Annotated in this window: 52 protein-coding genes (1 of these 52 cut by a window edge); 21 read left to right on the top strand and 31 right to left on the bottom strand. The window is 67.1% G+C overall.

Going from position 1 to position 56,729, the window contains the following annotated elements:
• The first annotated feature begins 103 nt into the window (after positions 1-103).
• The gene (locus tag WHH00_RS03345; RefSeq protein WP_406636518.1) at positions 104-2,335 is read left to right on the top strand and encodes a S9 family peptidase; all 2,232 of its coding nucleotides are present in this window, start codon (positions 104-106) and stop codon (positions 2,333-2,335) included.
• Positions 2,336-2,430: 95 nt separating this feature from the next.
• Here WHH00_RS03345 and WHH00_RS03340 read toward each other — a convergent pair whose 3' ends face one another.
• Positions 2,431-2,883 (bottom strand): SRPBCC family protein, encoded by a 453-nt coding sequence (locus WHH00_RS03340; RefSeq protein ID WP_406636516.1) that lies wholly within the window; start codon positions 2,881-2,883, stop codon positions 2,431-2,433.
• 186 nt (positions 2,884-3,069) lie between these two features.
• On the opposite strand from WHH00_RS03340, the gene WHH00_RS03335 reads away from it, so the two are divergent.
• The 3 genes from WHH00_RS03335 to WHH00_RS03325 all read left to right on the top strand — a co-directional run bounded on the left by WHH00_RS03335 (position 3,070) and on the right by WHH00_RS03325 (position 7,233).
• Positions 3,070-5,679, top strand: coding sequence for an AMP-binding protein (locus tag WHH00_RS03335; protein ID WP_406636514.1), 2,610 nt, complete (start codon positions 3,070-3,072; stop codon positions 5,677-5,679).
• Between the two features lie 146 nt (positions 5,680-5,825).
• Positions 5,826-6,032, top strand: a complete 207-nt coding sequence (locus WHH00_RS03330) for a DUF2945 domain-containing protein (RefSeq protein ID WP_406636512.1) — start codon at positions 5,826-5,828, stop codon at positions 6,030-6,032.
• A 4-nt stretch (positions 6,033-6,036) separates the two neighbouring features.
• The gene (locus WHH00_RS03325; protein ID WP_406636510.1) at positions 6,037-7,233 is read left to right on the top strand and encodes an NAD(P)/FAD-dependent oxidoreductase; all 1,197 of its coding nucleotides are present in this window, start codon (positions 6,037-6,039) and stop codon (positions 7,231-7,233) included.
• Between the two features lie 93 nt (positions 7,234-7,326).
• Here the strand turns inward: WHH00_RS03325 and WHH00_RS03320 are convergent, their stop codons facing one another.
• A complete protein-coding gene (locus WHH00_RS03320; protein ID WP_406636508.1) occupies positions 7,327-8,493 on the bottom strand; it encodes an acetate kinase in 1,167 nt (388 codons plus the stop codon).
• Between the two features lie 136 nt (positions 8,494-8,629).
• Between WHH00_RS03320 and WHH00_RS03315 the strand changes: the two genes are divergently transcribed.
• Positions 8,630-8,929 (top strand): hypothetical protein, encoded by a 300-nt coding sequence (locus WHH00_RS03315; RefSeq protein ID WP_400514830.1) that lies wholly within the window; start codon positions 8,630-8,632, stop codon positions 8,927-8,929.
• Positions 8,930-9,029: 100 nt separating this feature from the next.
• Here WHH00_RS03315 and pta read toward each other — a convergent pair whose 3' ends face one another.
• Positions 9,030-11,108 carry a phosphate acetyltransferase gene (gene pta / locus WHH00_RS03310; RefSeq protein WP_406636506.1) on the bottom strand — a complete coding sequence of 693 codons (2,079 nt, stop codon included), beginning with the start codon at positions 11,106-11,108 and terminating at the stop codon, positions 9,030-9,032.
• 307 nt (positions 11,109-11,415) lie between these two features.
• On the opposite strand from pta, the gene WHH00_RS03305 reads away from it, so the two are divergent.
• From WHH00_RS03305 to WHH00_RS03285, 5 genes are all read left to right on the top strand, one after another.
• The gene (locus WHH00_RS03305; RefSeq protein ID WP_406636504.1) at positions 11,416-11,961 is read left to right on the top strand and encodes a hotdog fold thioesterase; all 546 of its coding nucleotides are present in this window, start codon (positions 11,416-11,418) and stop codon (positions 11,959-11,961) included.
• A gap of 7 nt (positions 11,962-11,968) precedes the next feature.
• Positions 11,969-13,336, top strand: a complete 1,368-nt coding sequence (gene paaK / locus WHH00_RS03300; protein ID WP_406636501.1) for a phenylacetate--CoA ligase PaaK — start codon at positions 11,969-11,971, stop codon at positions 13,334-13,336.
• A 69-nt stretch (positions 13,337-13,405) separates the two neighbouring features.
• Positions 13,406-14,023, top strand: coding sequence for a TetR/AcrR family transcriptional regulator (locus WHH00_RS03295; RefSeq protein ID WP_406636499.1), 618 nt, complete (start codon positions 13,406-13,408; stop codon positions 14,021-14,023).
• 84 nt (positions 14,024-14,107) lie between these two features.
• Positions 14,108-15,220 carry a S1C family serine protease gene (locus tag WHH00_RS03290; protein WP_406636497.1) on the top strand — a complete coding sequence of 371 codons (1,113 nt, stop codon included), beginning with the start codon at positions 14,108-14,110 and terminating at the stop codon, positions 15,218-15,220.
• A 12-nt stretch (positions 15,221-15,232) separates the two neighbouring features.
• Positions 15,233-15,538 (top strand): hypothetical protein, encoded by a 306-nt coding sequence (locus tag WHH00_RS03285; RefSeq protein ID WP_174177942.1) that lies wholly within the window; start codon positions 15,233-15,235, stop codon positions 15,536-15,538.
• Positions 15,539-15,630: 92 nt separating this feature from the next.
• Here the strand turns inward: WHH00_RS03285 and WHH00_RS03280 are convergent, their stop codons facing one another.
• On the bottom strand, positions 15,631-16,026 hold the full coding sequence (locus tag WHH00_RS03280) for a VOC family protein (RefSeq protein WP_406636495.1): 396 nt from the start codon (positions 16,024-16,026) through the stop codon (positions 15,631-15,633).
• Positions 16,027-16,327: 301 nt separating this feature from the next.
• Complete coding sequence (paaZ, locus tag WHH00_RS03275; RefSeq protein ID WP_406636493.1) at positions 16,328-18,439, bottom strand: phenylacetic acid degradation bifunctional protein PaaZ; 2,112 nt, start codon at positions 18,437-18,439, stop codon at positions 16,328-16,330.
• A 168-nt stretch (positions 18,440-18,607) separates the two neighbouring features.
• On the opposite strand from paaZ, the gene WHH00_RS03270 reads away from it, so the two are divergent.
• A complete protein-coding gene (locus WHH00_RS03270) occupies positions 18,608-19,057 on the top strand; it encodes a PaaI family thioesterase (RefSeq protein WP_406636491.1) in 450 nt (149 codons plus the stop codon).
• Between the two features lie 59 nt (positions 19,058-19,116).
• Here the strand turns inward: WHH00_RS03270 and WHH00_RS03265 are convergent, their stop codons facing one another.
• Positions 19,117-21,192 (bottom strand): S1 family peptidase, encoded by a 2,076-nt coding sequence (locus WHH00_RS03265; protein ID WP_406636489.1) that lies wholly within the window; start codon positions 21,190-21,192, stop codon positions 19,117-19,119.
• The gene (locus tag WHH00_RS03260) at positions 21,189-21,887 is read right to left on the bottom strand and encodes a tyrosine-protein phosphatase (protein ID WP_406636487.1); all 699 of its coding nucleotides are present in this window, start codon (positions 21,885-21,887) and stop codon (positions 21,189-21,191) included. Before WHH00_RS03260 ends, WHH00_RS03265 begins: the two co-directional genes overlap by 4 nt.
• A 118-nt stretch (positions 21,888-22,005) precedes the next feature.
• On the opposite strand from WHH00_RS03260, the gene WHH00_RS03255 reads away from it, so the two are divergent.
• Positions 22,006-22,836: an SGNH/GDSL hydrolase family protein gene (locus WHH00_RS03255; RefSeq protein WP_406636485.1), complete on the top strand. Its 831-nt coding sequence runs from the start codon at positions 22,006-22,008 to the stop codon at positions 22,834-22,836.
• Between the two features lie 10 nt (positions 22,837-22,846).
• Here the strand turns inward: WHH00_RS03255 and WHH00_RS03250 are convergent, their stop codons facing one another.
• Complete coding sequence (locus WHH00_RS03250; RefSeq protein WP_406636483.1) at positions 22,847-23,455, bottom strand: GNAT family N-acetyltransferase; 609 nt, start codon at positions 23,453-23,455, stop codon at positions 22,847-22,849.
• Between the two features lie 75 nt (positions 23,456-23,530).
• Between WHH00_RS03250 and WHH00_RS03245 the strand changes: the two genes are divergently transcribed.
• The gene (locus WHH00_RS03245; RefSeq protein WP_104182600.1) at positions 23,531-23,764 is read left to right on the top strand and encodes a DUF6480 family protein; all 234 of its coding nucleotides are present in this window, start codon (positions 23,531-23,533) and stop codon (positions 23,762-23,764) included.
• 9 nt (positions 23,765-23,773) lie between these two features.
• Here WHH00_RS03245 and WHH00_RS03240 read toward each other — a convergent pair whose 3' ends face one another.
• The 5 genes from WHH00_RS03240 to WHH00_RS03220 all read right to left on the bottom strand — a co-directional run bounded on the left by WHH00_RS03240 (position 23,774) and on the right by WHH00_RS03220 (position 28,009).
• Positions 23,774-24,646 (bottom strand): 3-hydroxyacyl-CoA dehydrogenase family protein, encoded by an 873-nt coding sequence (locus WHH00_RS03240; RefSeq protein ID WP_406636480.1) that lies wholly within the window; start codon positions 24,644-24,646, stop codon positions 23,774-23,776.
• A complete protein-coding gene (locus tag WHH00_RS03235; RefSeq protein ID WP_406636478.1) occupies positions 24,643-25,503 on the bottom strand; it encodes an enoyl-CoA hydratase/isomerase family protein in 861 nt (286 codons plus the stop codon). The genes WHH00_RS03240 and WHH00_RS03235 overlap by 4 nt, the downstream gene beginning before the upstream one ends.
• The gene (locus tag WHH00_RS03230) at positions 25,503-26,729 is read right to left on the bottom strand and encodes a thiolase family protein (RefSeq protein WP_406636476.1); all 1,227 of its coding nucleotides are present in this window, start codon (positions 26,727-26,729) and stop codon (positions 25,503-25,505) included. The genes WHH00_RS03235 and WHH00_RS03230 overlap by 1 nt, the downstream gene beginning before the upstream one ends.
• 144 nt (positions 26,730-26,873) lie before the next feature.
• Positions 26,874-27,551, bottom strand: coding sequence for a pentapeptide repeat-containing protein (locus WHH00_RS03225; protein WP_406636474.1), 678 nt, complete (start codon positions 27,549-27,551; stop codon positions 26,874-26,876).
• Positions 27,551-28,009, bottom strand: coding sequence for an SRPBCC family protein (locus tag WHH00_RS03220; protein ID WP_406636472.1), 459 nt, complete (start codon positions 28,007-28,009; stop codon positions 27,551-27,553). Before WHH00_RS03220 ends, WHH00_RS03225 begins: the two co-directional genes overlap by 1 nt.
• A 140-nt stretch (positions 28,010-28,149) precedes the next feature.
• Here WHH00_RS03220 and WHH00_RS03215 point away from each other — a divergent pair, with 140 nt between their 5' ends.
• Entirely contained in the window at positions 28,150-28,326 is a 177-nt protein-coding gene (locus WHH00_RS03215) for a CsbD family protein (RefSeq protein WP_350002805.1), read from the top strand.
• 177 nt (positions 28,327-28,503) lie between these two features.
• Here the strand turns inward: WHH00_RS03215 and WHH00_RS03210 are convergent, their stop codons facing one another.
• Positions 28,504-29,559, bottom strand: a complete 1,056-nt coding sequence (locus tag WHH00_RS03210; RefSeq protein WP_406638478.1) for a DNA polymerase IV — start codon at positions 29,557-29,559, stop codon at positions 28,504-28,506.
• Between the two features lie 206 nt (positions 29,560-29,765).
• Between WHH00_RS03210 and WHH00_RS03205 the strand changes: the two genes are divergently transcribed.
• On the top strand, positions 29,766-30,701 hold the full coding sequence (locus WHH00_RS03205; RefSeq protein ID WP_406636470.1) for a hypothetical protein: 936 nt from the start codon (positions 29,766-29,768) through the stop codon (positions 30,699-30,701).
• Between the two features lie 222 nt (positions 30,702-30,923).
• Here WHH00_RS03205 and WHH00_RS03200 read toward each other — a convergent pair whose 3' ends face one another.
• From WHH00_RS03200 to WHH00_RS03165, 8 genes are all read right to left on the bottom strand, one after another.
• Positions 30,924-32,384, bottom strand: coding sequence for an amino acid permease (locus WHH00_RS03200; protein ID WP_406636468.1), 1,461 nt, complete (start codon positions 32,382-32,384; stop codon positions 30,924-30,926).
• Positions 32,385-32,565: 181 nt separating this feature from the next.
• On the bottom strand, positions 32,566-32,910 hold the full coding sequence (locus tag WHH00_RS03195; protein WP_406636466.1) for a Rieske (2Fe-2S) protein: 345 nt from the start codon (positions 32,908-32,910) through the stop codon (positions 32,566-32,568).
• A complete protein-coding gene (gene nirB / locus WHH00_RS03190) occupies positions 32,907-35,435 on the bottom strand; it encodes a nitrite reductase large subunit NirB (RefSeq protein WP_406636464.1) in 2,529 nt (842 codons plus the stop codon). The genes WHH00_RS03195 and nirB overlap by 4 nt, the downstream gene beginning before the upstream one ends.
• Entirely contained in the window at positions 35,435-35,782 is a 348-nt protein-coding gene (locus WHH00_RS03185) for a molybdopterin oxidoreductase (protein ID WP_350002811.1), read from the bottom strand. The genes nirB and WHH00_RS03185 overlap by 1 nt, the downstream gene beginning before the upstream one ends.
• 140 nt (positions 35,783-35,922) lie before the next feature.
• Positions 35,923-37,692, bottom strand: a complete 1,770-nt coding sequence (locus tag WHH00_RS03180) for an ABC-F family ATP-binding cassette domain-containing protein (RefSeq protein ID WP_406636461.1) — start codon at positions 37,690-37,692, stop codon at positions 35,923-35,925.
• Positions 37,693-37,876: 184 nt separating this feature from the next.
• The gene (locus WHH00_RS03175) at positions 37,877-38,746 is read right to left on the bottom strand and encodes a metal ABC transporter permease (RefSeq protein ID WP_406636459.1); all 870 of its coding nucleotides are present in this window, start codon (positions 38,744-38,746) and stop codon (positions 37,877-37,879) included.
• Between the two features lie 2 nt (positions 38,747-38,748).
• The gene (locus tag WHH00_RS03170) at positions 38,749-39,492 is read right to left on the bottom strand and encodes a metal ABC transporter ATP-binding protein (RefSeq protein ID WP_406636457.1); all 744 of its coding nucleotides are present in this window, start codon (positions 39,490-39,492) and stop codon (positions 38,749-38,751) included.
• Positions 39,489-40,463 (bottom strand): metal ABC transporter substrate-binding protein, encoded by a 975-nt coding sequence (locus tag WHH00_RS03165; protein WP_406636455.1) that lies wholly within the window; start codon positions 40,461-40,463, stop codon positions 39,489-39,491. Before WHH00_RS03165 ends, WHH00_RS03170 begins: the two co-directional genes overlap by 4 nt.
• Positions 40,464-40,592: 129 nt before the next feature.
• Here WHH00_RS03165 and WHH00_RS03160 point away from each other — a divergent pair, with 129 nt between their 5' ends.
• Positions 40,593-41,354, top strand: coding sequence for a lysostaphin resistance A-like protein (locus WHH00_RS03160; RefSeq protein WP_406636453.1), 762 nt, complete (start codon positions 40,593-40,595; stop codon positions 41,352-41,354).
• Here the strand turns inward: WHH00_RS03160 and WHH00_RS03155 are convergent.
• The 4 genes from WHH00_RS03155 to WHH00_RS03140 all read right to left on the bottom strand — a co-directional run bounded on the left by WHH00_RS03155 (position 41,351) and on the right by WHH00_RS03140 (position 46,329).
• The gene (locus WHH00_RS03155; protein WP_406636450.1) at positions 41,351-43,102 is read right to left on the bottom strand and encodes a hypothetical protein; all 1,752 of its coding nucleotides are present in this window, start codon (positions 43,100-43,102) and stop codon (positions 41,351-41,353) included. The genes WHH00_RS03160 and WHH00_RS03155 overlap by 4 nt on opposite strands.
• A gap of 75 nt (positions 43,103-43,177) precedes the next feature.
• Entirely contained in the window at positions 43,178-44,104 is a 927-nt protein-coding gene (locus WHH00_RS03150; protein WP_406636448.1) for a carbohydrate ABC transporter permease, read from the bottom strand.
• Positions 44,105-44,106: 2 nt separating this feature from the next.
• Positions 44,107-45,051: a sugar ABC transporter permease gene (locus WHH00_RS03145; RefSeq protein ID WP_350002821.1), complete on the bottom strand. Its 945-nt coding sequence runs from the start codon at positions 45,049-45,051 to the stop codon at positions 44,107-44,109.
• A gap of 3 nt (positions 45,052-45,054) precedes the next feature.
• On the bottom strand, positions 45,055-46,329 hold the full coding sequence (locus WHH00_RS03140) for a sugar ABC transporter substrate-binding protein (RefSeq protein ID WP_350002822.1): 1,275 nt from the start codon (positions 46,327-46,329) through the stop codon (positions 45,055-45,057).
• A gap of 212 nt (positions 46,330-46,541) precedes the next feature.
• On the opposite strand from WHH00_RS03140, the gene WHH00_RS03135 reads away from it, so the two are divergent.
• The 4 genes from WHH00_RS03135 (at position 46,542) to WHH00_RS03120 (ending at position 50,106) form a co-directional block, all read left to right on the top strand.
• The gene (locus WHH00_RS03135; RefSeq protein WP_406636445.1) at positions 46,542-46,982 is read left to right on the top strand and encodes a VOC family protein; all 441 of its coding nucleotides are present in this window, start codon (positions 46,542-46,544) and stop codon (positions 46,980-46,982) included.
• A 22-nt stretch (positions 46,983-47,004) separates the two neighbouring features.
• The gene (locus tag WHH00_RS03130; RefSeq protein WP_406636443.1) at positions 47,005-47,958 is read left to right on the top strand and encodes a 1,4-dihydroxy-2-naphthoyl-CoA synthase; all 954 of its coding nucleotides are present in this window, start codon (positions 47,005-47,007) and stop codon (positions 47,956-47,958) included.
• Between the two features lie 13 nt (positions 47,959-47,971).
• The gene (locus WHH00_RS03125; RefSeq protein ID WP_406636441.1) at positions 47,972-49,159 is read left to right on the top strand and encodes an AMP-binding protein; all 1,188 of its coding nucleotides are present in this window, start codon (positions 47,972-47,974) and stop codon (positions 49,157-49,159) included.
• Positions 49,160-49,224: 65 nt separating this feature from the next.
• Positions 49,225-50,106 (top strand): 1,4-dihydroxy-2-naphthoate polyprenyltransferase, encoded by an 882-nt coding sequence (locus tag WHH00_RS03120; RefSeq protein WP_231453909.1) that lies wholly within the window; start codon positions 49,225-49,227, stop codon positions 50,104-50,106.
• Between the two features lie 25 nt (positions 50,107-50,131).
• Here WHH00_RS03120 and WHH00_RS03115 read toward each other — a convergent pair whose 3' ends face one another.
• On the bottom strand, positions 50,132-50,443 hold the full coding sequence (locus tag WHH00_RS03115; protein WP_231453910.1) for a DUF4229 domain-containing protein: 312 nt from the start codon (positions 50,441-50,443) through the stop codon (positions 50,132-50,134).
• 62 nt (positions 50,444-50,505) lie between these two features.
• Between WHH00_RS03115 and WHH00_RS03110 the strand changes: the two genes are divergently transcribed.
• Complete coding sequence (locus WHH00_RS03110) at positions 50,506-50,898, top strand: PLD nuclease N-terminal domain-containing protein (RefSeq protein ID WP_350002830.1); 393 nt, start codon at positions 50,506-50,508, stop codon at positions 50,896-50,898.
• Positions 50,899-50,932: 34 nt separating this feature from the next.
• On the opposite strand, the gene WHH00_RS03105 is transcribed toward WHH00_RS03110, so the two are convergent.
• From WHH00_RS03105 to WHH00_RS03090, 4 genes are all read right to left on the bottom strand, one after another.
• Complete coding sequence (locus WHH00_RS03105; RefSeq protein WP_406636438.1) at positions 50,933-52,420, bottom strand: dynamin family protein; 1,488 nt, start codon at positions 52,418-52,420, stop codon at positions 50,933-50,935.
• Complete coding sequence (locus tag WHH00_RS03100; protein ID WP_406636436.1) at positions 52,417-54,300, bottom strand: dynamin family protein; 1,884 nt, start codon at positions 54,298-54,300, stop codon at positions 52,417-52,419. The genes WHH00_RS03105 and WHH00_RS03100 overlap by 4 nt, the downstream gene beginning before the upstream one ends.
• Before the next feature lie 54 nt (positions 54,301-54,354).
• Positions 54,355-55,110 (bottom strand): IniB N-terminal domain-containing protein, encoded by a 756-nt coding sequence (locus WHH00_RS03095; protein ID WP_406636434.1) that lies wholly within the window; start codon positions 55,108-55,110, stop codon positions 54,355-54,357.
• Between the two features lie 149 nt (positions 55,111-55,259).
• A protein-coding gene (locus WHH00_RS03090; RefSeq protein ID WP_406636432.1) for a LuxR C-terminal-related transcriptional regulator crosses the window boundary here: on the bottom strand, positions 55,260-56,729 show its 3' portion. 609 nt of this gene lie beyond the right edge of the window; the window shows 1,470 of its 2,079 coding nt (coding positions 610-2,079); its start codon lies off the right edge, out of view; it ends in the stop codon at positions 55,260-55,262.

The raw sequence follows: 56,729 nt of genomic DNA, 5'->3' as shown, positions 1-56,729 counted from the left end.
AAGTGAGAGAGCGTCCGGGGGTGGGAGGAGACGGGTTTGGCGGTGTAATCCCCCGGTAGCGAACGGCGGCAAAATTGTCGGGGCGGCTCTATATATTGAAGGAATGACCCAGACTCCGCTGCAGGATTCCGCCGCCACCGCCGTTCCCACCCCGCCGGCAGCCAAGAAAATCCCGTCCGAACGCCTCCACCACGGGGACACCTTCGTGGACAACTACGAGTGGCTGCGGGACAAGGAATCCGCCGAGGTGGTGGAGCACCTGAAGGCCGAGAACGCCTACCAGGAAGCCGTCACCGCACACCAGGAGCCGCTGCGGGAGGCCATTTTCCAGGAGATCAAGGGCCGCACCCAGGAAACCGACCTCTCCGTGCCGCACCGCAAGGACGGCTGGTGGTACTTCAGCCGCTCGGCCGAGGGCAAGGAGTACGGCATCCAGTGCCGGGTCAGGGCAGCGGATACCGGGGACAGGATCGCTGACTGGACTCCGCCGGCCGTACAGCCCGGCGTCGAGATTCCCGGCGAGGAGATCCTCCTGGACGGCAACATCGAGGCCGAGGGCAAGCCGTTCTTCTCCGTGGGCGGATCAGCAGTAACGGTGGACGGCAACCTCTACGCCTACGCCGTGGACAACTCAGGCGATGAGCGTTTCACCCTCCGGATCAAGGACCTCCGCACCGGGGACCTGCTGCCTGACGTCATCGAGAACATCTTCTACGGCGTCGCTTTCTCCCCGGACGGCACCCGGATCTTCTACACCGTGGTGGACGACTCCTGGCGCCCCTACCAGGTCAAGGCCCACACGCTGGGAACGCCCGTGGCCGAAGACGTTGTTATCTACCAGGAGGACGACGCCGCCATGTGGCTGGGCTTCGAGCTCTCCTCCGACCGCCGGTACCTGGTGCTGGGCATCGGATGCTCGGAATACAGTGAGACGCGCCTGCTCCGCTTTGACGATCCCGCCCAGGAACTGACCACCGTCATTTCCCGCAACGAGCGGGTGCTGTACGAGGCAGAGCCGTTCCTGCTTAACGGCCCCGACGGCACCGCCAGCGAACGCATCCTGCTCACGCACAACCGCGGCGCCATCAACTCGATGGTCTCCCTGGCGGACCCGGCCGAGCTCACCAGGCCACTGTCCGAGCAGGACTGGGCCACCGTCGTCGGGCATTCCGACGACGTCCGAGTCAACGGAGCCGGTGTCACCTCCACGCACCTCATCGTGTCCATCCGCAAAGACACCATCGAGCGGGTGCAGGTCATCGGGCTGGACGGGCTGGGTACTCCCGCGCAGGAGGCTCCTGTTGAACCCGCCTTCGACGAAGAGCTCTACACCGCGGGCGTGGGCGGCTCCGACTATGAGGCCCCCGTGATCCGGCTGGGCTACACGTCCTACTTCACGCCGTCGCGCATCTACGACTTCGTGCTGCCCACCCCGGAGGTGCCGGCGGGAGAGCTGCTGCTGCGGAAGGAAAGCCCGGTCCTCGGCGGTTATGACGGCAACGACTATGTGGCCACCCGTGAATGGGCCACAGCAGCCGACGGCACCCGGATCCCGCTGTCCGTGCTGCGGCACAAGGCCGTGAAGCAGGATTCCACTGCGGCAGGCCTGGTGTACGGCTACGGCTCCTACGAGATGAGCATGGACCCCGGCTTCGGCATTGCGCGGCTGTCGCTGCTGGACCGCGGCGTGGTGTTCGTGATCGCCCACATCCGCGGCGGCGGCGAGCTTGGCCGGCACTGGTACGAGAACGGCAAGAAGCTCACCAAGAAGAACACCTTCACCGACTTCGTGGACGCCACTGACTGGCTGGCGGCCTCGGGCTGGGTGGACCCGGCAAAGATCGCCGCCCTGGGCGGTTCGGCCGGCGGCCTGCTGATGGGCGCCGTGGCAAACATGGCACCCGAGAAGTACGCCGTCATCGTGGCACAGGTGCCGTTCGTGGACCCGCTGACCAGCATCCTGGATCCGGAGCTGCCGCTGTCCGCCCTGGAGTGGGAGGAATGGGGCAACCCCATCACGGACCCCCACGTCTACGAGTACATGAAGTCCTACTCCCCCTACGAGAACGTGCGCCCGGCCGCCTACCCCAAGATCGCCGCCGTGACGTCCTTCAACGACACTCGGGTCCTTTACGTTGAGCCTGCGAAGTGGGTGCAGGAGCTGCGCAACAAGACCACCGGCTCAGAGCCGATCGTGATGAAGATTGAGATGGACGGCGGCCACGGGGGTGCCTCCGGCCGATACGTGCAGTGGCGCGAGCGGGCCTGGGACTATGCGTTCATTGCGGATTCCCTCGGCGCCACGGAGCTGCTCCCTGGCGCCGGCCTGAAGTAGGACGAAAGCGGCGTACGCCATCGACTGCTCCGATATTGCCGTTTAGAGCCCCGAGAACGGCGTTTTCGGAGCAATCGATGGGGAAATCCGGGACCTTAGGTTTGCGGGTGCTCCACCAGCCACTCCGCCAGGGTTTCGAGGTTGGCGCGGACGGTGCGGCCCTGGGCCCGTTCAACAAGCGGGTCTGCCAGCTTGCCGAAGACGCCGCCCAGGCCACTCGCGGCGTCGATCCGCTGGGTGAGGCGGGCGCCGCCGTCGGCCGGTTCAAGGGTAAAGGTGATGGTGAAGTCGAGCTTGCCCTCGACGGAGCGGGACACCATGCGCCGGGGCGGATCGAACTCGGTGACTTCCACGGTCCAGTCGAACTGCCGGCCCATGACCTTGCTGGTGCCGCGCCCGCGGGTGCCGACACCGAGGGGGCCGTCCCCCACCTGTTCCGAGGTGGTGACCGAGGAGTCAAAGACCGCAACGTTCTGGAACTTCGACACGAAGTCGAAAACTTCCTGCGGCGGCCGGGCAACAACAACACTTTCTTCCACAACAGGCATTGGAGCCTCCTTCAAAGGGCACCTGATGCCGGCTCGGCTCTGCCGGCACGATAGGCAGGCACAGCGCCAGAGTGGACCGCGGGCCAAGCCCTGTCAAGAGGGCGCTGGCCGGCCGATTATTTCTCCACTCAATGGTCTTTAACGGCCGTTTTTACTTAGGTGAGCCTTAGCTAATACCATCGTCGGATGACCACGCAGCTTGATTTCGCGCGGGTACCTTTCGCTGCCGATCTCTCGAGCTACGGCAACAGGCCTGCCATCATCACCGACGGACTGACCCTCACCTACGGCGAACTCGCCGACAGGGTGGACAGCTTCGCCCAAAGGTTGGGCACCGAACGGCGCCTCGTCGCCCTCGCCGCCTCCAATGACGTGGAGTCCGTGGTCGCGTACCTGGCAGCCCTTGCCTCCGGCCACCCGCTGATCCTCCTCCCGGAGGACAAACCCGCGGCCCTTGACTCCCTGGTGGCCGCCTACGATCCCGACGTTGTGGTGCGCTCAGCCAACGGGCAGTGCGTCCTGGACGAACGCCGCCCGGGGACAAGGCACACCCTGCATCCGGACCTTGCCCTGCTCCTGAGCACCTCAGGGTCCACCGGCTCCCCCAAGCTTGTGAGGCTTTCCCACGCCAACCTCCAGGCCAATGCCGAATCCATCGCCACCTACCTGCAGATCACCCGGGACGACCGCGCCGCCACCACGCTGCCCATGTCCTACTGCTATGGGCTTTCGGTCATCAACAGCCACCTCCTGCGCGGTGCAGGCCTGGCCCTCACCGGGCTGTCCGTCGTGGATCCGTGCTTCTGGGAGCTGTTCCGGCGGGAGGGGGCCACGGCCTTCGCCGCCGTCCCGTACACCTTCGAACTGCTGGAACGCGTGGGCTTCGCGGATATGGACCTGCCCAGCCTGCGCTACGTCACCCAGGCCGGCGGCCGGCTGGCCCCTGACTCCGTACGGCACTACGCCGAACTGGGCCAGCAGCGGGGCTGGGACCTCTTCGTGATGTACGGGCAGACAGAAGCCACCGCCCGCATGGCCTACCTGCCGCCGGACCTCACAACCGACCATCCCGGTGCCATCGGTGTTCCCGTTCCCGGCGGAGCCTTCCGGCTCGAGCCAGTCCCGGGACTTGCTGACGGCGAGCTGGTGTACACCGGGCCGAACGTTATGTTGGGCTACGCCGAGACCCCGGGTGACCTGGCGTTGGGCCGCACGGTGACCGAACTGCGCACCGGCGACCTGGCCCGGAAGAACAGTGCCGGGCTCTACGAGGTGACGGGACGGCGGAGCCGGTTCGTCAAGATCGTGGGGCTGCGCGTGGACCTGGGCCAGGTGGAACGCCTCCTCGCCGACCTCGGCGTGGATGCGGCCAGCGCCGGCACGGACCAGCGGCTCGTCGTCGCCGTCGAAGGGGACCACGACACCCACCTGCTCACCAAGGTCCTCGCCCAGGGGCTGGGACTGCCGCGGGCCGCCGTCGACCTCCATGCCGTGGAGGAGCTTCCGCGCCTGGGCACCGGCAAAGTGGACTATCCTGCGGTGGCCGCCCTGCCGGCGGCACTGCCCTCCCGTCCGGCCACAGCCACTGACTCCGCGGTGGACGTTTCCGGCGGAACCGCCCGGCACGGCAGCGCTGTACAGCCGGACACGGTCAGGCGGATCTTCGGGGACACGCTGGAACTGACGGACATTGCCGACGACGACACGTTCGTTTCGCTCGGCGGCGACTCGCTGTCCTTCGTGGCCGCCTCCGTCCGGCTGGAGCAGGTGCTGGGTCACCTGCCGGCGGACTGGCACGTGACGCCGGTCCGGGACCTCAAACCGCGGCCCAACCGGCGCCGGGAGCGGCATCCGGCCAGTGAAGCCGGCGGGCATCCGGACGGGCGCGGCGGAAAGCCGGCCCGTCCGTGGACCGCGCGCCTGCTGGCCCCGATGGACACAAGCCTCGTCCTCCGCGCCATTGGGATCTTCCTCATTGCCAGCACCCACATCGGCCTCTTCAGCTGGCAGGGCATGGCGCACGTGCTGTTCGCCGCAGCCGGATTCAACTTCGCCCGCTTCCAGCTCTCGGGCGACAGGATGCCCCGCCTGCGGCGCCAGCTCACCAGCGTGGCCCGGATCGCGGTGCCCAGCATGGTGCTCATAGCCTTCGCTTACCTGGTCACGGACCGCTACGGCCTGGTGAACATCGTGCTCCTGAACGCCATCCTCGGCCCGGAGCAGGTGACCACGCAGTGGCATTTCTGGTTCATCGAGGTGATGGTTTACATCCTGCTGGCAATGACGGCCCTGCTCAGCATCCCCTGGCTCCACCGTGCGGAGCGCCGGTTCCCGTTCGTCTTCCCGCTGGTCCTGTTCGGTGCTGGCCTGCTCACGCGCTTTGAGCTTGTAGAGCCGGGCGTACCCCATACCGTCCCGGCCCTGTGGCTGTTCGCCCTGGGCTGGGCAGTGGCCCGCTCCCGCACCCTCGCCCAGCGCTGCGTTGTCACCGCCCTCACGGTCCTTACCGTCCCCGGATTCTTCGAGAACCCCCACCGGGACCTCACCGTGATGGCCGGGATCCTGATGCTCGCCTGGCTGCCCACCCTTCCGGTGCCGCGCGCCATGAGCCGCCTGGCAGTCCTGCTGGCCAGCGCGTCGATGCACATCTACCTGGTCCACTGGCTGGTCTACCCCCTGCTCACCGGCATCAGCGTTCCCCTGGCCGTGGCCGCCTCGCTGGCTGCCGGGGTGGCCTACTGGGCCCTGTGCAACAGGGCCGCCGGGGCAGCTGCCCGCTACCTGGCACGAAGGTGAGGTGACGACGGCGGCCGCCTCCCGCCGTCGTCCGCCCACCTACAGGCCGCGGCAGTACCCGGAAAAGCTAACCGTGCTTACTATTGTGGAGCATCCGTATTCCCACCGGAGACCGCCACGGCCCGGACCCCACCAAAGGAGCTGTCATGCCGCTACGCAAGGGAACGTCCGTCGAATGGAACACGTCGCAGGGCATGACCCACGGAAAGATCGTTGAGAAGAAGACCAGCGACTTCGAGCTGGACGGACACACGCACCGTGCCAGCGAGAACGAGCCGCAGTACGTTGTGGAATCCGCCAAGACCGGCGCCCGGGCCGCGCACAAGGCGTCCGCCCTGACCGAAAAGAAGTAGCGCCGTGGCCGCCCAGCATGAAGTGGTGATCATCGGCGGGGGCAACGCCGGCGTATCCCTGGCAGCCCGCCTGGAACGCTACGGGGTCAAGGACGTGGCCGTCATCGAGCCCAGGGACCACCACCTCTACCAGCCGCTGTTCTCCCACATTGCCGGCGGCCGGGCGCAGGCGCAGGAGGCCATCCGCTCCCAGGAGTCGGTAATGCCCCAGGGCGTGACATGGATCCGGGACGGCGCCGTGGACGTGGACACGGACACGAACACCGTCAGCCTGGCCTCCGGCTCGTCCGTGTCCTACGGGCAACTGGTGGTGTGCCCCGGCCTGCAGTATGACTGGGACGAGGTGCCGGGCCTGGCCGAGGCCGTGCATTCGCTGCACGGGGCGTCGCATTACGAGTTCGAGCTGGCACCCAAGGCCTGGACCCTGCTGAGCGGTCTCACGTCCGGAACCGCCGTTTTCACCATGCCCGCCGGCCCCATCAAATGCGGCGGCGCCAGCCAGAAGCCCATGTACCTTGCCTGCGACTACTGGCGCGAACAGGGCGTGCTGGACCAGATCCGCGTTGTGATGGTCCAGCCCTACCCCACTGTTTTCGGGGTGCCCGAGATAGACCGGGAACTTGACCGCAAGATCTCCGAATACGGCATTGAACTGCGAACCAACAGCGAACTGGTTTCCGTGGACGCGGCGGGCCGGAACGCCACCATACGGGACATCTCCACGGGCGCCGAGGACACCATCCACTACGACGTGCTGAACGCTGTTCCGCCGCAGTCGGCACCGGACTGGCTCAAGGCCACGGACCTGCCTGCCGCCGGGGACACCGGCGGGTTCGTGGAGGTGGACCGCCAGACGCTCCGCCACATCCGGTTTCCGAACGTCTGGTCCCTGGGAGACGCGGCAGGGACCACCAACTCAAAATCCGGCGGCGCCCTCCGGAAACAGACCAAGGTACTGGCCAAAAACCTGGTCTCCGCCCGGAAGGGAAAGCCTCTGCGCGCAAAGTACAACGGCTACTCCGTGTGCCCGTTCACCGTCTCGCGCGACACCGTGGTGTTCGCCGAATTCGACGACCGCTACCGGCCCATGCCCACCATTCCCCGGGTACCCACGTGGAACGAGAGCAAGCTGTCCTGGGTGGTGGACCGGGACATCTTCCCGCAGGTCTACTGGAACCTGATCCTCAAGGGCCGGGCGTAAGTGAGAGAGCATCCCGGGAAAACCGCCCTCAAGTGAGAGAGCGTCCCGGGAAAACCGCCCTCAAGTGAGAGAGCGTCCGGGGCGCCGGGGCACCTACGGAGCAACCGATGAGGAGACGACGGCGGCCGTCGCCTCCGCGATGGCGCGCTCCTCGTCCGTGGGAACCACCAGGACGGGGATGGCGGAGCCCGCTGTGGAAATGACGCGGGGTTCCTTGGACCGCTCGGCGTTCAGGCCGGCGTCGAGCTCTACGCCCAGCGCGCCCAGCCGGTCCGCCACCAGCGCACGGAACTGGTGCGAGTTCTCGCCGATGCCGGCGGTGAACACCAGGGCCTTCGCCCCGCCCACGGCGACGTGGTATCCGCCGATGTACTTGGCCAGCCGGTAGGACGTGACGGCAAGGGCCGTGGCGGCCTTGCCGTCGCCGGAGTCGGAGGCCTCCACCACCGAGCGCATGTCATTGTTGCCGGCCAGGCCCTTCAGCCCGGATTCGCGGTTCAGCATGGTGTCCAGGTCCTCAGGGGTCCAGCCGGCCCGGCCCAGGAACACCAGGATGGAGGGGTCCAGGTCGCCTGAGCGGGTCCCCATCACCAGGCCCTCAAGCGGCGTGAAGCCCATGGACGTGTCCACCGACTTGCCGCCCCGGATGGCCGTGACGGAGGCGCCGTTGCCCAGGTGGGCGATGACGCCGTCGAACTCTTCGACGGGCAGGTCCAGCAGCGCGGCGGCGCGCCGGGTCACGTACTCGTGGGAGGTGCCGTGGAAGCCGTAGCGGCGGATGCCGTGGTTGGTGTACAGCTCGTCCGGGACGGCGTAGCGCCAGGCGTGCTCGGGCAGCGTGCGGTGGAACGCCGTGTCGAACACGGCAACCTGCGGCATGTCCGGCCACTTTTTGGTGATGGCCCGGATGCCCAGGACGTTGGCCGGATTGTGCAGCGGCGCCAGCGGGTTGAGGCGCTCGATGGCGCGCGTGATCTCGTTGTCGATCAGTACAGGCTCGGCGAAGCGCTCCCCGCCGTGCACCACCCGGTGGCCCACCGCGGCCAGCTCCAGGCCCCCAAGTTCCCGGTGGATGGCGGCGTCCACCTGCTCCAGCGCCTCGGCATGGTCACGCGGGCCCTCGATCTCGCCGTCGCCGTCGCCGCCGTTTCCCATGCCGATCTTCTCGATCAGCCCCTCGGTCAGGACGCTCCCGGCGGCGACGTCGCGCACCTGGTACTTGAGCGAGGACGATCCGGAGTTGATGACGAGCACGAGCATGTGGGGCCTCCTGAGCCTTGCTTCTGCGGTTCAAACCCCACTATAGGCGGGCCGGGGCGCGGGTTTCTTGCGGACAGGCGCCGCCGGCGCCTAGAGTCGGCAACACGAGCTGGACCACGCCCGAGAGGACACTTCCATGACGAACGAACCGAATTCGATCGACGAGAACGACCCCACCAACACCGGATCCAGCAGCACGGCGCCCCTGGACCCGCAGGCGGACTCGGATACCGGTTCCGGGAAGAAGGACCCCACAGGTGTGGAAGGTGCCAACCCCGCCCTGGACGACACCGGCGCCCTGAAGGCCGGGGAGACCGGCGAGGCACCCGAAGCTCCCGAGAACACCGAGGACCTGGACCTCACCCCGCAGGGCCTGTCCGATGAGCCTGCCAAGCAGGAGGACCCGGCCAGCCTGGCCAAGCCGGACAACAGCTGACGCGGCGCTAAGCACCTAAAAATAAAGGGCGACGGCGGCACCTCCGGAGGTGACGCCGTCGCCCTTTGCACTCGCTGGCTTAACTGCCCGGGAGGCAGCCCTAGGAAGCGGCGGCCTGGGCCTGGATGGCCGTGATGGCCACAGTGTTCACGATGTCCTCCACGGTGCAGCCGCGGGAGAGGTCGTTGACCGGCTTCCGCAGCCCCTGCAGGACCGGCCCGACGGCCACAGCCCCGGAGCTTTGCTGCACCGCCTTGTACGTGTTGTTGCCGGTGTTGAGGTCCGGGAAGATGAACACGGTGGCCTGCCCCGCCACCGAGGATCCCGGCATTTTGGACTCGGCGATGGAGGCGTCCACGGCAGCGTCGTACTGGATGGGGCCTTCGACGGCGAGGTCCGGACGGCGCTGGCGGACCAGGTCGGTGGCCTGCCGCACTGCGTCCACAGCCTCCCCGGAGCCGGAACCGCCGGTTGAGTAAGACAGCATGGCCACCCGCGGCTCCACCCCGAACTGCGCCGCGGTCTCTGCCGAGGCCAGTGCGATGTCCGCGAGCTGCTCAACGTTCGGGTCCGGGTTCACGGCGCAGTCGCCGTACACCAGCACCCGGTCCGGCATCAGCATCAGGAACACCGAGGACACGATCTTCACCCCTTCGCGCGTCTTCACGAACTCCAGCGCCGGCCGGATGGTGTGGGCGGTGGTGTGGGCCGCACCGGACACCATGCCGTCCACCACGCCGAGCTGGACCATCATGGTGCCGAAGTAGCTGACGTCCTGCATGATCTCCAGCGCCTTCGCCAGGTCCACACCCTTGTGCGCCCGCAGTTCCGCGTACTTCTCGGCGAACTTCTGGCGCAGGTCCGAGGTGGCAGGGTCCACGATGTTGATGCCGGAGAGGTCGATGCCGCGGGCGGCCGCCAGTTCGCGGACTTCCGATTCGGGGCCCAGCACGGTGAGGTCGCAGACGTCGCGGCGGTGCAGGATCTCGGCAGCCCGGAGGATCCGCACATCGGTTCCTTCCGGCAGCACCACGTGCCGGCGCTGCGACCTGGCGCGTTCAATGAGGTCGTGCAGGAAGCGCAGCGGGGTCATCCGCTCGGCCCGGGGCAGGTGGAGGCGCTCCACCAGTTCGGTCTCGTCCACCCGGCGGGACCAGAGGCCCAGGGCGGACGCCACCTTTCGGCGGTGCCCGGACCAGATCTCGCTGCGGACCTCGGAGACCCGGCGGGCCGTGGTGTAGGTGTCCTCCCTGGCGGCGAACACGGGGAACGGGGCCTGCGCCAGGAGCGGGTAGATGTTGGCATCCGGGGCGAGCCCGCCGGTGAGGATGAGCGCGGAGGCCACCGGAAACTCCGGCGAGAAGGACGCCGCAAGGCACGCCACCATCACGTCCGCCCGGTCACCGGGGACGATCACCAGGGCACCTTCGTCCAGCACGTTCAGGAAGTTGCCCACGTTCATCGCGGCCACCTTGATGTCCTTCACGTCGCGTTCCATGTCCGGCCGCCCGGCGATCTGGCGCACGCCCAGCGCCGCGGCAACCTCGCCGGTGGTGGGCCGTGCGATCGCCTCCAGTTCGGGCAGGATGTACACGGGCCGCTTGGAGGCCCCGGGCTTCACGGCGGCGGCGATTGCGTCCAGGTCTTCCGGGTCCGCCCGGTTCACCATGATGGCCAACAGGGTGCACCTTTCGGCGGCGAGTTCCTTCCGGGCAACCTCGACGGCGGCCGCGGCTTCGGCGACAGTCCGTCCCTTGGCGCCCACCACCGCCACGATGGGGGCGGCCAGGTTGTTGGCCAGGCGGGCGTTGAGGTCGAATTCGACGGCGGAGTCCTGGCCCACCAGGTCCGTCCCCTCCACGATCACCACGTCGCAGTGCCGCGAGATCTCGGCGAAGATTTCCACGCAGCGGGCGTCGATCTCGGCCCGGTTCCCTTCGGCCAGGAGTGTCCGGACTTCCTCGTGGGTGAGGCCGCCGCGGCAGCGCTCGTCCTCTAGCGCGAAGCGGGACTTCATCAGCGCGACCATGGGATCGGCCGCGGCGTCCGGGCCATGGACCACGGGCTTGAAGAAGCCGATCCTGTCCGCATGCCGGTGGAGGGTGTCCGCCAGACCCAGGGCCACAAGTGACTTGCCCGATCCGGGGGTGGTTGCGCTGACGTAGATGCCTTTGGCCATGGTCCGCCCTTTGCTGTGCTGGTGTCCCTCCATCCTTGCACTTCCCTCCCCGCGAGATGGCACTTCAGAGCAATGTCCGCCGCCGGGGCCCCCGTCAAGTGCCACCTCGCGGGGACCTGCCGGGCCGCCGACGTACATTCCAGCCCGGTTTTGGACCGCCCCGCCCGGAGGTTGCCGCTAAAAAGCGGGCCTGACGCCCTAAAACCGGGCCGGAGCGGCGGCCGCAGACGCCCCGGCCCTTGACACCGGACCCCTCCATGGGATTACCTAATGAACATTCGGTAAATAAAGCTGGAGGCAATGACGCATGGCTGAAACCACCCTTTCCGGGCCCACACACCAGATCCTGGAGAACGACTATGCCTCCGAGTGGATGGGCATCGAAGTCCTCGCCATCAGCGACGGCCACGCAACCATCCGGATGACCCTCCGGCAGGAAATGCTCAACGGCTTCGGCATGGCCCACGGCGGAATGATCTTCGCCTTCGGCGACACCGCGTTCGCCCTGGCGTGCAACCCCGCCGTCCAGGCACCCGGTGAGGAAAACAGCATCACTGTGGCCTCCGGCGTCGACATCAACTTCCTTAAACCTGCCTTCCGCGGCCAGGTGCTGACCGCGGTGGCGGACCGCCGCTCCAGCGCCGGACGCAGCGGCCTGTATGACATCCAGATTTTCGCCACGGATGCCCAGCCTGGCGCCGCGCCAGCCACCTCGGCCCAGCCGCCAGCGGGCCGGCCGCCAGCGGGCCGGCCCACCCCCGCCCAGCCCAATACTGCCCAGCCCAGTTCAGCCCAGCCCGGCGAGCTTATTGCCGAGTTCCGCGGACGCAGCCGCACCATCCCCAAGAAGTAGGAAAACCATGACCCTGCATGCCCCCGAAACCCCCGCCGCTGCAGCAGCAACGGCCGCAGGCACTAACGTCATCCTGGACCGCGAGGAGACCATGTCCCGCGACGAGCTCGAAGCCCTGCAGCTCAGCCGCCTGCAGCACACCGTTGCCTACGCGTACGAGCGCGTGCCCCTGTACAAGCGCAAGTTCGACGACGCGGGCATCCACCCGAACGACCTCCGCGAACTCAGCGACCTGGGCAACTTCCCCTTCACCACCAAGGACGACCTGCGCGAGGAATACCCGTTCGGGATGTTCGCCGTCCCGCAGCACGAAGTAGCCCGCGTGCACGCCAGCTCGGGCACCACGGGCCGGCCCACCGTCGTCGGGTACACCAAAAAGGACCTGGCGGACTGGGCAAAACTGGTGGCCCGCAGCTTCCGCGCCTCCGGCATCCGCCCCGGCATGAAGGTCCACAACGCCTACGGCTACGGCCTGTTCACCGGCGGCCTGGGCGCGCACGCCGGCGCCGAAGCCCTGGGATGCACGGTCATCCCCATCTCCGGCGGGCAGACCGAACGCCAGATCCAGCTGATCCAGGACTTCAAGCCGGACGCCATCCTGGCCACCCCCACATACCTGCTCACCATCGCGGACGCCATGGCGCACATGGGCATCGACCCCGCCTCCACTTCGCTGAAGTACGCAGTGCTGGGCGCGGAGCCGTGGACCGAGGAGATGCGGCACGAGCTCGAGGTCACCATGAACATCAAGGCCTGCGACATCTACGGGCTCTCCGAGGTCATGGGCCCCGGTGTGGCCGGCGAGGCCGTGGAGACCCAGGACGGCAGCCACATCTGGGAGGACCACTTCCGCCCCGAAATCATCGACGCCTTCAACCCGGTGGTGGGCAAGGAGAACGTGCTGCGCGACGGCGAACACGGCGAACTGGTGTTCACGTCCCTGACCAAGGAAGCGCTGCCCATCATCCGGTACCGCACCAAGGACCTCACCCGCCTGCTCCCCGGCACGGCCCGCCCCGCGCACCGCCGGATGGGACGCATCACCGGCCGCAGCGACGACATGATCATCCTCCGCGGCGTGAACGTCTTCCCGTCCCAGATCGAGGAGATCGCCCTCCGCATCCCCGAGCTCAGCCCGCACTTCCAGCTTGAGCTCACCCGCCCTGAGGGCCAGCGGATGGACCAGATGACGGTGAAGATCGAGCGCCGGGAGACCGTCACCATTGAGCAGAGTTCGACGGCGGCGCGCGCCTTGAAGGAGCAGATCAAGATCCACGTGGGTTCTTCGTGCACGGTGGACGTGGTGGAGCCGGGCTCGCTGGAGCGGTCCAACGGCAAGCTGCGCCGGATCTACGACATGCGCCCCAAGGCGTAGGGAAATCCAGCGGTGGCGCAGGCTCCGGGCTGCGCCACCCTACCGACCGTTCATGAGAAACTAGCCACTATGCCCAGCAGCACTGAGACAGCCAGCACCGCCAAGCGCGGCCGCCCCGGATACGACCAGCAGTCGGTGCTGCGCATCGCCGTCGACGTCTTCAACCGGCACGGTTACGACGCCACGTCCATGGGCATCCTTGCCGACAACCTGGGCATCTCCAAGTCCGCCATCTACCACCATGTGCCATCCAAGGGCGACCTCCTGAAGCTCGCGCTTGAGCACGCGCTCGGCGGGCTTGAGGCCATCCTGGAAGAACCTGCAGCCACGTCCGGCGCGGCCGATGCCCGCCTCGAGTTTGTGCTCCGCGAAACCGTGGCCGTCCTGGTGGACCGGCTGCCGTTCGTCACACTGCTCCTGCGCCTGCGGGGCAACACCGAGATCGAACGCGACGCCCTGGAGCGCCGCCGCGCCTTCGACCACAAGGTGGCCGGACTGATCTCCGCGGCACGCGACGAAGGCTCGCTGCGCCAGGACATCGATCCGCGGACCGTCACCAGGCTGCTGTTCGGCATGATCAACTCGATCGTGGAATGGTACAAGCCGGGCGGGCCCCTCTCCCCCGAACGGCTTGCCGATGACGTGATCACCATGGCGTTCGACGGGCTGCACTCAACCAAGTCCTGAGCCAAATACTAAGGGTGCTTGGTATTTCCTCCGATCCCCGGCTACGGTGGTAGAAAGCCAGCCAGGACCCGGAGGAGGCCGTCCATGAACACCGTGACCCGCCGGGCCCTGCCGCGTCCGGCCCGCTTCCGGACAGCCGCGGGAGCAGCGCTGCTCACGGCATCCCTGGCCCTCACCGCCTGCACCGGTTCCACGCCTCCCCCGGAACCCAGCGGCACCTCCGGAGCCGCTTCAACGTCCACCGCAACGCCGCGCAGCACGGCCGCAGCCCCCGCGCCGGCTCCGGCTGCGGAGGGCGATATCCCCCAGCTGGTGGAAAACCTCGCTCCGTCCGTGGTCACCATCTTCACGGACGGCGGCCTGGGCAGCGGCGTGGTCTACTCCGAGGACGGCCTGATCCTCACGAACGAGCACGTGGTCCGGGGCAACACCCGCGTTGAGGTCGCCTTCGCCGACGGCCAGCGGGTGGAGGGAACCGTCAAGGCCACCGACCCCGTGACGGACCTCGCCCTGGTGCAGGCCAACCGCACCGGCCTGCCCAAACCCGTATACCAGACAGACCTGCCGCGGGTGGGTGAAGGGGCCGTGGTGCTCGGTTCGCCGCTTGGCTTCGAGAACACGGCAACCGCCGGGATCATCTCGGGGCTGCACCGGTCCATTCCGGGTTCGGCCTCCAACAGCCTGTCCCTGGTTGACCTGATCCAGACCGATGCCCCCATCAGCCCGGGCAACTCCGGCGGGGCCGTCATCAACATGCGCGGTGAAATCATCGGCATCAGCGAGGCGTACATTCCTCCGTCCGCCGGGGCCGTGGCCCTCGGGTTCGCCATTCCGGCCGCCACCGCCGTGGAAGTGGCCGAGGAACTGCTGGCGGACGGCACCGCCGAGCACGCCTACCTGGGCCTGACCCCGGGGGAACTGACCCCGCAGATCGCCGGCCAGCTGGGCATTGACGCAAGCAACGGCGTCGTGGTTCTGGCAGTGGACGAGGACGGCCCGGCCGGACGCGCAGGCATCCGCCCCGGTGACGTCCTGGAATCCATGGAGGGCGTGGACCTCACCGCCCCGGAGAAGCTCCTGGCGGAACTCCGGGGCCGCAACCCCGGCGATACCGTAGGCTTCAAGGTCAAGCGGCAGGACCAGAGCCTTGACCTCAAGGCGGACCTCATCGCGCGGCCCACAAGTAACACCCGATAGGAAGGTAAGAAAATGAGCCACCCCAAAGACGAAGCAGACGCCGGATACATCATTCCGGACCCCTCGAAGGTCCGTGAGGACGTCCCCGGCGACGCCGGCGATGAAGCCAACGTAATCCGCTTCAGCGAAGAGCAGGCCCTGATCGAGGAACAGTCCCACGGCATCCGCCCGGACACATACAGCGTCCCCTCCGGCGGCCCCACCATGGCTGAGGCCCGGGGCAACATGGACCTCTCGGACCAGAGCGAAAGCGGCCACGGTACCGGCCGCGAGGATGACAGCAGCGACGACAGCCTGCACGGCGGCGCCGAGTCCTGATTTCCCGGCTGCCCGCGCAGCCGCTGCCAGCACGCCGAATGGGCGGTCCCGGTATTCCGGGGCCGCCCCTTCCGTGCCTCACCGGTGCGTGGCTAGAGTTCGTATTCGGCCTGGATGCCGAGCTTCTCGTGGACACACAGGATGTTGTGCTCGGTGTCCATGAACCACGCGCACTTCTCCGAGTCGGTGGTGCAGATGTGGTTCTCTGTTTTCAGGTTGGGCAGGTCGTAGTCTTGGAACGCGACACCCCTGGCTTCCATGTCCCGGACTGTCCGCTCAATGTCCGTCACCTCAAAGCTCAGGGCGGTGTGCTCGGAGTGCTTGCCGTCCGAGACCGGCATCAACTGCAGCATGGGGCCGCCGTCGCTGCCGAGCAATTCGCTTCCGTCGTCTGTCATGCCGCGGTGCGGGAGTCCGAGCTTTTCGGTGTAGAACCTTCGGGCGCGCGCTGCATCATCGACTGGCAGGACGGTTGTGGCTGTGTTCATTCTTAGGTTCATGTGGCCACCTCCTACGGGCAGAATTTTACGCTTCCGCCCGCCAAAAAGATCCGCCCGCTGCCCCGCCCTGTCCAGGACAAACGCTCTATCACTCCATGCCGGCTAATCCCCAACGCTCCATCACTCCATGCCGGAAACTCCCCAACCCTCTATCACTCGATGCCGGCTAATCCCCAACGCTCCATCACTCCAGGGGAGAAAGTGAGAGAGCGCCGTCCAAAATGCCGAATGTAGTGAGAGAGCGTCACGCCAAAACGCACATCAAGTGAGAGAGCGTGCCGGGTGGGGGTTACTTGGCTACGAGGGTGAGGACGTCGTAGGTGGCCACGATTTCGTCGTTCTGGTTGGTCAGGACGGCATCCCAGGCCACCTCGCCGTATTCGTCGGTCTCGCGCGGGGTGATCTTCTTGGCGGTCAGCGTTACCCGGATGGAGTCACCCGCCGCAACGGGGGTGATGAACCGCAGGTTTTCCAGGCCGTAGTTGGCCAGCACGGGACCCGGAGCAGGCTCCACGAACAGGCCGGCACCCCAGGCCAGCAGGAGGTAGCCGTGCGCCACGATGCCCGGGAAGAACGGGTTGGCTTCCGCGGCCTCGTGGTTGGTGTGGGCGTAGAAGGTGTCACCGGTGGAGTTGGCAAAGGCGGTGATGTCCTCCAGGGTGACCTGGCGAAGTTCGGACCGGACGGCGTCGCCGATCCGCAACGTCTCCAGGGACTTCCGGAACGGGTGGGTCCCCTCCGTCTCAACGGTAAAGTTCCGGTTGGCACCGGCATGCCAAACGCCCGTGACGGCGGTGAGCATGTTCGGTGAACCCTGGATGGCGGTGCGCTGCATGTGGTGCATCACCGAACGGATGCCGCCCAGCTCCTCACCGCCGCCGGCCCGGCCGGGCCCGCCGTGGACCAGGTGCGGCACGGGCGAGCCGTGGCCCGTCGACGAACGGGCGTCCTCGCGGTTGAGCATCAGCACGCGGCCGTGGTGGGCGGCGATGCCGGTCACCAGTTCGCGGGCCACCGACGGATCGTTGGTGCACACCGACGCCACCAGGGAGCCGCCGCCGCGGGCGGCGAGGCGGACGGCGTCGGCAAGGTCCTTGTAGCCGATCACCGAAGACACGGGGCCGAACGCCTCCAGGGAGTGGACTTCCTCCGCTTCGGGGTCCTGCCAGTTCAGCAGCACGGGCGCCATGAACGCGCCGCCGTCCACCACGCCCGTGGATCCATCCGCGGACGTGACCGACGGCGAATCCAGCGTGCCGTACGCAAGCTCACCGCCGGCGTCGAGCATTGACTGGACAGCAGCGCGCACGTCCTCGAGCTGCTCCACGGAGGCGAGCGCGCCCATGGTGACGCCCTCCGCGCGGGGGTCGCCCAGGACCACGCGCTCCTGGATGCGCTTGCCGATGGCGGCGGACACAGCCGGAACCATCTCCTGCGGCACGATGGCGCGGCGGATAGCCGTGCATTTCTGGCCCGCCTTCGCCGTCATCTCCGTGACAACGGATTTCACGAAGGCGTCGAATTCTGGGGTTCCCTCCACGGCATCCGGACCAAGGATGGCGGCGTTGAGGGAGTCGGTCTCGGACGTAAAGCGGACACCGCCCTGCACCACATTGGGGTGCGACTTCAGGGACAGGGCCGTGGACGCCGAGCCGGTGAAGGCCACCAGGTCGCGGTAGTCCAGGACGTCCAGCAGGCCTCGGACGGAACCGGAAATGAGCTGCAGCGAGCCCTTGGGGAGGATGTTCGATTCAACGATGGCCTTGACCACCGCAGCCGCCACGTACCCGGTGGGAGTGGCGGGCTTGACGATGGTGGGGACGCCGGCGAGGAAGGCCGGGGCGAACTTCTCCAGCATGCCCCAGACGGGGAAGTTGAAAGCGTTGATCTGTACTGCCACGCCCGGGATGCGGGTGTAGATGTGCTCTCCGGCGAAGGAGCCGTCCTTGGACAACACTTCCATGGGCCCGTCCACCACCACCTGGGAGTTGGGAAGCTCGCGGCGGCCCTTGGACCCGAACGTGAAAAGGACCCCGATGCCGCCGTCGATATCAATCATCGAGTCCACCTTGGTGGCTCCGGTCTGGGCGGAGAAGGCGTAGAAGTGCTCGCGCCGGGCATTGAGGTACTGCGCCAGCTCCTTGAGCTTGAGGGCGCGCTGGTGGAAGGTGAACCCGCCGAGTTCCTGCTGGCCTGTGGTGCGGCCATAGTCAACGACGGCGGCCAGGTCCAGCCCCTCCGTGCTCACCTTGGCCAGGACTTCCCCGGTGCTCGCGTCCCGGACAGGCGTTGCGGAAGCTGCCGCTCCGGCGTCGGGCGTCCACCAAGAATCCATGATGAAGCTGGGCACTGTCTCCACGGTGTCCACCGTGGCCTGGGGAGCTGTGGCTGTGGTTGTCATCGTTGACGGGTCCTTCCAACAAAGGGGCAGACAGAAGCGGCCAAAGATTACTGACCGTCCGTTCGGTAATATATTTACCATACATGAATGTGCCCCGCTGCACACTAGGAAGCCTGGTGCACACTGGAGGCCGCATACAGTAATGCCAGCCGCGCAGAAGGAGAACACATGAGCACGCCATCACCGAAAGAGGCAGCAGCGGAGGGCCACCCCGGCAGCGACAAGGAGCTGTGGAAGATCACCCTCGGCGAACTGGACGAGAAAATGGGCGTCAAAATTGTGGAGGAGTCCGTCCAGCGCGTGGTGGCCACCATGCCTGTGGAGGGTAACAGGCAGTCTTTCGGGCTGCTCCACGGCGGGGCGTCCCTGGCCGTGGGTGAAGCGGTGGGTTCCTGGGCGGCCGTGATCCATGCGAGCACACTGGGCAAGACGGCCGTGGGCGTGGACGTCTCGGCCACCCACCACCGCTCAGCAAGGGAAGGGCAGATCACCATCACGGCCACACCCATCCACCTGGGCGGCACGCTCACCACCCACGAGGTGCTCATCACCAACGAGGCCGGTCAGCGGCTCTGCACCCTCCGGATCACCAACCTGCTCATGCGGCGCCACAAGTAGCCCGTTGATCTGTCAGACGGCGCTGTTATTCGCTGGCCCTGGCGCTGCCGGGTTATGGGTCATCCGGCGGTGTCCTGCCTCCGGCGGCGGACTAGCGCCGTCAACAGCGTTCCGACGGCGATCGCCCCGGCAGCAGTGCCCGCTGCGGGGAGCGCGCTGGCACCCGTGTACGCAAGGCCGCCGCTGTCACGGTCCCGGGCGTAGCCGCCTGGCGGGGTGGCAGCAGGCGCAGGTACGACGACGGCGTCCTGGCCGGACGGCGGGGAACTCGCCGGGGACGGGGCCAGGTCAGCCGGGGCCGGGTCAACCGGCACAGTCGCCGGGCTTGCCGGAGGCTCTTCCGGAGCCGGCTGCGCCGGCGGAGCAGGTTCAGTTGGAGCCGGTCCTGCAGGAGCAGCGGGGGCGAACTCAAAGTCCGCAGCACCGGAGGCACTGAACCCGTTCACGGTCTCGGCGGTAAACCGGAGTGTTTCTTTGCCCTCCGGCGCCGGGAAGCTCCAGGTCCCGTCGGCGTTGACCGGGACGTCGAAGGCGTCCTGGCCCTGGATGGTGATCCGGACGTTTGAACCGGCAGCTACGGCGGTGGCAGGGGCTGCCGAAACTTTGCCGCTGATGGCCTGCCCCGGTTCATAGGTGGCGCCGGGCGCGGGAGAAGACACCGCAGGCCTGTTGAGGAAGAGTTCCAGCTGGTAGCCGGGCAGCACGGCCAGGCTGTCCGCCAAGGTGGCCCCCACCGCGAAATTCTCCACCACGTTGCCCTGTTCGTCAGGGGTATCTCCGGCGGCGTGGGTGCCCACGGCGTAATTGCCACTGAGATAGGGGCCGCCGGAATCGCCGCCGCTGGACTGGACGCCATAGGACAGGAAGCCGTTGAACGCCCGCAGGTCGTTGGGGTCCGCAGCATAGCCGGGCCCGGGAACCACAAAGATCCCCACGGCGTCCACCGTGCCGCAGGACCAGGCCGAAGTCCGCCCCGACCGGCAGACCGGCATCCCCGCAACGGGCTCGGCCGTGCCGATGATCTTGACCTCGGATTCCGGCTGGGACACGTCGCCCCAGGTGCTCGCGGCCGGCAGCGGGTCAAGGTCCGCACGGAGGGACTCCACCACCGCAATATCGGTTCCCACGTTCCCTGGATCGCCGGGCTGGAGCGGGTCGTCCACGCTCCCGGGCCGCAGGACCGGACTGTTGCCCGGGCCGCCGAACTGGCTGAAACCGAAGTTCCCGAGCAGCCCGGTCCGGTTGAACTGGAATTCGAGCTCTGCGGTTTCCGCTGCCCCGTCAGAAGCACAGTGGCCTGCCGTAAGGACGGCCGGCAGGCCGGACGGGTCAAACGCCGAAAAGCCCGTGGAACAGATCCAGCCTGTGTCCGCGATGTACCCGGCTCCCCCGCGGACGTCCTCTTCCGGCGCCAGCGGAGTGCCGTCGTCGAGCTCCACGTTGGCGAACCGGGCAACAAATTCCGCCGCCGATTTCTTGCCGAGGCCCGCCGCTTCGGAGCTCCTGACCTCTGCAGCCGCGGTACCGGTGCCTTCCGGTGCCGCTTCCAAAGCGCTGACGCCACCGGTCCGGATGACGAACTTTCCTCCTGAGGTGACCACCGCCTGCAGTCCATGGAGCCCCACCTCGGCCACGTACGCCTGGAACAGCTGCTCCGTGCTCCGCGCCAGCTCGGAACCCGGGTTCGGGGAAACAGGGTTCGGCGAAGCAGGGTCCGGCGCAGCAGGCACGACGGCGCTGGCTGGCGCCTCCAGAACAAGGCCAGGAATGCCGGCGGCGAGCACAGCCACGGCTTCCTGGAGTTCGGGCCCCGTTCCGGACACCACGATCCGCCCATCCTGAATACGGGTGCCCGCATGGCCGGGAACAGTCCGGAGCTGCCCGGCGGCGGCTGCGGCGCGGGAACCAAGTTCCCCGGCCGCGGCAAACTGTTCCGGGGTGAGGCCAAGGTCCCGCTGCACGGCATCGGCAAGGGCAGCGTCCGACAAGGAGGAAGAGCCCGGGCCACCAATAGCCCCCTCCGCCGGAGAAATTTCAGCGTCCGCCCAGCCCGGGGCAGCAGCAACAGCGGAGGTTGCGAGGATTCCCGCAGCCGCGCCCAGGGAAAGGACCCGGCGGAGTGCCTGCCCGCTCACCGGGCCACCCCCGCTCCGCAAAGGGCCAGCACGGCGTTCAGCTCAGCGGCACTGAGGCCGTTGTCCAGCAGGAACGTGCGGGTATCCAGGCTCCGCACGAATTCCGCCACGGCCTCTCCGCGTGCTTCGAGCAGCGGGACCAGCTCCGCCTCGCTGAGATAGCGTTCCAGCGCATGGGGCGGGCCGTGGGTGCGGTAGCGCTCGTTGATGCCGCGGGCTGCACGCCGGTAACTGTCGGCGATGTCCTGACCGGAGTCCCCGGCGAGGTCCTGGACCATGGCCGCCACCATGCCGCTGCGGTCACGGCCCGCCGCGCAGTGGAGCACCACGGCACCGCGGGCAGAGGCTGCCGCAAGTTCACGGAAGACGCCCACCAGCTTGTCCGGGAACAGCCGCGCGTTCTCCGGGTAATGGGCCGGATCATTGAGGTAGGGTCCCGTCACCGCGGTAAAGCGGGGGTGGCCCGGCTCCTCGGTCGGCGCTGAAACCACCACCATCCCGGACCAGGCTGCCCCGCCCACCACGGGATCCGTGTCCCGGCGCTGCGCCTCCGCCGCGTTGCGGAGGTCAATTACCGTGCGGATGCCGTCGTCGTACGCCTGCCGCCAGCCGGCCTCGGTGAGCCATTCGCGCCGGCCCATGCGGTAGACGCCGCCGGCCACATGCCATGCGTTGACAGCACCATCCCAGTCCATGGGCCTGCCCGGTTTCTTCATTCGCACAGCTAATCACACCCGCCACACGAGGCGCATGTCACAGGCAGGTAGTACGGTGGCTCGTACTTGCCTTCTTCCACCATTCAAGGAGAGCCACTTGGGAAACATCACTGCACGACGGCGCCACTCGGCTTTTGCAGCAGGCCTCGCCACCCTAGCCATGGCGGCAGGGCTGGCCACTGTTCCCGCACAGGCCGCGGACAAGACCAAGTACGTTGCCCTGGGAGACTCCTTCGCCGCCGGGCAGGGAGCCGGGCCGTACCTGGATGACTGCTACCGCAGTGACAACACGTATTCAGAGCTCGCTGACGGGGCCAAGGCCATAAAGCTGGTGGTCAACGAGGCCTGCAGTGGAAAGACCACCCAGGATGTGGTGGGCGCCCAGCTGAGCCAGCTGAACAAGAGCACCGAACTGGTGACCATCACCGCCGGCGGCAACAACCTCGGCTTCGGCGCCATCATCACCTATTGCGGCGTGGCCCTGGCAGGTGTGACCCCGGGCGCGGAGTGCGACGCTGCCACGGCCTATGCAGCGGCCCAGCTCGAGAGCGGGCAGCTGTACCGTGACGTAGTGTCGATGATTGAAAGCGTGCAGGCTGCCGCGCCCAATGCCAGGATCGTGGTCACCGGGTACCCGTACCTCCTGGACCCAATCCCGGCTGGCCTGACCGACCCCGCGGCGCTGTTCATCTACCAGGCCACAGAGTTGGCTGACGCCCTGAACGGGGCCATCGCCGCTGCCGCGGGCAGCACCGGGGCAACCTACGTTGACGTGAGATCGGCGTTCCTCGGCCATGGCGCCCTGTCCCCGGATCCGTGGATCAACCTCGGCGGCCCGGGAAACCCTGATAGCTTCCACCCGAATGCCGAGGGCTATGAGGCGTATTACACGGCCCTGAACGACGCCGGCGCCTACTCCGCCGGCTAGCAGGGCTCGTCTAGCCGCGCTTTGCCAGCCGGTACTCCAGGCCCGCCCGGACCATGGGCCACTCGTGCTCCAGGATGGAGAACACCACGGTGTCCCTGAGGAGCCCGTCGCGGGTCCTGGAGTGGTTGCGCAGCACGCCGTCCTGCTTGGCGCCCAGCCGGGCGATGGCCTCGCGCGACTGGTGGTTCAGCCAGTGCGTCCGGAATTCCACGGCCGGGCAGCCCAGCGTCTCGAACGCGTGCCGCAGCAGCAGGAGCTTGGAATCGGGGTTGGTCCCGGTTCCCTGGACGGACGCGGCGTTCCAGGTGGAGCCGATCTCCACCCGGGGCGTCCCGGCGTCGATGTTCATGTAGGTGGTCATCCCGATGATCCGGCCTGGAGCGCCGGTGGCGGGGTCGATCAGCCGGGTGGTGAACGGCAGCATGGATCCCTGCTCCTGCAGGGCGAGGCGGCGCCCGATCTCGTCAGCCATCTCCTCGGGAGCAGGCACGGAGGTGTACCAGAGCCGCCAAAGCTCGCCGTCCCGTGCCGCGTCCACCAGGCCGTCGTGGTGCTCCACGGACAATGGTTCCAGGGTTACATACCTGCCCGTGAGGGTAAGGGGTTCAAGGAAAGTCACGGCACCAGCCTAGGTGCAACCACCAGGGCCGGTTACGCTGGGGACAGCACCAGGACGGCGAGCGAGGGAGTTTACGTGTCAGGAACCAATCCGGACCCGGAGGATGACAAGATCACAGGCCTGGAGCCCGGCGGCGGGGTGCCGCCCGGCGAAACGCCTCCCGGCGAAGGGTCGGTGGCAGGCACCCAGGAACCCAGGCAGAAGGGGTCCGGAAAGGGCCAGCAGATCTTTTGGCTCGGTGCCATCGGGGCCGGCGTCCTGCTGTTCCTCCTCTACTTCATCGGCTACATCGTCGGTTTCTTCGACTGACCCGCATTCCTAGCCGGGCCAGCTGAAGAAGCCCTGGCCGGTCTTCCGCCCCAGTTCGCCCCGGGCCACCTTGTCCTTGAGGATCTGGGGCGGGGCAAAGCGCTCCCCCAGGGTGGAGTGCAGGTATTCTGCGATGCCCAGCCGCACGTCCAGGCCCACGATGTCCGTGGTGCGCAGCGGCCCGGTGGGGTGCTTGTAGCCAAGAACCATGGCGTTGTCGATGTCCTCGGCGGACGCTACGCCTTCCTCCACCATCCGCATTGCCTCCAATGCGATGGCCACGCCCAAGCGTGAGGAGGCAAAGCCGGGGGCGTCATTGACGACGACGGCGGTCTTGCCGAGTGCCTCCACCCACCTCCTCGCTGCGGCAGCGAGCTCCGGTGACGTCTGCCCGCCGAGCACCACCTCGATGAGCGTGGACGCTGGAACGGGGTTGAAGAAGTGCAGTCCGAGGAAATTTCCGGGCCGCTTCAGTTCTCCGGCGAGGCCGTTCACGGACAGTGAAGAGGTGTTGGAGGCCAGGTAGGCGTCCTCGGCCAGCCGCTCCTCGATACCGCGAAGTGACGTGACTTTCAGGTCCCAGTCCTCCGGCACCGCTTCCACCACCAGCTGGCGGTCCTTGAAGTCGTCATAGTCCACGGTCACGGAGAGCCGGGACACCATTTCGTCCAGATTGGCGTCCGTCATGCCCCGTTCAATGCTTTTAGCCGCCGCTGATTCCACGCGCTCACGGGCAGCTTCCGCGGACTGGTCGTCGCGCTCCACCACCAGCACGTCCGCCCCCTTGACCAGGAAGGCGTGGGCGATGCCGGCCCCCATGCGGCCGCCGCCCAGGACGCCAACCCGCGCTGGCAGGCCGGAGGAAAGTTCGGGTGTGTTCATCGGTTCTGTTCTCCGCTCTCGGTGCTCTCGGTGCCGGCCGTGGTTCCGGTGTTTTTGGCAGCGTTGCCGCCGTCCTTGCCGCCGGCTTTCGTGCCGGCCTTCCTGTCCAGGAACTCCTGCATCCGGTCGAACTTGGCCTGGGACTCGAACAGGATCCCCTGCGCCAGCTGGTCGATGACGGGATGCGCTTCCGCAGGGGCGTGGAACACGGACTTGGTGATCCGTACTGCCAGCGGATCCTGCCTGCCGATCCTGTCCGCCAGGCTGTGCGCCGCGTCCATCAGTTCCCCTGCTTCGTGGATCCCGGTGATGAGGTTTACGGCCAGCGCTTCCTCGGCGGTGAGGACCCTGCCCGCCAGGAGGATTTGCTTGGCCACCGGCTCTCCCACCAGTTCCTTCAGCCGCCAGCTGGCACCGGCGGCGGCGAGGATTCCCAGCCCGGTTTCGGGGTTGCCGATGCGGACGCTGGACGTCCCGATCCGGAAGTCCGCCGCGTAGGCCAGTTCTGCACCGCCGCCCAGGCAGTACCCGTCCAGTGCGGCAATCACCGGCATGGGCAGCTTGGCGATGCGGACAAAGATGGTGGAATTGATGCCCTGCAAGGCGTCGTCACGGCGCCGTTCGCGCAGCTGCGCAATATCGGCGCCGGAGGCGAACACCCCCTCCACGCCGGCGAGGATCAGCACCTTGGGGTTCTGCTCCAAGGCGGTGCAGACCACGTGCAGCTCGTCCACCATCTGCTGGTCAATGGCGTTGCGCACCTCGGGCCGGTTCAGCAGCACCACCACCCGGTCGGTACGTTCCTCCACCAGGAGCGTGTGGAACTTCTCGGCCGCCAGGTCCACGGGGCCGGCCATCAGACTTTCTCCAGCAGCATGGCCGTGCCCTGGCCGACGCCGATACACATGGTGGCGAGGCCCATTTTGGCGTCCTCGCGCTCCATCCGTCCCAGCAGGGTGATGGCGATCCGTGAGCCGCTGGAACCGAGCGGGTGCCCCAGGCTGATGGCGCCGCCGTCGTTGTTTACAACGTCCGGGTCCAGGCCCAGGCGCCGGATGCAGGCGAGGGATTGCGTGGCAAAGGCTTCGTTAAGTTCGACGGCGCCGAGGTCGCCCACGCTGTAGCCGCTCCGCTTGAGCACTTTCTGGGTGGCGGGGACGGGGCCGATGCCCATGATTTCCGGCTCGCAGCCGGCGGAGGCGCCGTCGACAATGCGTGCGCGGGGCGTCAGGCCCAGCCTTTCGATGGCGGCTTCAGAGGCCACGATGATGGCCGAGGCGCCGTCGTTCAGCGTTGAGGAGTTGCCTGCGGTGACCACGGAACCTCCGTGCGTGACGGGCTTCAGTCCGGCGAGGACGTCCATGGTGGTGCCTTCGCGGGGGCCCTCATCCGTGTCCACCACGGTCTCGGACTTGCGGGTCCTGACGGTGACGGGGACGATCTCGTCCTTGAACCGCCCGGCGGCGATGGCCGCGAGCGACCGTTCGTGCGACCGCACGGCGAAGGCGTCGGCGTCCTCGCGGGAAATGTTGTCCACGCGGGCCACTTCCTCGGCGGTCTCCGGCATGGAGTAGGTCATTTTGCCGTCGCGGGAAAGTTCGCCCTTCTGGAACAACGGGTTGGCGAATCGCCAGCCGATGGACGTGTCAAAGATGGCGCCCGGCTTTGCGAAGGCCGCGGCGGGCTTTTCCTGCACCCAGGGCGCGCGGCTCATTGATTCCACGCCTCCGGCTATGACGATGTCCGCGGCACCCGACTTGATCATCTGGCTGGCCATGATGATGGCGCTCAGTCCGGACGAGCACAGCCTGTTGACGGTGATCCCCGGGATATGGAGGGGCAGCCCGGCCAGCAGGGTAGCCATGCGGGCCACGTTGCGGTTTTCCTCGCCGGCACCGTTGGCGTTGCCCAGGATGACCTCGTCGATGCTGTCCGGGTCCAGGCCCGCCCGGCTGACCGCCTCCCGGAGCACCAGGGCGGCGAGGTCATCGGGACGGACGGAGGAGAGGCTCCCGCCGTACCTGCCCACCGGCGTTCGTACCCCGCCAACAAGGAAAGCCTGCGGACCTGCGGTTGCAGCCATGGAAACACCCTTCACGCGATAAACAGCACTGTCATCAGCGGCCGGCAGATTACCACTTACCGACCGTTCGTTCTGTAAATAGTACACGGGAGGGTGTGCCGTGGATACGGGGACCTCCCGGCATGCGGGCGGCCCAGACGGGGCTCAGAGGACTTTGAGTCCCACATGGGCCGCCAGCAGGGGCGCCAGGAGGGCAAGCTGGACGTCGTCGATGATCACACCGCCAAGACTGCCGAGTCCGCTGATTCCCCTCAGCTCAGTGCCGCGAATGTCAAAGTCCTGGAGTTTGGCTCCGGTGAAGTCCAGGGATCCGATGGTGCAGTTCTTCAACGCCACCCGCGTTCCAATGGCAGAGCCGAGGTCCAGTTCGTTGATGATGCAGTCGCTGATCAGGACGTCGGTGAGTTTGGCACCCCGGAGGTTCAGGAAGTCGAGTTTGCCGCCGTCGATGCGGACCGACTGCCATCCGCTCTCATGCAGTTCGGCAGAACCCAGGCGGGCATTCCGGATCTCAACCTCCCGCCACGTGGAACGGGCCGCCAGGAAAACCGGTGCGTACAGTTCCACCAGGATGCAGTCACGGAACGTGGAGCCGCGGAGCTGGGCCTCATTAAAGGCCGCCCCCCGGAACTCGCAGTCGATAAAATCCGCGCCACCCAGGTCCAGCCCGTCGGCCGCCACGCGGCTGTACCGCGCGCCGTCGTACCGCCCGCCGCGCTGGAAGTCCGGCTCAGCGACGTCGGTCAGGTTCTCGAGCCGGACAGGCGTAAGGCGCGGTGCGGTGACGCCCGAAGCTGCTGCCCGTGGGACGCGCGGGGCCACTAGATGGATTCCGCCTTGGCCGCGATGTCCGCCAGGTCCTTGCGGAGCGCTTTCCGGGTGGCCGCCATTGCCATCTTGCCGAAAATTGCCATCATGATGCGGGTTGCGGCGGTGGGCTTAAGCATCTCTCCCCCGAACGTCACGCTGAGGTCCGTGCCGCCGTCGCGCGGGGAAAGACTGAACCGGGTGCTGTAGTCGGCGCCGCCCTGGACGGCCTTCACGGTGGTGCCGCGCGGCTGCTCAGCCTGTGCCACCCACATCTCCACCGTCTCCGACCTGCCCATCATCTTCCGGGTCTCCTTCCAGCGCGTTCCTTCCCCGTACGGGCCGTCCGTCAGCAGCTGGACGGACTCCACGCCGGTCAGCGTGGTGGCCGAGCCGGGAATGTCCGTAATGACGGACCATACTTTTTCCGGCGACGCATGGATGTGCTGGCTGAGGCTGATGCTGTGGTCCATGGCTTTGAGCCTAGCCGCGGAGCCGTGCAATCGACAGAACCACGGCGCCACCGGGCGACTTGTGGGGGACTTGAATTAGTAAGCATGCTTCGTGTTAGTGTGAAAATGTTCGATCACCGGAAACGAAAGGAGCCACCATCATGGGCCTCGGAGACAAGATCAGCAACGCAGCGGAAGACATGGGCGGCAAGGCCAAGGAAGCGGCCGGCAACGCCACGGACAACGACCGGCTCAGGGCTGAAGGCCAGGCCGACCAGGTCAAGGCCGACGCCAAGAAGGTCGGCGAAAGCGTCAAGGACGAGTTCAAGCGCGACTAGGTTTTCCTGCGCCGTCCGGCTTGGCCGGAGGCAGGCAGGGCTAACGGCGGCGGATCCCTTTGGATCCGTCGCCGTTCTGCTTGTCCGCGGGCTTCCCCGCCCACACCTTCATCGATTGCTGCAATACTGCCGTTTTGGGGCACCATAACGGCAGATACGCAGCAACCGATGGAGCCGTCACCATCCGCTGCGGGTGGGTGTGTGCCCCTGCCGGGAATCCTCGGGCATCGTCATTTCGGCGCGCAGCCCCAGGAGCCGGATGGGACGGCCCGGTTCAATTTTCGCCGCAAGGTCCAGTGCACGCGCCAGCACTTCCGCTGGGTCCGAGGTTTCCGGCATCTTCCGGGCGTACGTCTTGGTCAGGAACGGCGCGTAGCGGACCTTGAGCGTCAGGCCGATCACCGGCCGCTCCTCGGCAGCGACATCCGCCAGGACGTGTGCCGCCAGTTCCCGGACAGCATCCTCAATCTGCCCGGACCCGGTCAGGTCCTGCTGGAAGGTGGTTTCCCGGCTGTGCCCGCGCGCCACCCAGGGTGTGTCATCGACTGTCCGCGAGCCGTCACCGCGCCCCAGCTGCGCGTACCAGGGCCCCATCTTCGGACCGAACTCCGGGACCAGGTCATCGGGTTTGGCCGCTGCAAGCTGGGCGACGGTCGCGATGCCGAGCTTCGCAAGGCGGGCCGACACCTTCGTCCCCACGCCCCAGAGCTCAATCGTCGGCCGGCTCCCCATGACCTCCAGCCAGTTGCCTTCCGTGAGCCGGAAGACTCCGGCCGGCTTGCCAAACGTCGTGGCCACTTTGGCGCGGACCAGGGTGTCGCCGATGCCCACGCTGCAGTGCAGCCGGGTCTCCTTCAGGACGTCGTGCTGCAGCCGGCGGGCATAGGCCTCCGGATCTTCGGCCTGGATCCCAACAAACGCTTCGTCCCAGCCGAGCACCTGCACCGTAGCGCCCGGTTGCGAGCGCAGCACCGCCATGACTTGTTCGGACGCCGCGAGGTAGGCCGCCTGGTCGACAGGCAGGATGACGGCGTCCGGCACTTTCCGCGCGGCGATGCGCAGCGGCATTCCCGAGCCGACGCCGAAGGCCCGCGCTTCATAGGACGCCGTGGACACCACGGCCCGCTCGGTGGGATCCCCGCGGCCGCCGACAATCAGCGCCTTGCCCGCGAGCTCTGGCCGCCGGAGCACCTCGACGGCGGCGATGAACTGGTCCAGATCCACATGCAGCACCCACGGTTCGTCCACACGCCCAGTCTGCCCCCGCCGGCCGCCCGGCACCACCATCCCAAGCCAGCCATCCGCCGTCGTAATCGCCGGAACGGTGCCCTCACGCTGAACCGCTCCAGCGGCCGGGCAGCCTTCCGGCGTCTGCGGGGCTTTCCACATAACGACGGCGGCACCTGGCTACGGCGTCTCCCTCACCGGAGGCTGGGTGGATGACACAACTACCCGCACTATTGCCGCAGCTGCCAGCCACTGGAAACCTCTGGCGCACTGACCAACTGCATGCCGGCGGGCTTAACTCGCGGGCCATTCGGCATTTGGTCAAAAGCGGCGGCCTGGTCCGCCTCAGGTACGGCTGCTACATTCGGGGCTGCCTTTGGGAGAAGCAGTCTCCCAGAGTCCGCAGCCTGCAGCTGATCCATGCGCACGCGCACGGGACGCTGACCACATCAACGGGAAACTTCGTTTACAGCCACACCTCAGCCGCCCGCCTGCACGGCCTCTTCCTGTGGAACACGGACGACCTGGTTCATGTCCTGCTCCGGGTGCGGCCCTCCAGCGAGCGCCTTGGGAAGGATGTCCGCGGGCATACCCGGCCGTATGCGGATGCCGAAGCCATAACCCTCGGCCGGTTGAGGGTCACCTCGCTTGAGCGGACAGTGGTGGACTGCGCCCTGATGCTCGAGTACCGGCAGGCGCTGGTGCTGGTGGACCATGCGCTCAGGCTTGGCGCCGATCTCGAGGTCATTAACGCTGCGGCTGACAGCCTTGCGGGCCGCAACGGGGTAAGGAACCTTCGCCGGGCGCTGGCCAACGCCGATAGCCGCGCGGAATCCGCCGGGGAAACCCTTACCCGGGAGCTTTTGGTACGGCTGAAGCTGCCTCTGCCCGAGGCGCAGGTTGAGGTCCAGAGCCGCGTGGGCCGGCATCGCCTTGACTTCGCGTGGAGGGAGAAGAAGGTGGCCCTCGAATTCGACGGGAAGGTCAAGTATTTCGACTACGAACCAACCGGCGAAGTCCTCTACCAGGAGCGGCGCCGGGAGAAGGCACTCACTGAAGACGGGTGGCTCTTCGTCCGCGTGGAGTGGAAGGACCTGTTCCTGGAGCACGAGTTCAAGAACCGGATCCTCGCAGCCCTCCGGCGCTGAGCCCGGTCCCCACGACGCGACGGCAGCCAAATCGCTGGAACGGTGCCCGGACGCCGGAGCGTTCGGGCGACCGTGCAGCCTTCCGGCGATCGCGGGGGCGGGGCGGCGGCGGGTGCGGCGGCGGGGGCGGGGCGGGGCAGCAGGAACGCCCGGGAGACGCCGACGGCGGGACTCCCCTCCCAAGGGGCGTCCCGCCGTCGTCCGTACTGCTCGGGCAGACCGTCAGCTGTACAGGGCGTTCTTCGGTTCGTTGGCCTTGACCTTCTGCCAGCCCAGCCATAGGAGCAGGGCGAAGAACGGGATGGTGGCCAGGGTCCACAAGCCCAGGTGGAACACCTCACCGGTCTTGCTGGTCATGGTGTCGAAGCCGATCAGCACCGTGATGGCCAGGAGGGCAACCAGGCCCACCCAGCTGCTGGCAGCGCCGCCCGGCGCAGGCAGGGAGGAGACGTTGCCCTTCTTCTTGCGCAGGGCGATCTGGCTGGCGAAGATGGCGCCCCAGGTGAAGATCACGCCGATGGATGCCGAGTTCAGCGCCAGGTCGAAGGCGTGCGAACCGCCCAGCCAGATGTTGAGCATGATGCCCGCCAGGTAGACCGCGCCGATGGCCAGGATGGCGGCGTACGGCACGTGGTTCTTGGACATCCTTGTCAGCCATTCCGGTGCATGCCCGTTGTTGGCCATGGTCCGGAAGATCCGGCCGATCGAGTACAGGCCGGAGTTGCAGGAGGACAGCGCGGCGGTAATGACGATCATGTTCATGACATCGCCCATCCAGCCGAGGCCCATCTGGCCGAACACGGTAACGAACGGCGAGGTGCCGGCCACGTACTGGTCCGATGGCAGCAGCATGGCCAGGAGGGTCACGGAGCCGACGTAGAACACCACAATGCGGAACACGACGGCGCGGATCGCCTTGGGCACTTCCTTGGCCGGGTCCTGCATTTCGCCGGCCGTGATGCCCACCAACTCAATGCCGTTGTAGGCGAAGATCACGGCGTTCAGGACCAGGATCATCACCAGGGCACCCTTGGGGAACATCCCGCCTTCGGCTGCGAAGAGGTTGCTGACCGATGCGTTGCCGTCGCCCACCTGGGCGTTGGTGATAACCATGAAGGTGCCCACGGCCAGGAAGATCACAATGGCGCCCACCTTGAGGCAGGAGGCCCAGAACTCGAACTCGCCGAACGCCTTGACGCTCATGAGGTTGACGCCCACCAGGAGCAGCAGCGCGGCGATGGCGGACAGCTCAACGGGCACGTTGGGGAAGAAGAACTGGAAGTACAGGCCAATGGCGATGAGCTCTGCAATGCCGGTCATGGCCCAGTTGATGAAGTACATCCAGCCGGACAGGTAGGCGCCCTTTTTGCCGAACATTTCGCCGGCATAGCTCACGAACGAACCCGACGTCTGGCGGTACATGATGAGTTCGCCAAGGGCGCGCATCAGCAGGTAGGCGATGACGCCGGCGATGGCGTAGGAGAAGATCAGGGCCGGGCCCGTGGAGGCCAGGCGGCCGCCGGCACCCATGAAGAGGCCGACGCCGATGGCGCCGCCCATGGCGATCATGGTGACCTGGCGCCCGCTTAGGGACTTCTTGTAGCCCTCGGCGCTGAGGGTGGGGTCGACGGCGGCGGATGGTGCCGTGGGGTTGTGGACATCTGCGGGGGTACTTTGAGGCACAACTGTTCCTTGTGGGTTGGCGGGTTGGCCGCATCCGGGACAGCGATGATTCCGCCCCCAAAATTCGGCGATCTGCCTCATGGGCATCCGAATGTGAGCGGAATCTCTCGTGGCGCCGAAGCTTCGCGCGGCTCGTCTATCTTACAAGACCCGCCGGGGTGCTACGTGACCCGCACTACACCTACCCTTTCTCGAGCACCAGGTTCTGCTCACCGTCCACGCTCACGCGGTAGGCCCGGAGCGGCTCGGTACCGGTGGTGGAGCAGCCGCTGGCAAGGTCGAACGCGTGCTGGTGCAGCGGGCAGATCACCTGCTGGCGGTCGATGGTGCCGTCCGCGATGGGGCCGCCCCGGTGCGGGCAGACTGCTGCGAGCGCCCGCACGGTTCCGTCCCGCAGCCGGAACACGGCCACCTGTTCACCAGCCACCGCGAACGCCCTGCCCTCGCCCAGCGGGATCTGGTCCACGGGGCCAAGGGTGTGGGACGTTGTGGCTGGTCCGGGGACGTTTATTGCACCGGCGTTCATTGGACCGGCACCTGCGGAAGGACCGTCAGCGGCAGCGAGGTCCTGAACTGGCCGGGCGTCTGCGGATCCGCGCGTTCGCTCCACGGATCCACGTAGCTGTCCACGGACGCCTGCATCGCGGCATCCAGCTGCGCCGCGATCCCGTGGGCGTCATCGACGATCACCGCGCGGAGGTGCTCTATGCCCACCCGGGGCACAAACGAGTAGGTCCGCTCCAGCCAGTTGGCGTGTTCGCGGTAGTACTGCATGAAGCGCCCGGTGAGGACCTTCACATCTTCGGGATCGTCAACGGTGGCCAGGAGGTCGCCTTTGCGGATGTGGGCACCGGCCGCTCCGCCAACGTAGATTTCCCAGCGGCCTCCTTCCACGGCCACCACGCCCACGTCCTTCACCAGGGATTCCGCGCAGTTGCGGGGGCAGCCGGAGACAGCCAGCTTCAGCTTGGCCGGCGACTCGATGCCCTGGAACCGGGATTCGATCTCGATGCCCAGCTTGGTGGAATCCCCCGTGCCGTAACGGCAGAAGTCCTTCCCAACGCAGGTCTTCACGGTCCGGAAGCTCTTGCCGTAGGCGTACCCGGACGGCATGTCCAGATCGGCCCAGACCTGCGGCAGGTCCTCCTTGGGGATGCCCAGCAGGTCGATCCGCTGGCCGCCGGTGAGCTTGATCAGCGGCACATTGTGCTTCTCCGCCACATCCGCGATCCGGCGCAACTGCTGCACGGACGTGACCCCGCCCTTCATCTGCGGCACCACGGAGAACGTGCCGTCCCGCTGGATGTTGGCGTGCACCCTGTCGTTGATGAAGCGGGCATCACGTTCGTCGATGTACTTGTCCGCGAGCATCATCTTGAGCAGGGAGGCCAGGCCCATTTTGGACTTCGCGTCCTCGACGCCGCCCGGGGCCAGCGCCTGGAACACGGCGGAGACGGACCGGAGCCCGCGCTGCCGGATCTCGGCCATGAGAGCAGCCTTGTCCAGGGGGATGCCCGGAACGTAGTAGGCGGCAGCGGGGTCCTCCTCCACGGCACCGTCCGCTGCCCACTCCACCACCTGCTTCACCAGGAGCTTGCAGGAGCCGCAGCCTTTTCCGGCCCGGGTGGCGTCCATGGCCCCGGACACCGACGTGCAGCCGCCCTTCACGGCCGCGGCCAGGTCCTTCTTGCTGACGCCGTTGCAGTTGCAGACCTGGGCGTCGTCATCCAGCTCTGCCACGCCCACGTCCTCCCCGGGGGTCCCGAGATCGAACATCAGGCCGATCCGCTCCTCGGGCAGGGGCGTGCCGCGGTCGTAGGCCTGGGTCAGGAAGGCCACCTTGCGGCTGTCGCCTAGCAGGGTGGCACCCACCATCTTGTTGTCGCGGACCACGATGGATTTGAAGACCCCGCGGCTGGGTTCGGAGAAGACGATGTGCTCGTCGGTGTCCAGCTCCGGCCCCTGCAGGCCCATGGAGGCGACCTCGACCCCCGCCACCTTGAGTTTGGTGGCAGTCCGCGACCCCAGGTATGCAGCGCTGGTGTCCGCACCGGTGACATGGTTTGCGAGCACCACCGCCTGCTCCCACAGCGGCGCCACCAGGCCGTACACCTCACCGCGGTGCTGGACGCACTCCCCCACGGCGTAGATGTGGTCCTCGTCCTGCACGCGGAGCCTGTCATCCACCACGATGGCCCGCTCCACCGGAAGTCCGCTGAGGACGGCCAGGTCCACGTTGGGCCGGATCCCGGCTGCCACCACCACCATGTCGCACTGGATGTCCGGGCGGTCGCGGAGGCTGACGCCGGCCACCCTGTCCCTGCCGAGCACTGCCGTGGTCCGGCAGCCCGTCAGTACCCCGATGCCCAGGGCCTCAACGCTCCGGCGGAGCACCGCACCGCCGTCGGGCCCCATCTGCGCGCTCATCAGGTGGCTCCCCGAGTGGACCACGTCCACCCCCAGCCCGAAGCTGCGCAGCCCCGCGGCCGCCTCCAGCCCCAGGAGGCCGCCGCCGACCACCACCGCATGCCGGTGGTGGTCATTCCGGGCGTGCTCTGCCATTTTGCGGGTGTCGTCGATGGTGCGGAAGCCGAAGACGCCCGGCTTGACCGAACCGCCCGGCGTGTAGAGGCCGTCCATCGGCGGCAGGTGCGGGCGGCTGCCCGTGGCGATGATCAGGGTGTCGTAGGGCGTCACCCGGCCGTCGCTGGAAAACACGTGTTTGGCGAACCGGTCGATCCTGTCTGCCCGGACGCCGGCGTGCAGTGTGATGCCGTTGTCCTCGTACCAGGACAGCGGGTTGAGGAAGATGTCCGCATCGCTTTCCTCGCCCGAAAGGACGTGGCTGAGCATGATCCGGTTGTAGTTTCCGTAGGGCTCGTCCCCGAACATGGTGATGGTGAACTGGTCCGCCCCGCCCCTGGCCAGGATTTCCTCCACGGCACGGGCTCCGGCCATCCCGTTCCCGATGACCACCAGGCGCCGGCGGGTGTCCCGGCTGCGTGCCCGGCTGCCGGGCCGGGTTTGTGCCCGTTCGGCCACGCTGGTCATCAGTGCTCCACCATGCCCAGGTCAATGACCACGGTGCCGTTGACGCCTTCCGGCGCGGCCAGGTACAGCTCGACGGCGGAACCGCCTTCGATGTCTTCCACCACCCGCAGCGGGACGTGGACGTCGCTCTTGGCGCCGATGGGGAAGTACCGCATGGGCACGCCGTTGCGCATCAGCACCACGGCGATGAGTTCCCCGCTGGAGTTTCCGCCGCGGAAGTACAGCGCCTGGTTGACGACGCCGTCCGGGACGTAGTGCGAGAGCTCGCTATGCAGGGGCACGGGTTTCTCCATCCCCAAGCCCTGGAAGTGGTAGATGCCCTGCAGGAAAAGGTTCTTGGTGATCACGGGCAGATCCTTTCGGCCGGCGGAACGACGAGCATGGCCCTATCTTCCGCCGCCGATGTTTCCGCCTGCCGGTCCCCCGGTAAAGAATGCTTAACGCAAACCTCACCGGGTGTAAGGCATGCATTCCGCCAACCCTGCCGCTAAACCGGCGCGAGCACACCCTTGTCCATGGAATAGCGCGTCCAGCGTCCGACGGCGGTGTTCCCGGCCAGGGTGCCTTCCGCGCCTCCGGCCACACCACGGCTTCGCCGCGTGCAGGCCGCGAACCACTCCCGCAGGGCGCGGTCGTGGCTGACCACCACCAAGGTCCCGGCAAACCCTGCAAGGGCCGCCTCCAGCTGCTCCACCAGCACGGGCGCCAGGTGGTTGGTGGGTTCGTCCACAATCAGGGTGCTGTAGCCGCCCAGCAGCAGCCGGGCCAGGGCCAGCCTGCGCTGCTGGCCGGCGGACAAGCTGCCTACGGGCACGTGGAACTCGCTGGTGCGGAAGAGTCCGAGGCGGAGGAGGGCCTCGGCGTGCTCGTCGATGTTGCCTCCCAGGCCTGCGGCAAAGGCCGGCAGCAAGCGCAGTGAGGGCCGCTGCGGCAGCTCCAACTCCTGCTGCAGGTAGCCGACGCGTTCGGGGCGCGTGACGGAGCCGGCTGCTGGTTCCAGGGTTCCGGCGAGGATGGAGAGCAGCGTGGACTTGCCCGCGCCGTTGGGCCCGGTGATCAGGATCTTCTCCCCGGCGCCCGCCTGGAAGTCGGTGGTTTCCAGCCGGCCTGGCATGCTCACGCCCCGGACAGCCAGCACCGGTACACGTGGCCGCGTCCCACCAGGCTCAGCCGCACTTCTCTCCGGCGCACCAGGCTCCGGCATCCCGAACGGATCCATCCCGGACGCGGCAGCCCCCGGGTCCACGGCCAGGCTGGCGTTAAGCCGCAAGGGTACCGGCGGCCGGTCCACCGGGCTCGCTTCGAGGCGGCGCAGGCGTTCCTGGGCATTCCGAACCTGGCTGCTGGCGGCCTTCTGCCAGGTTCCGGCCTTGAAGTCGAAACCCATCTTGTCGCCGTCGCGCTTGCGGCCATACCCCATGGTCCCGGCAACAGTCTCGGCCTGCCGTTTCTCGGACTCCATCGCATCAATCCAGGTGTGGTACTGCTGGACCCAGCGTGCGCGTTCGGCTGCCTTTTCCCGGAGGTAGCCGTCGTAGCCGTTGCCGTAGCGGGTCACGGCGCGGCGCTCGGCATCCACTTCGATGATGGTGCTGGCCACCTTGCGGAGGAGCACCCGGTCATGGGACACCACCACAACGGTGCCGCGGTGGGCTGCCAGCCGGTCCTCCAGCCAGGCCGTTCCGCGCGCGTCCAGGTGATTGGTGGGTTCGTCCAGGAGCAGGATGTCCGCTGGATCGGCCAGGACACACGCCAGAGCCACTCGTTCCTGTTCCCCGCCGGACAGCGATCCCAGGAGCCGGCCCCGGTCCAGGCCGCCCAGGCCCAGCCGGTCCAGCGCTGCCTCCACCCGCGACTCGGCTGCGTAGCCTTCGCGCAGCTGGTACTCCGTCTGGAGCCTGCCGTAGGTTTCCAGCTCGTCGTCGTCGGCGTCGGCCAGCCCTGCCTCCAGCCGGTCAAGCTCCGCTTCGATGGCCCGCAGGGCGGCCAGGGAAGCGTCGATGGCGGAGCCCACTGTGAAGGATTCCGGCAGGCCATGGGCTTGGGCGAGATAACCCACCCGGCCATGGATCCCAGCCGTGCCTTCGTCGGGGGTTTCTAGGCCGGCCAGGAGCCGCAGCAGGGTGGATTTGCCGGCACCGTTTTCGCCGACGACGGCCACGTGTTCGCCGGGGGTGATGGCCAGGTTGATGCGGTCCAGCAGCAGCCTGTCTCCATAGCCGTGGGAGACGCCGGAAAGGGTCAGGTGTTCAGTCAAAGGAAGTCCTCGCAAAGTTCCGCAGTGTGGCCGCGGGCCGGACCGGGATTTCGGTCCTCGGTGGCGGCCCTGGATTCGGGAAAGCAGCCCGGCGTGGCCGGCTGCTGACTAGGACTTCATCGCTCCAGCCTGCCCGCCGCCGGTGGCCGAGTCAAGCGGCCGCTGCCGAGTCAGGCACCGGCAGTCAGGCAGCGGCGAGCGCGGCGGCCTTCCTGCGCCGTGCCTTGGCCAGACGGGTTCCGATCAGGCCCTGCCGCGGGCTGAAGAGGTAGACGACGGCGAAGACCACACCCTGCGTGAGCACCACCATGGCGCCGGAAGCCGTGTCCAGGTAGTAGCTGAGGTAGATGCCGGTGATCGAGCAGAGCGCCGAAACCACCGGCGCGATGACCAGCATCCGGGAGAACCGGTCCGTCAGCAGGTAGGCCGTGGCGCCGGGAATGATCAGCATGGCCACCACCAGCACCACGCCCACGGTCTGCAGCGCCACCACGGAGGTCAGGGCAAGCAGGCCCAGCAGGAGTGCCCCGAGCCTTTGGGGCGAGAGCCCGATCGCGTGGGCGTGGGTGGGATCGAAGGCATAAAGCGTGAGGTCCCGCCGCTTGAGGATCAGGATGGCAAAAGCCACCACGCCCAGCACCAGGACCTGGATCAGGTCCGGGATGCTGACGCCCAGAAGGTTGCCGAAGATGATGTGGTTCAGGTCCGTCTGGCTGGGGGTGACGGAGATCAGCACCAGGCCCAGGGCAAACAGGGAGGAGAACACGATGCCGATCGCGGCGTCCTCCTTTACCCGGCTGGTATTTCGGACCACCCCGATCAGGGTCACCGCAATCAGCGCGAACACCAGCGCACCCAGTGCAAACGGTGCGCCCACGATGTAGGCGAGCACGACGCCGGGCAGGACGGCATGCGAGACGGCGTCGCCCATCAGGGACCAGCCGATCAGCACCAGCCAGCAGCTGAGCACGGCGCAGACGACGGCGGCGAGGGCCGTAGTGACGATGGCCCGGATCATGAAGTCATAGCTGAGGGGTTCGAGGAGGAGTTCCATCGTCAGCCCGCTTCCTTCCGGTTGAGCACGTCCAGCCCAAAGGCCATGGCGAGGTTCTCCGGCTGCAGCACCAGTTCCGGCGGGCCGTGCATGAGGACCTTGTGCATCAGCAGCACTGCTTCATCGCAGAGCTGGGGCAGCGCGTGCAAGTCATGGGTGGACACCAGGATGGTGCAGCCGTCCGAGGAGAGCTCGCGCAGCAGGCGGGTGATGGTGGCCTCGGACCGCTTGTCCACGCCCGCGAAGGGCTCATCCAGCAGCATGATGGTGGCGCCCTGCGCGATGCCGCGGGCCACGAACGCGCGCTTTTTCTGCCCGCCGGACAGCTGGCCGATCTGCCTGCCGGCATATTCCCCGAGTTCCACCCGGTCCAGTGCCTCGTCAACGGCGGCCCTGTCCGCCTTCGACGCCCGGCGGGTGAAGCCCTGGTGGCCGTACCGGCCCATCATCACCACGTCGCGAACGGACAGCGGGAACTGCCAGTCCACTTCCTCGCTTTGCGGAACGTAGCCGATCCCCCCTTCCCTGCGTGCCTTGGAAGGCGGCTGGCCTCCAATCCGCACCGTGCCGGCGTCGGGCTTGACCATTCCCATGATCACTTTGAACAGCGTGGATTTACCGGAGCCGTTCATGCCCACCAAGCCGCAGATCCGTGCCGGTTCCACCGTCAGGGAGGCAGCATCGAGGGCCAGGACTTCGCCGTAATGCACCGTGACGTTCTCGACGGCGATAGCCGGGGTACTCATGACCCCGCACCGGCCGTGAGGGCGTTGGTAATGACCTCGGCGTCGTGCCGGATCAGGTCCAGGTAGGTGGGGACCGGTCCGTCCGCTTCCGAGAGGGAGTCCACGTAGAGCGTGCCGCCGAAGCTGGCGCCCGTGGCTTCCACCACCTGCTGCATGGGGGCATCGGACACCGTGGATTCGCAGAACACCGCGGGGACATTGTTGGTTTTAACGTATTCGATGGCCCGCGTGATCTGCTGCGGGGTGGCCTGCTGCTCGGCATTGACAGCCCAGATGTAGACCTCCTTCAGCCCGGCGTCGCGGGCCAGGTAGGAGAACGCCCCCTCACACGTGACCAGGGCCCGCTGGTTCTCCGGCACGGCGGCCAGGCTGGAGGTCATCTGGTCCTGCACAGCCTGGAGTTCGGCCTTGTAAGCATCCCCGTTCGCGGCGAAGGCGGCCGCATTGTCCGGGTCCAGTTCGCTGAACGCCCGCACCATGTTGTCCACGTAGGTCTGCACGTTCACCGGCGACATCCACGCGTGCGGATTCGGTTTGCCCTGGTAAGAGTCCTCACTGATGGACATCACCTCCACGCCCTCGCTGACCACGGCATGCGGCACGTCGAGCCCCTCAACGAACTGCCCGAACCAGGCCTCCAGGTTGAGTCCGTTGTCCAGGATGAGGTCGGCTTTTGAGGCCTTCCTAATGTCGCCCGGGGTGGGCTCATAGCCGTGGATCTCAGCGCCGGCCTTGGTGATGGACTCGACCGTGAGCTTGTCCCCCGCGACGTTCCGGGCGATGTCCGCCAGCACGGTGAAGGTGGTCAGGACCACGGGCTTGCCGTCCCCGTTGCCGGCAGCGCCTCCACCGCAGGCGGTCAGCATCATGGACAGCACGACGGCGGCAGCGGCCGCGGCACGGAAGCGCGCCGTCCGCCCGGGGCGGGTTCGGGCGGCTACTTTGGCGCACCGAAACATAAATTTAGGCATACCGAAGATTCTACGGGAAGCACGTTTCCGCCAGCAACGCTCCCCGGCCCAACCAAGTCGCAGCAGATGTTCTTTTGACGCCTGAAACCGACATCTGCTGCGACCCAGTTGGGAGGCTAGGCTGAATCTATGGCCACCGCCCACCGCATACCGCCCGCACCGCAGCCCGAGCTGTACCGCTTCAAGCCCCTGGACTTCGCCACCCTCGTCACCTATGTGGCCATCGCCGGGTTCTTTGCCGTGGCCGGTGAACTGCTGGCTCCCTTCCTGCGCCAGATAGCTCCCAGCCCGGCGGCCGCCTCCTACGCGGTCAACCTGCTTTTCTATGCCTCCGTAGGCATACTCGCATTTCTTGCGGCCAGGAAGGTTGTGGGCCGCGACGTGAAGGTCCTGGCCACCCGGCCATGGTTCACGCTGCTGATGGTCCCGGCCGCGGTGATTGCCATGATGATCCTGACCGCCCTGGTGGTGGCCCTCAGCGGCGAGGCCCAAACGTCACAGAACCAGGCTGGACTGCAGGAGCTGGCACAGCAGATTCCGGCATGGCTGATGGTTCCGCTGCTGGTGGTGGTGGGACCGTTCGTGGAGGAGTACATCTTCCGCCACCTGCTGATCGGCAAGCTGAGCCGGCGGGTGAACATCTGGATCTGCTGCGCTCTGTCCGTGGTGCTTTTCGCGGCCCTTCATATTGTGGGCCAGGAGGCGGTCACCTTCACCGCGCTGCTCCCCTACCTGGCCATGGGCGCAACGCTGGTGTTCGTCTACGTGTGGACCGGCAAGAACCTGATGTTCGCCTACTTTGTGCACGCCACCAAGAACCTGCTGGCCGTGGTGTTCATCTACGCCATCCCGCCGGAGGTGTTCGAACAGCTCCAGCAGGTCCAGCCCTAGGAACTCCTGGGCAGGCCCCGCAACGTGAAACGGTGGCTGCCGCGGGTGCGCCCGGTGATGTACACCTTCAGGCCGCCGGACGCGTTGGTCCCGGCCAGGTAGCGGTAGCTTTCGCCGGGGTTGTAGGCAGCCGGGGTGTCCGGGCTGGCAGGTGAACCGGGCCCGAACTCAATGGCGTCCCCGCCTACCCGGTAGCGGCCCATCCCCTCCACCAGCTGGAAGGCGCCGGTCCCACCCAGCGGGATGCCGCCGTCGAGCGTTCCGCCCGGCCGGAAGGTCAGCTCGAGGGCGAAGGCCGTGTCCGCGCCCTCGAAATTGATGTCCAGCACCGCCTGGCCGCCGTCCGCCTGCACGGCAATGTCCGTGCCAAGCTTGTGGACCACAGTGGGCCGGCTGCCGAAGTCCATGCCCGCGCTGAACCGGCCCTCGTGCTCCAGCGCGTAAATGCCGTCCGCCCGCCGCTTCTGTGCCGGCAGCGGCAGGTAGAAGTTGGCCTCCAGCTCCTCGGACAGGGTCACGGCGGTTCCATTCGCCACCGTGTGCTGGCTGCGGAAGGGACCAAGGTCAAAGAAGCTGCGGGACAACCTCACGTCCGTGAGCACCGCCGCTCCATGCGCAAAGCGCAGGAAGGTGGGATTTGCGGCAAGCCCGGACACCACACCGGGCACCAGGGCGTCGCAGCCGCCAAACACGGTGACCACGGATACGCCACCCCGGAAGCGGTACGCGCCGCAGCTCTCCAGCGCGGCGTCCGCGGGTGCCATGGCGGCATGGAAGGGAAGGCCCGACGACGGCGGCGCGCCTTCGGCAGGGCGGGTTCCGGGCAGCGCCTCCCGCAGCCAGGGATCCAGCCGGGCCAGCGCCAGCAGCTTGGCCGGCTCATGCAGGGGCAGCCCCTCCAGCCAGGTGGCCGCGGCGGCGAAGTCCTGCCGGCCGTCCTGGTTGGCCAGCCGCCGGTACAGGTGCAGGAAAGGGGCGGCGTCGAAGGTCATCCACTGGTCCTGGCGGCGCGAGTACACCGACTCCACGCTGCCATCCGGGCTGAACCACGGCAGGAACGCGGTGAGGTTCCGGCGGACGTGGTCCAGCAGTTCCGGCCGTCCCGAACTGTCCGCGATGGCCAGCAGGGACGGATTGGTGACGGCGGTGGCATACAGCGGACTGCGCTCGGAGTACATCCCGTCCGGCAGCTGGTCGATCCCCTCCGCCAGCCACTCCGAGATCCTCTCCGCAATGCCCGGCCGCGGCTGCAGCCGGTCCATCTGCGCCAGCGCCGCGCACAGCTCCCACCGGTGGTTGGGCGTGTGGACCCCGCCCGCAACCATGGCATCCGTGGCCCGGGAGACAATGCCGCTGAGCCTGGCATCCACCTCCGCCAGCACCGGGTCCGGCGGGGTGTCCAGGGCCCGGATCAGGCCCAGCGCAAGGCACACGTCATTGAGCGTGAAGGCCGAGTCCGGCGGGGAGCACAGGTTGGTGCCGTCGAACAGGCCGGTGGGGCCCTGGAGCTGTTCCAGCCGGTCAAGGCAACCGGCCATCGGCTTCCGCAGCCCGCCAGCGCCGGCGCCGTAAAAGCGGGAGCCGGGCTCGGTGAACACCGTGACCATCGCCAGCAGCCTGCCCATGGCGGGCCGGTGCGCCAGGGCCGCCACGTCGGCGTCGTGCGTTTCCAGCAGGGCCTGCACGGACTGGTCCGCCGCCTGCCCCACACGGTTGAGGAATGCTGCGTCCACGGAAGCTGTCTGCAAGATGTTGCCTTTCATGGGTCTGCCCGGGGTCCTGTCCCGGAGCAGGCTGGTGGGGTAGCGCTTCGGGGCAGGACCCTAGTCCTTCAGGCCCGCGCTGACGTCGGCGTTGAGCACGTATTTCTGGAAGACGAAGAACACCAGGACCAGCGGCAGGATGGAGATTACCGAGGCGCCCAGCAGCACCGGCCAGTCGATGTTTTCCGCACCCACGATGCTGCGCAGGGCAACCTGGAGCGTGTACCACTTGGGATCGTTGAGGACGATCAGGGGCCAGATGTAATCGTTCCACCGCCACTGGAACGAGAAAATGGCGAGCGTGAACAGGATGGGCCGGGACAGCGGCAGCATGATCCGGAAGAAGATGGCCAGCTCGCTGGCGCCGTCGATCCGGGCCGAGTGCAGCAGGTCATCCGGCACTGTGAGGAAGAACTGCCGGAACATGAACACGCCCGTGGCCGTGAGGACGGACGGCACAATGATGCCGGCCAGCGAGTTGTAGAGGCCCAGATCGCGGATCACCGTGAACGTGGGGTTCAGGATCACCTCGGTGGGCAGCATGGTGGTGACCAGGATGCACACGAAGAACAGCCGGGTGCCCTTGTTGTTGTACTTGGCCAGCGCATAACCGGTGCAGGCGCTGAAGAACACCGTGAGCACTGTGGTGACAATGGCCACCGTTGCCGTGTTCAGGAAGTACTGGGCGAAGTCCACCCGCTCCCACGCGTCGATGAAGCCCTGGAAGGTCCATTCCCGGGGAATCATGGACAGCGGATAGCTGAAGAGCTCGCTGCCCGGCTTGAAGGAGCTGAGGAGGAACCAGAGCAGCGGCAGGGCGTAGATCGCGGCGATGGCCCACATGAGCACGGTGAGGGGGACGGACAGCCGCGCCCGGCCTTCACGGTTGCCCCGGGGTCCGCGCCTGCCCTTGGCCGCGTCCGCCTTCTCGGCTCCGAGCGCGGATTCCTCGGCGACGGCGGGAGGGAGGTTGGCTGCTGTTGCCATGGTCAGGCCTTCTTCCGGTTGAAGCGCAGCTGGATGAGGGCGATTGCCAGCAGGACCACCATCAGCACCATGGAGGCGGCACTGGCGTACCCCACTTTGGACTGCTCAAAGCCGGTCTTGTAGATGTACTGCACGATCAGGGTGTTCTCCGTCCCGGGGCCGCCGTTGGTGAGGGCCTGGATCATGGCGAATTCCTTCATCGCATGGATGGTGGAGAGCAGGATGACCATGAACGACGTCGGCGCGATGCCTGGGAGGGTGACGTTCAGGAACCGCTGCCATGCGTTGGCGCCGTCCAGCTCCGCTGCCTCCAGCAGGGCCTCCGGGATGTTCTTCAGCGCCGCGATGAAGAGCAGCATGTTGAAGGCCGTCCCGCCCCACGCGGAGGCGAAAATGACCACCGCGAGCGCCAGGTTGCCGTTGCTGGACCATGGGACCGCGCTGCCCCCGGCGCTGGTAATCAGGAAGTTCACGAACCCGAAATCCTGGCCGAACATCCACTTCCAGATCACGCCCACCACGATGGGTGAGATCAGCCACGGAAGGAAGATGACGATCTTCGCTGCAGTCCGTCCCCGGACAGCCTTGCTGACCAGCAGCGCGGCTACCCCAAGGGAGCAGACGTATATCAGCGGCACGGACAGGACCGTGTACACAAAGGTCCGGCCGAGCGCGGCGTAGAAGGTGCTGTCCGCGAAAAGTTTCTGGAAGTTGGCCAGGCCAATGAAATTCAGCTTGCCCACGCCGCGGTAGTCCGTGAAGGAATACAGCAGCCCCAGTGCTCCGGGCCAGACGAAGAAGACCAGGAAGAGCACCACGTTGACGCCGATGAGGACCAGCGGTGCAATGACGTAGCGGTTCCGGCGCTTCTGCTGGGACTTGCTCCGGACCGTTCCCGGCCCGGGCGCCGGCGGCGCCACCGTGGTGCTCAAGGTTGGGTTTGCCACGGATCAGGCCCCGTTGTAGAGCTTCACGATGTTGTCCACCGTGGTCCTGGCATCCTGGCTGCCGGAGAGCATCTTGACGGTCTCTTCGCGCAGGGGGTCGCCGGAGAACGGGGTTTCCGCGTAGGCCTCGGCCACCACGCGTTTGATGGCGTTGTCCCCCTTGGCCTCATTGCCGGCAATCTGCTTCTGGTACAGCTCGAAGGAGGCCTGCTGGAACGGATACTCCACCTGCAGGTCCTTGACCGGCAGGTAGCCGCCCAGCTTGGCGAACTCGGTGTAGTTTGCGTCCTCGTAGAACCAGTCGATGAACTTCCTGGCCTCCTCATCGGCGCCGGTGTCCTTGAACGCGACCATGAAGCCGCCGCCGAGGTTGGTGGCGCTGACCTCCTTCTTGGGCAGCGGCACGGAGAGCCACTCGAAGTCCTTGATGTTCTTGTTGAAGTCCGCCACCTGCCAGCTGCCGGAGTAGTACGCGGCAACCTGGCCGCTCTTGAACATCGCGTTGCCGTCCTCGCCGCTGAGCCAGACCGACTTGGGCATGGTCTGGTCATCGTTGATCTTCTGGAAGTACTCGAGGGTTTCCACGGCCTCGTCGTCGGCAGCGTACTTGTCGCCTTCCTTGGCGAAGGCGGTGCTGCCGAACTCGTACATCATGGCGCGCAGGCGGTGGCCGGAACGGTCCATCACAAACCCGTACTTGGCGCCGGCTTTCTCGCGGACCTCATTGACCGCGGCCACGAACTCGTCCCAGGTCCACGCCTGCTCAAGGTCGGTGGGGTAGCTGACGCCGGCTTTGTCGAACAGGCTCTTGTTGACGAACAGGCCAACGGCCGTGAGGTCGGAGGGAATGGCGGGGATGATGCCGTCCGGGGATTTCTCGAGGAAATTCTGGTCGATCCCCCGGGACGCGGCGATGTCCGAGAGGTCCTGGAGCTGGTTGACCCAGAGCGGATCGATGCTGGTAACGCGGGCCAGGGCCGGGAGGTCGTTGGCCGTCGCGGCGTTCTTGAGCTTGGTGACGATGTCCGCCGTGGGCACATCCACCACCTCAATGGTGATGCCGGTTATTTCCTTGTACTTCTCGGCGGCAGCGGCAAAGGCGCCGCCCTGGTTCGTATCCCCGGAGAGGACCAGCTGCAGGGTCTTGGCGCCACCCTCGGACCCGCCTCCGCCGCTGCTGCCGCAGGCCGTAAGCCCCGCTGCCAGGGCCGAGAGGCCGAACGCCGTGAGCCCGAACTGGCGGCGGCTGATGCTGGAGATTCTTGTCTTCTCTGACAATGGTCTGTCCTGTCTCTCGCTGGGCTCCAGGCCCTGCATTCGCGGCCCTGGATGAATGTGGTGGCGCTGCCCGCCGGTGAACAACCTGGAGGGAAAAGCCTTTCCGCCCAACTGTGACGTATGTCATGACAATGTGTCAAGAGAACTTTCTATCGTTATATAATCCTCTTCAGGACCTTCCCCGGCAGCACGTGCCACCGTACCTTGGTGGGATGGGACTGAACATCCAGATAGTCATCGACTGCACCGGGCCGCATGAGCTAGCCGACTGGTGGGCTGAAACCCTCGGGTGGTCCGTGGAACCGCAGGACGCCGCCTTCATCCGCTCCATGATTGAGCAGGGCTTCGCCACGGAGGACCAAACCATGACCCACCGGGGCAACCTGGTGTGGCGCGAAGGCTGCGCAATCCGCCCCACCGAGGAGCTGGAGTCCAAGGCGCCGGCACGCCGCCTCCTCTTCCAGACGGCGCCCGAAACCAAGACGGTGAAGAACCGCGTGCACTGGGACGTCAACCTGGCAGGCCGGGACAAGGACGAGGTCCGCCGGGAACTCGAGGGCCGGGGCGCCACGTTCCTGTGGACGGCCAGCCAGGGCCCGCACTCCTGGCACACCATGGCGGACCCCGAGGGCAACGAGTTCTGCATCAGCTGAGGCCGATTACTAGACTTGGACGGTGAGCAAACAGATTCCCGCCCAGGTGTCCGACGTCTTCGACCCCTCCCGCTGGCGCACCGTGTCCGGCTTCGAGGACTTCCAGGACATGACCTACCACCGGCAGGTGGAGCGGGATTCCGACGGCGAATGGCTGCGTGACCTGCCCACGGTCCGGATAGCGTTCAACCGGCCCGAGGTGCGCAACGCGTTCCGGCCAGGCACCGTGGACGAGCTGTACCGGGCCATGGACCACGCCCGGATGTCCCCGGACGTCGCCACCGTGCTGCTCACCGGCAACGGCCCCTCCGCCAAGGACGGCGGGCATTCGTTCTGCTCGGGGGGAGACCAGCGGATCAGGGGCAGGGACGGTTATCGCTATGCTGACGGCGAGACTCAGGAAACCATCGATCCTGCCCGCGCCGGCAGGCTCCACATCCTGGAGGTCCAGCGGCTCATGCGGACCATGCCCAAGGTGGTCATCGCCGTCGTCAACGGCTGGGCAGCCGGCGGCGGGCACTCCCTGCACGTGGTGGCGGACCTCACCATCGCCTCCCGCCAGCACGGCAAGTTCAAGCAGACCGACGCCACAGTGGGGAGCTTCGACGCCGGCTACGGCTCGGCCCTGCTGGCCCGCCAGATCGGGCAGAAGGCAGCGCGCGAGATCTTCTTCCTCGCGCGCGAATATTCCGCTGAGGACATGGTTCGGATGGGTGCCGTCAACGAGGCCGTGGACCATGACCGCCTCGAGGAGGTTGCCCTGGAGTACGCGGCGGACATCGCCCGCCAGTCGCCCCAGGCCATCCGGATGCTCAAGTTCGCCTTCAACCTCGCGGATGACGGCCTTGCCGGGCAGCAGGTGTTTGCGGGCGAGGCCACGCGGCTGGCATACATGACGGACGAGGCGGTGGAAGGCAAAGAAGCCTTCCTGCAAAAACGCGAACCCGACTGGTCCACCTTCCCGCACTATTTCTAGGAAGGAGCTGAACATGAATACTCCAGCGAAGGCCTCCGGCCCCATCAACATCGAGCCGGCACTGACGGCCCTGGCGGCCGCCCTCCATGGCGAGGGTCCCGCCGTCGAACTCTCCATCGGCGACGACGGCGCCCTCGTTGTGGGGCACCTGGAAACCCCGGGCTGCGACGACGCCGTGGCCGTGGTCCGCACGTCCGGCTCCACCGGCACCCCCAAGGCCACCGTGCTGACCGTGGAGTCGCTCGCCGCGTCCTCGATGGCCACGGCGCTGGCGCTTAAGGGCGAAGGCCAGTGGCTCCTTGCGCTGCCTGTGCAGTACGTTGCGGGCATCCAGGTCCTGGTCCGCTCCCTGTTCGCGGGCACCCGCCCGTGGGTCATGGACATGTCCCACGGCTTTACGCCCGAGGCCTTCACCGCCGCGGCCCAGGAACTGACGGACAAGATCCGCTTCACGTCCCTGGTCCCGACTCAGCTTCAGCGGCTCCTTGACGCACCGTCACCGGAGACCCTGGCCGTGCTCCGCCGCTTCAACGCCGTCCTGCTGGGCGGCGCCCCCGCCCCCGCATCCCTGCTCACGGCTGCGCGCGAGGCCGGAGTCCGGGTGATCACCACCTACGGTTCCGCCGAATCCTGCGGCGGCTGCGTCTACGACGGTTTTCCGCTGGAGGGCGTCTCGGTCCGGGTGGAGGAGGACGGCAGGATCCTGCTGGGCGGGGACACCATCGCCGCCGGCTACCTTGAGTCGCCGGAGAGCACTGACACGTTCTTCGAGGAGGACGGCGTGCGCTGGTACCGCACCAGCGACCTCGGCAGCATTGACGACGACGGCCGGCTGACCGTGCTGGGCAGGGCGGACGACGTGATCATCACCGGCGGCGTGAAGGTTTCCGCCGCGCACGTCCAGGAAGAGCTGGAGAAGTCCGACGCCGTTGCAGCGGCTTTCGTGGCCGGGGTACCTTCCACCGAGTGGGGGCAGGCCGTGGCGGCCTACGTTGCGTTGGCGGACCCCGCTCCGGACCCGGCCCCAGGCGCGGAAGCCGGGGACACCGCCGTCGTCCTTGAACGGCAATGGCACCGGACGCTGGGGGCCCTTGCACCCAAAACCGTCCTCGCGGCCTCCGAACTGCTGATGCTGCCCAACGGCAAACCGGACCGCCTGGCCATGACCGCCGAGCTCAAAGCCCGGCACCAGGGAAAGTAAAGTAGACCTGCACCACCCGGCCGGACTCCCCTCCTGCCGCCCCCAACACACGCGAGGTACTTAACGTGGCTACAGCCGCACAATGGATCCAAGGCGCCCGGCTCCGGACGCTGCCCGCCGCGATCGCGCCGGTGCTGATCGGCTCCGCCGCAGCCTACGAGATGGGTTCGTTCCTCCTGTTCAACGCCATCCTCGCGGCGCTGGTGGCCCTCCTGCTCCAGGTGGGGGTGAACTTTGCCAACGACTACTCGGACGGCATCAGGGGGACCGATGATGACCGCGTGGGCCCGCTGCGCCTGGTGGGATCCGGGGCGGCCAGTCCTGAACACGTAAAGCGGGCGGCGTTCGGCGCGTTCGCGGCCGCCATGGTGTTTGGCCTGGTGCTGGTGGTGATCACCCAGAGCTGGTGGCTGATCCTGGTGGGGCTGGGCTGCGTCATGGCCGCCTGGGGCTACACCGGGGGCAAGAACCCCTACGGCTACATGGGCCTGGGCGACGTGTTCGTCTTTGTGTTCTTCGGGCTGGTGGCCACCCTGGGCACCACGTACACCCAGGCCGGACAGATCAACCTGCCCGCCATCATTGGCGCGATCGGCACCGGGCTGATCGCCACCGCCCTGCTCATGGCCAACAACGTCCGGGACATTCCCACCGACATGCAGGCCGGCAAGAAGACCCTGGCGGTCCGGCTGGGCGACAAGCACGCCCGCGAAAGCTATGTCCTGATGCTGGCCGTGGCCATCCTGCTGGTCGTGATCCTGGCTCCCGGCCGGCCGTGGATGCTGATTGTGCTGCTGCTGATTCCGGCCTGCCTGATGCCCGCATGGCTGATGATCAACGGACGCAAGCGCAAGAGCCTCATCCCGGTCCTCAAGCAGACCGGCCTGATCAACCTCGGCTACAGCCTGCTGTTTTCACTGGGACTGGTGCTCAGCCGCGGTTTCTAGCCAACCCGCCCCGGGGCGGGCAGGATTACTGGCGCTCGCGGCCCTTCGCGTCATTATTGATGGTGACGCCGGGGTTGGCGTCCAGCAGGGCATCCTCGGCGTGTGCGTCCTGGACTTCGCCGGCGGAGCGCAACGGCTTGGCTTTGCCGGAGAAACGGTGCTGCAGGGCCGCCGCGGCTTCGTCCCGCTGCTTCTGGAAAAACAGGTAGCTCACGGCGAAGGCGATCAGGGCCGCGCAGATAACGGACATGAGGGCACCCAGCCCCAGGAAACTAAAGAGCACGAACAGGGGCGCGAAGAGAGCCAGGCGGATCAGGGAATATTTCAAAAAGGCCACTATTCAAGTTTAGCCGCCTCCCGCCCGCGGCCCCTGCGCCTCCTGACGATAGACTTAATGGCATGCTCCTCCGTGTGGCTTTGGCCGTCGCAATCCTCGCCATCTTCGTGTATGGCCTCGTCGACGTGATCCGAACCGACGGGCGCCTCACCCGCGGAATTTCCAAACCCGCCTGGATCGTGGTCATGATCGTCCTGCCGGTACTGGGCGCCATCCTCTGGCTCCTGATCGGCCGGCCGCGCGGTACTCCCCCGCAGCGGCAGGACTACCGCCACCCCACCGCCCCGGACGATGATCCGGACTTCCTCCGCAACCTGGAGGTCCGCCGCCGCCAGGAGGCGGAAGCCGCCCGCCTCAAGAAGCTCAAGGATGAGCTGGATGCCAAGGCAAAGGACGGCGACGGCGGGAAAGACAAGCACGAGACCGACGAACACGACAACGACGGATTGAAATAGTCCCACCCCGGAAGGGCACTCCCCCGGATGGTGCTCAGGCCGTTTGGCGCTGGCGCGAGAACGCTTCTGCCAGCACGCCCTCGCAGCTGCGGACCACAACCCGGCAGGCGTCCAGTGCCGGCCCGTCCGTCAGCGGGCTCTCCGCCACCGCGCGCCAGCGCAGCAGGTAGCGGCGGGCCTCATCAGCCATGTCCCCGGGCGCCGTATCCGCGTCCAGCCCCAGCCTCACGTGCGGCGCGGCGCCCCGGCCGCCGATCAGCCCCTCTGCTTCCGCCGCGAGTTCAGGGCTGAGCGGCACGCCCGTGGTACGCAGGGCGGCCAGCAGGCGCAGTTCGCGGAACTCATGGGCGTTGGCCTGCAGCCGCTCAAGGGCGGCAGCCAGGTGCGCGGTTCCCGGGCGGGGCGAGGTGCGCAGCAGGGCCTCCACCGCCACTAATGCCGTGCGTGCCTTCAGCGCCCCGGCCCGGGCCTGGAACTGGCGGCCCAGCAGGTCCAGCAACGGGTCCAGGCCGCTGCGCCGGGCAAGCTCGTGGGCCAGTGGGGTGGGTTCGTTGAATCCGTTGGAGATCAGGACCACAGCCAGCCGGATCCCGAACAGGCCAAACCGTGCCAGCAGCGAGGCCCTGGCCTCCGCCGTCAGCCCTTCCGGGATGGTGGACCGGACGAACCTGTCGGCTGAGAGCAGCGACTTCTCGCGGTCGCCGCGGTCCAGGCCTGCCAGCAGCTGGAGGGCAGCGAATTCCTGCTGGCGCATGGTCCGCGCGCTCTGGGCAAGGAGCCCTGCCACCGGCACGACGCCCAGGGCGAGTTTTCGCAGGTTGGCGTCATGGCGGTACCTGTCCGCGATTTCTCCGGCGGACAGCAGCGAATCGATGCGGCCGCCGCCCACCTCATCAGCCCTTGAAAGTACCGCGATTGCGTTGACGGTACCCGAACGTCCGGCTTCCGTGTCCCTGAAGGATTCGAGGAACCGCACGTCCGTTGCGTGCATGTGGCGCATGAGGTAGATGATGGCGTCCGCTTCCGACTCCGTGTCCGCCGGGGCGAGGAAGGCGGTGGAGCGGGCAGACACTTCGAGGGAGAGCGAGGCGATGCCGGGGGTATCGATCAGGGTCATGGTCCGCAGCGCCTGTGACGGCCACTCCACCTCCAGCCGGTCCACGCCCCCGGCGTCCACATCGCCCAGCACGAATACAAGGCGGCCGTCCACCCGTTTGAGCGGCAGGGTCCGGGGCTCGCCGCCGGTGGGGTGGAGGGTGATGCGTGGAGTGTGCCCGTGCCGGTACCAGGTGATGATCCGGGTGCACTCCCCCGTGTCAGTGGGTGCTATCTCCTCGCCGATGATCGCGTTTAGGAGCGTGGACTTCCCGGCCTTGACCATTCCCGCTATGGCTACCCGGAGTGGCTCCGCAAGTCTCCGGGCAATCCCCTGGAGGGCCGCCGCACCGGCTGGATCATCCCCGTAGACCTTCAGCGCCTCCTGGACCAGGCCCGCAGCTCCGGCAACCGTGGAACCAGTCATCGCGGACCGCCCGCAGGCATCATGGTTCCGGCGCCGGATGCTTCGGCGGCAACTGCCTGCGCGGCACGGTGGAGTGCGTCCACCTTCTTGAGCTCGGCCTTGATGTCCCTGATGCGGGCATCTTTTTCCAGGGCGTAGGCATTTGCGGCCTTCTGCGCAGCGGACACAGAGTCGGCCAGGGAGCGGTGGTGTTCGTCCGCGATCTCCGTGAAGTGGTCGCGGATGGAACGCTGTACCAGCCGCAGCCGGTCCTTCAGTTGCTTGCCCACCTGGAAGGCAACGTCGTCGAGCTGCCGCCGGACGAGGGCCTTGGCCTCCCCCTGCCGGCGCTTAAGCCGGGCATCCTTGTCCTCCCGGTAGGCCTTGCGCCCCAGCAGGAACCCGGCACCCACGGAGAACGGGTTGATCAGCGCCATACCGAAGATGCCGGTCAGGAGTCCGAACATCAGCACCCCGCCGTAGGAGCCACGCATGCCGATCAGCACCTTTTGCACGGGGTTGACGTGCCCGGCGTCCATCCCCGGCATCGCGTCCACGGGATCCAGCACGTCGGCGGAATGGGCAACCTGCATCACCGGCAGCGGGATTTCGTCCGCGGCGAAGTGGTCAGCCACCTGCCCGGCCAGCCACTGCGCCCGCTCACTGGTGAGGACGAAGGTGTCCGAGATGGCGGACGCGGTGGATACCTCCAGCCACTTGGAAAAATCAGTCCAGGCCGGTCCCGGGTCCTCCTGGTCGATAGCGGCTTCAGCTTCCCGCTGGATGTGGCGGAGCCGGTTGCGGAGGTCGTACTCCATATCGGCGATGAGGTCGCTGATGCCGTCGCTGAGGGTAACCTGCCAGCGTGCAGACCGTTTCCGCAGGTCGTCGACCTCCGCCCTGGCCGCCTCCAGCTCCGCAACCATCGCGGGCGTGCCGTCCGGGTTTTCGAGTGCCTCAAGCTCCGATTGCAGGGAGAGGCTGAGGTTCTCGGTGACGGCAAGCAGGTCCTGGCTGACAGAGCGCCCCTGGAGCCGCTGTGCGCCTTCCACTATTCCGCTGCGGAGGTGGGCGATCAGGGCGGGGAAGCCGGATTCCTCATTCAGCTCGCTGTCCTGCAGGCGTGCTGCCTCGAGACGGAGGTCCGAGGAGACGGGAAACAGCGGAATATCCGCCGCTACCTTGCCGAGATGGGAGCGGTCCATCTCTTCCACCCGCCGCCATTCCGGGTAGAGGTCGGTCTTGGTCAGGACGCCCACCACGTTCGGGGTGATCCGCATGGCCTGCCGCAGGAAGCGCAGCTCCGGTTCGGTGTATTCCTGGGAGGCGTCCGAGACCAGGAGCATCGCATCGGCGGTGGGCAGTGCCGTGAGGGTGGCCAGGGTGTGCGACGATCCCAGGCCACCGACGCCGGGTGAATCGATGACAATGAGCCCGCCCGACAGGATCCTGCGGGGCAGGCATACCTCGGCAGCCAGGAGTTTCTTGCTGTTCCCGGGATTACCCTGCTCGGAAACGTAAGCCGCGAGGTCGGCGACGGGGATCGGTTGGCGGTCGACGGCATCGCCGGAGTCCGCCCCGGAGGCGGGAACCAGGATCGCGGCCGAAGCCGGATCCCCGTACCGGACAACCGTGGGAACCGACGTGGCGACGTCGTCGTCGACAGGGCAGGCCGGCGCACCCACCAGTGCATTAATGAATTTGCTTTTGCCCTGCTTGAATTCGCCCACCACGATGACCCGGATACTGGGATCCCTAAGCCGCCCCAATGCCAGGTCCAGGCGTTTCCGGAGGTCCTCCCGGTCTCCTGCGCCGATGAGCTCCAGTCCATGCTCCACAAGCTGGATCAGCCGGCCGGCCGTCACCGGAGTTGCGGGGTTTGCCGGTCCTGCTTCTGCCACAGCCTGTCCTCTGCACTACGCCTCAAAGATCGTTCCGGGACGAGGGGCCGGCTGCTAGGCACCAAAGTCCATTGAGTCTGCCGCCTCCCCAGCGCCAGCGTTGTCGATGTCATTGTCGATGTCAATGGTTGCCGCCCCGTCCTCAGAGAACTCAAGCCCGGCGTCGGTGGCAGCGGCCTCGGCATCAACATCTATATCAACGTATGGTTGGTGCTCCTCGGAAAGGGGTTCCCCGGTGAAAGTAGCCGGGTGGGCGGCCTGGCCGGCGCTGACGGTCGCGGTGTCGCGGTCCGCGTCAAGGTCGAAGAAGCCGTCGATCCGGATGTCAGCGAAACCCATCCCGGTTCCGGCACTTATAGCGGGGTCCCCGAACTCCGGCACCGAGTCGTTGTCGAACCACTGCTCAACGTCGCCGTCCGCCCAGATGTTGAGGGCCGGGGATTGGTCCGGGAGGGCGCCGCGGTCATCCGGCGTGGATGAGTAGGAGTAGTTGGCCACCACGTGGGTCAGCTGCTCCACCGCCTGTCCGTGGTCGTCGTGGCCGCCGCCGGCGGGAAGCGAACTCCAGCCGCCCCCGGCGTGCCCAGTACCGACGCCGGGATTGAAGTCCCGGTCGGCGGCGGAGGCCGTGACGCTAAGGGGGGCATAGTCCAGGACAACCGGCATGGCGGCGTCAACATCCGCTGAGCTGACACCGGCAAGGCCGTGCTTCTCCAGGACGCCTTCGGGATCATCCAGGAAGCCTTGGGCCGCCTGGCGGTCTCCGAAGATGCCCATCAGGAACTGGACCACTTCCTTTGCGACTGTCATGTGCTGGTCCTCAGATCGTGTTCTTTTCGGTGCGCTGGTCCTGATGCCTTGGATCAAAGGTATTGTTCCTGCCGGGAACCGGCATCGGGCCGGTCCCCCTTACCCGCGGTGCCCCCAGTGGGGAACCGCAGACTTTCCCGTTAGGGGTGTTAGGGGGACTGGTCATGCGCCTGGCTTTCCGGGCCCAGCGCAAGGCGCAGCTTGGCCATGAGGTCCGACCGGTTTTCCGCGCCGAGCCGGCGGCGCATCCGGGCAATGTGGTGCTCGGCGGTGCGCGGGGAAATGTAGATGGCTTCGCCAATTTCGCGGTAGGTCTTGCCGTCAAGCACCAGCCGGGCCACTTCCTTTTCCCGCTCGCTCAGCCCTGCGCCGTCTGGTTGCATGCCATTACCTGCCTCGGTGGGGGGAGCATTGCGGGACTCGGGTGACGCCGTCGTCCCCTGGCCCGCCGAATTGGCCTGTGGGTGGAGGTCCCGGGCGCAGGAGAGCAGGCGCACCATGTCCTTGCGCTCGTCCGCCCGGGCGGCGGCGTGGCCGGCAAGCCGCGCCCCTTCCCAGGGCATGCCCACCAGCCCCAGTCCCCTTGCCGCCGCCTCGACGTCGTCAGGACGGAACCTCTCGGCCAGGACCGTGACCCAGGCTTTGCCGGCCGCCGCGAGCACGGCCGCCAGGTGGCTTTGCCCTGCTGCCCGCGCGAGCGCCGCTGCGTGCGGTGCCAGGTCAGCGGGGCTTTCATTCAACAGGGCGGCCTGGACCGCTGCCCAGTGCAGCGGCACGGCCCACAGCGGCGGATTGCCAAGGCGCTCCAGCAGGTCCCATGCGTCATTGAGGTACGGGGCAACCCTGCGGCCCTCCCGAAGGCGGGCCGCGGCAATCATGAGTTCGCCCCAGGGCAGGAGGCTGTACAGGTCCACGGCGGTGTGGAGCGTCGCTTCGCGCGCCCGTTCCCAGGCTTTGATGAGCTCGGGAAAATCCCCGTTACGCCGGGCAAGGCCCACTTCCAGGGCCGAGCAGAGGAACTCGTCCCGCGGCACCAGCGGCCAGTGGTTCGCCTTCGACGCCTCATTGATCGCCAGCCGGGCGTCCTCGAGCCTGTCCTGCATCATCGCTGACCATGCCTGCAGCAGGAACAGGCGGGGTTTGGCTGTATCTCCTCCCTGGCCGGCGGCGGCCGCAGACCGGCAGATTGTTTCCGCCAGGCTTGGCTCTCCGCTGTGCAGCGCCATTAGTGCCGCCAGCGCCGCGGGAGTCTCCGGCAGGGGAATCGCGGTACCTGCTGAATTGAGCAGGTCAGAGGCGTGGATCAGGATCTGGAGTCCCTGGTGCGGGTCTCCCGCCAGGGACTTGAGGATGCCTTTCCCGATGTGGGCAAGGGTGGCGGCAAGCAGCGTGGGGGACGCGGGCGGCGCGTCGGCACCGAAGATGTTTTCCGCACCGGACCGGTCCCCGCAGCCGATCAGGGTGACGGCGGCAAGGGGCGCGGAGTGGCCAACGCGTGAGGGTCCCAGCCAGCTGTAGACCTCAGCTCCGTGGGCCAGCATGCCCCGCTGGGCCCACACCGCGGCCGCCACGTCCGCGGCCCGGCGGACGTCCGGCGGATCGTCCTGCCCCAACAGGGT

Source organism: Pseudarthrobacter quantipunctorum (assembly GCF_045291495.1).
Classification (GTDB): Bacteria; Actinomycetota; Actinomycetes; order Actinomycetales; family Micrococcaceae; genus Arthrobacter; species Arthrobacter quantipunctorum.
Note: the sequence above shows the minus strand (reverse complement) of the source record. Positions and strands in the feature narration are given on the sequence as shown.

What these genes read in the sequence shown, in the direction of transcription:
- WHH00_RS03345 (WP_406636518.1), top strand. Translation starts at nt 104, where the DNA reads ATGACCCAGACTCCGCTGCAGGATTCCGCCGCCACCGCCGTTCCCACC.
- WHH00_RS03340 (WP_406636516.1), bottom strand. Translation starts at nt 2,883, where the DNA reads ATGCCTGTTGTGGAAGAAAGTGTTGTTGTTGCCCGGCCGCCGCAGGAA.
- WHH00_RS03335 (WP_406636514.1), top strand. Translation starts at nt 3,070, where the DNA reads ATGACCACGCAGCTTGATTTCGCGCGGGTACCTTTCGCTGCCGATCTC.
- WHH00_RS03330 (WP_406636512.1), top strand. Translation starts at nt 5,826, where the DNA reads ATGCCGCTACGCAAGGGAACGTCCGTCGAATGGAACACGTCGCAGGGC.
- WHH00_RS03320 (WP_406636508.1), bottom strand. Translation starts at nt 8,493, where the DNA reads ATGCTCGTGCTCGTCATCAACTCCGGATCGTCCTCGCTCAAGTACCAG.
- WHH00_RS03315 (WP_400514830.1), top strand. Translation starts at nt 8,630, where the DNA reads ATGACGAACGAACCGAATTCGATCGACGAGAACGACCCCACCAACACC.
- pta (WP_406636506.1), bottom strand. Translation starts at nt 11,108, where the DNA reads ATGGCCAAAGGCATCTACGTCAGCGCAACCACCCCCGGATCGGGCAAG.
- WHH00_RS03305 (WP_406636504.1), top strand. Translation starts at nt 11,416, where the DNA reads ATGGCTGAAACCACCCTTTCCGGGCCCACACACCAGATCCTGGAGAAC.
- paaK (WP_406636501.1), top strand. Translation starts at nt 11,969, where the DNA reads ATGACCCTGCATGCCCCCGAAACCCCCGCCGCTGCAGCAGCAACGGCC.
- WHH00_RS03295 (WP_406636499.1), top strand. Translation starts at nt 13,406, where the DNA reads ATGCCCAGCAGCACTGAGACAGCCAGCACCGCCAAGCGCGGCCGCCCC.
- WHH00_RS03290 (WP_406636497.1), top strand. Translation starts at nt 14,108, where the DNA reads ATGAACACCGTGACCCGCCGGGCCCTGCCGCGTCCGGCCCGCTTCCGG.
- WHH00_RS03285 (WP_174177942.1), top strand. Translation starts at nt 15,233, where the DNA reads ATGAGCCACCCCAAAGACGAAGCAGACGCCGGATACATCATTCCGGAC.
- WHH00_RS03280 (WP_406636495.1), bottom strand. Translation starts at nt 16,026, where the DNA reads ATGAACACAGCCACAACCGTCCTGCCAGTCGATGATGCAGCGCGCGCC.
- paaZ (WP_406636493.1), bottom strand. Translation starts at nt 18,439, where the DNA reads ATGACAACCACAGCCACAGCTCCCCAGGCCACGGTGGACACCGTGGAG.
- WHH00_RS03270 (WP_406636491.1), top strand. Translation starts at nt 18,608, where the DNA reads ATGAGCACGCCATCACCGAAAGAGGCAGCAGCGGAGGGCCACCCCGGC.
- WHH00_RS03260 (WP_406636487.1), bottom strand. Translation starts at nt 21,887, where the DNA reads ATGGACTGGGATGGTGCTGTCAACGCATGGCATGTGGCCGGCGGCGTC.
- WHH00_RS03240 (WP_406636480.1), bottom strand. Translation starts at nt 24,646, where the DNA reads ATGAACACACCCGAACTTTCCTCCGGCCTGCCAGCGCGGGTTGGCGTC.
- WHH00_RS03235 (WP_406636478.1), bottom strand. Translation starts at nt 25,503, where the DNA reads ATGGCCGGCCCCGTGGACCTGGCGGCCGAGAAGTTCCACACGCTCCTG.
- WHH00_RS03230 (WP_406636476.1), bottom strand. Translation starts at nt 26,729, where the DNA reads ATGGCTGCAACCGCAGGTCCGCAGGCTTTCCTTGTTGGCGGGGTACGA.
- WHH00_RS03220 (WP_406636472.1), bottom strand. Translation starts at nt 28,009, where the DNA reads ATGGACCACAGCATCAGCCTCAGCCAGCACATCCATGCGTCGCCGGAA.
- WHH00_RS03215 (WP_350002805.1), top strand. Translation starts at nt 28,150, where the DNA reads ATGGGCCTCGGAGACAAGATCAGCAACGCAGCGGAAGACATGGGCGGC.
- WHH00_RS03205 (WP_406636470.1), top strand. Translation starts at nt 29,766, where the DNA reads ATGACACAACTACCCGCACTATTGCCGCAGCTGCCAGCCACTGGAAAC.
- WHH00_RS03195 (WP_406636466.1), bottom strand. Translation starts at nt 32,910, where the DNA reads ATGAACGCCGGTGCAATAAACGTCCCCGGACCAGCCACAACGTCCCAC.
- nirB (WP_406636464.1), bottom strand. Translation starts at nt 35,435, where the DNA reads ATGACCAGCGTGGCCGAACGGGCACAAACCCGGCCCGGCAGCCGGGCA.
- WHH00_RS03175 (WP_406636459.1), bottom strand. Translation starts at nt 38,746, where the DNA reads ATGGAACTCCTCCTCGAACCCCTCAGCTATGACTTCATGATCCGGGCC.
- WHH00_RS03170 (WP_406636457.1), bottom strand. Translation starts at nt 39,492, where the DNA reads ATGAGTACCCCGGCTATCGCCGTCGAGAACGTCACGGTGCATTACGGC.
- WHH00_RS03165 (WP_406636455.1), bottom strand. Translation starts at nt 40,463, where the DNA reads ATGCCTAAATTTATGTTTCGGTGCGCCAAAGTAGCCGCCCGAACCCGC.
- WHH00_RS03160 (WP_406636453.1), top strand. Translation starts at nt 40,593, where the DNA reads ATGGCCACCGCCCACCGCATACCGCCCGCACCGCAGCCCGAGCTGTAC.
- WHH00_RS03150 (WP_406636448.1), bottom strand. Translation starts at nt 44,104, where the DNA reads ATGGCAACAGCAGCCAACCTCCCTCCCGCCGTCGCCGAGGAATCCGCG.
- WHH00_RS03135 (WP_406636445.1), top strand. Translation starts at nt 46,542, where the DNA reads ATGGGACTGAACATCCAGATAGTCATCGACTGCACCGGGCCGCATGAG.
- WHH00_RS03125 (WP_406636441.1), top strand. Translation starts at nt 47,972, where the DNA reads ATGAATACTCCAGCGAAGGCCTCCGGCCCCATCAACATCGAGCCGGCA.
- WHH00_RS03110 (WP_350002830.1), top strand. Translation starts at nt 50,506, where the DNA reads ATGCTCCTCCGTGTGGCTTTGGCCGTCGCAATCCTCGCCATCTTCGTG.
- WHH00_RS03105 (WP_406636438.1), bottom strand. Translation starts at nt 52,420, where the DNA reads ATGACTGGTTCCACGGTTGCCGGAGCTGCGGGCCTGGTCCAGGAGGCG.
- WHH00_RS03095 (WP_406636434.1), bottom strand. Translation starts at nt 55,110, where the DNA reads ATGACAGTCGCAAAGGAAGTGGTCCAGTTCCTGATGGGCATCTTCGGA.